Origin of the sequence: Microbacterium yannicii (genome assembly GCF_024055635.1) — a bacterium.
Taxonomy (GTDB): Bacteria; Actinomycetota; Actinomycetes; order Actinomycetales; family Microbacteriaceae; genus Microbacterium; species Microbacterium yannicii.
This window is the reverse complement of record NZ_JAMXMB010000003.1, coordinates 1-56,863: the sequence shown is the minus strand read 5'-3', so window position 1 is coordinate 56,863 and position 56,863 is coordinate 1. Positions and strand designations below refer to the sequence as shown.

Here is a 56,863-nt window from a genome sequence, read left to right as displayed (position 1 = left end):
TGTTCAGTGCCACGAGGATCGCCGTGGCGCCGTACGAGAGGAACACGAATCCGTGGATGCCGCCGCCGATCGTGACGCCGAGCGCCCAGCCGGTGGTGGCTCGGAGTATCAGGCCGGCGATGAGCAGCGTCCAGGAGATCGCCTCTGCGATCGCGAGCGCGCGGAACAGGGAGTGAGGGTTGCGGAACACACCTTCAGCCTAACTGAAAGACTTCAGTCAGGCTGAAGGTCAGCTGACTGCCGACCCGCCGTCGGCGCGAGGTGGCTCCTCGTGCAGGCCTTCGAGCGCGCGAGCGAGCGCCGGAGCGGCGTCGGCGAGGCCCGCGTCCAACGCCGCGAGCCGCTGCTGTGCGGCCTGGAGCACGTCGCTGCCTCGCACGGTGACGCGCAGGTCGGACGCGGATCCGGCGTGTTTGGTGGCGTCCTCGACGAGCCCGTCCGCCACCAGCGTCTGCACGGCGGTGTGCGCCGACTGCACCGTGATCTGCGACCGGCGCGAGAGCTCGCTGAACGAGATGCCGGGCGTCGCCTCGATGTGTGCGAGAAGCGCGTACTTGCGGGTCGTCAGACCGAGATCGCGCAGCTGCGCGCCGAGGTGCCCGTCCCAGACGCTCGCGACCGTCAGCAGGGAGATGACAGGACTGAAGGGGCGCTCCGGCATGTGCTGAATGCTAGCCCGCCGCCGGGCGACGCGGCGCATTCGCCGTGCCCTCGGGCGCGATCGCCCGCCCGCTACCGTGGGACGGTGACGTTCTCACTCGACGGACTGCGCCGGTGGCCCGACGTGGAGGCTCCCGGCCTGGTGGCGACGGATGCCGCGGACCGGCTGCTCCTCGATGAGTCGGCGGCCGCGCGCGCCGACGCCGGGGTGGGCGGGCTCACGGTGATCGGCGACGGCTACGGCGCTCTCACGCTCGCGGCGGCGGCGGACGGCGGCACCGGCATCCGTGTCCACCAGGATCCGCTCACCGGCGAGCGCGCGCTGGCTGCGAACGCGGAGCGATTCGGTCTCGGAGGCACCTTCTCGTCGCTGCCGCTCTCGCCCGAGCTCGTGGGCGGCGCACGCGTCGTGCTGCTGCGCCTGCCGCGTTCGCTGGAGGCGCTGCGCGATATCGCCGGACTCATCGCCGCTCACGCGGCACCCGAGGTCGTCGTCTTCGCCGGCGGGCGCATCAAGCACATGACCCTGGCGATGAACGAGGTGCTCCGCGAGAGCTTCGGCCGGCTCGATGTCAGCCATGCGCGGCAGAAGTCCCGGGTTCTCGTGGCGCGCATGCCTCACGCCGGCGGCGATCCCGCACCCCGCCAGGCGACACTGGACGGCATCGTGGTGTGCGCCTTCGGCGGTGCCTTCGCGGGCGCGACGATCGACATCGGCACGAGGTTCCTGCTCGACCAGCTGGCAACCGCCGGCGACTCTCTCCCTCGCATCACCGCCGAGGGCGGCGCCGTGATCGACTTCGCGTGCGGCACCGGGGTGATCGCGACGGCACTCGCGCTGCGGCATCCCGATCTCCGTGTGCTGGCGACCGACCAGTCGGCCGCAGCAGTCGCCTCGGCGGCCGCGACGGCACGCGCGAACGGCGTGGACGAACGGGTCGAGGTGGTGCGCGACGACATGCTCGGCGCGCAGCCCGACAGCAGCGGGTCGTTCATCGCGCTCAATCCGCCGTTCCACTCCGGCGCAGCCGTGCACGAGGGCATCGCCCCGCGGATGTTCGCCGAGGCCGCTCGCGTGCTGCGGCCGGGCGGCGAGCTGTGGACGGTGTGGAACTCCGGACTGCGCTACCGTCCGGCACTCGAGCGCACGGTCGGGCCGACACGGCAGATCGCACGCAACGCGAAGTTCACCGTGACCGCGTCGACGCGGCGCTGACGCGCTACGGCGAGGGCTCCGGAGTCGGCTCGGGAGTCGGACCGAAGAGCCTCCATGCGCCGTCGGTGCATTCGTAGAACTGCACCGCTGCGGTGTCGACGAACACGTCGCCGTCCGCGTCACAGTCGGCGTCGTCGGGGGCGGCGGTGCCCAGCGTCACTTGGGTACCCGGCGCTCCGGGTGCGCCGGTGGACCCCTGCTCGCCCTGCTCCCCTTGCTCACCTTGCGGCCCTGCCGGCCCCTGCGCACCTTCCGGCCCCTGCTCGCCGGTGAGGTTCTCAGCGGCGGACTGGCGGATGTTCCCGACGTAGGTCCAGTCATCCTGGAAGAGGTAGACGTCGGCGGTCAGGATGTCGATGTAGACGTCCCCCTCCTGCCCTTTGCCGGCTTCCGGTACGCCGGAGCCCGCGCGCACGGCCGAACCCGCCGGAAGGATCTCGGCGAGAGCGTCCTCGTATTCGGGTGCCGGCGTGACCGTCGCTGAGGGCGCCGCCTCGGACGTGTCGACCGATCGAGCGAGCCACGACCCCAGGAAGGCGGCGAAGAACGACAGCAGCACGAATCCCAGGCCGAACCACACCAGGGTGCTGCGCGTCACACCGGCAGGCGCCGGTGCCGTCGCCGACGCGCTGGCCGAACTTCCTGCCGGACGCGCTTCGTTGTCCACGCAAGCCCCCTTTTCACCGCATGCAGTGCCGGCGCCGGTTCCCACAACCGGACGTCGCTGTCATAACCATAGGAACGCGAGCGCTCCGTGTCACCTGTTCCGCGGGAAATGACGTCATACGCGGGCACGTCGCGCAGCGGTTCGCCGAGCTCACGCGTCGTGGACGGGGACACAGCAGTGCGGGAGAGTTGACCGGGGGGCCGACGCGAGAATGCCGGCGCCCCCGGTAGCCGCGGGCTCGGGACCCACGGCCGGGGTGCCGGACCGGGGCTCCGGCGCACCCCCCACAGAAGAGACCGCTCCGCTGCCCGTCTATTACGCGACTTCGCGGCTGGTTCTGCCGCTCGTCGACTCCGTCGGGCCGGGCTCGCGGCTCCCCCGAAGCGTCGTGGGGATCTCGTTCCGCCGCGCCAAACCTCCCAACCACGCGAGGCTCGGCTTCGGGCTGCGGGCGAATGTCTCGCGGTCCACCGCGATCAGTCCGAACGTCGGTCGGAACGACCCCCACTCGTAGTTGTCGAGGAGCGACCAGTGGAGATACCCGCGCACATCGCAGCCGTCGGCCATCGCCGCGGCCATCCCCGCCAGCGCGTCCGTCGTGTAATCGATGCGCCGCGCGTCGTCGGTGGTCGCCATGCCGTTCTCGGTGACGATCATCGGGATGCCGCCGGTGACCTCGCGGGTGTGGCGGAGTGCCTGGCCGAGCGCCTCGGGGTAGTACTCCCAACCCGTGAGCGTGCGCTCGGTGCCCTCAGGCCACGGCTGCGGGCCGAATCCCTGCTCGTCGTCGGTCGGTCCGATGATGGTGCGCAGGTACGACTGCACGCCGATGAAATCGTCGCTCCGCGACTGCTCGAGGAAGAAGTCCTCGCGCCAGTACTGCCACTCGTCGCGCTGCGCCTCCCACCCGGGGACGGCCTGGAACACCTGGTTCGCCACGGTCCAGCCCGAGCGGATGCCGCCGACCCCGCGCAGCACCTCGGTCGCGGCGTGGTGCGCGTCCGCGATCGCTCGGGCGACGAACGGCGAGGGGCCGGGGAAGTTCACCCCGTTCTCGGTGTCGATGCGCGCCTCGGTCTGGTTGACCATCATGTTCGGCTCGTTGATGGTGACGACGAGATCCACATCGTGGAGGATCGTCGTGGCGATCTCGGTGAAGCGCCGGAATCTGTCGGTGCTCTGCGCGGCGTACCACCCGCCCGAGCGGTCCCACCACCGCGGGAAGGTGAAGTGGTGGAGCGTCACGATGGGCTCGACGCCGTGGTCGCGGCAGGTGTCGATCATCCGCCGGTAGTGGGCGAGCTGAGCACGCGAGACGACGCCCTCCTCGGGCTCGATGCGCGACCACTCCAGTGAGAACCGGTACGCAGTGAGGCCGGCATCCGCCAGCAGCGCGATGTCTTCCGGATACCGGTGGTACGAGTCGCAGGCGTCACCCGAGGGCTCCGGGATCTGTGAGCCCGGCGCGTACTCGTTCTCCCAGTGTCCGGTGTTGACGTTGCCGCCCTCGATCTGGTGACCGGCGGTCGCCGCTCCCCAGATGAACCCCTCGGGCGCGGCGATGACACTGCTCATGAATGCTGTTTCCTTCCGTGTGTGGCTGATGTCGCTGTCGGAGACCCGGGTCACTTGATCCCCGTCAAGGCGATCCCCTGGATGAAGTGGCGCTGCATCGCGATGAACAGGATGAGCACCGGGATGACGATGAGGAACGAACCCGCCATCTGCAGCCCGAAGTCCGACCCGTGACCGCCCGCCTCTGCCGAGAACAGGGCCAGCGAGACCGGCAGGGTGTACATCGAGTCGTCCTGCGAGATGATCAGCGGCCACAGGAAGCTGTTCCACGACCCCATGAAGGTGAAGATGGCGAGCGTCGCCAGCGGCGCCTTGCACAGGGGGAGCACGATCTGGAAGAACGTGCGGAACTCCCCCGCGCCGTCGATGCGCGCCGCATCCAGGAGCGAATCCGGGATCTCGAGCATGAACTGGCGCATCAGGAAGACGCCGAACGCGCCCACCATGCCCGGCAGGATCAGCCCCCAGTACGTGTTCACCATCCCCAGGTTCGCGACGAGCACGAACTGCGGGATCAGTGTCACGATGCCGGGCACGAACAGCGTCGCCAGCACGATGACGATGATGACGTTCTTGCCGGGGAACTTCATCTTCGCGAGCGCCCAGCCGACCATCGACGAGAACAGCAGCGTCGTCGCGACGGTCACGACCGCGAGGAACACCGAGTTGAAGAACGGCCGGAGGATGTCGAACTCGAACAGCCACGCCCGGAAGTTGTCGAGCGTGGGATGCTGCGGCCACCAGGTGACCGGGCGTGCCATGATCTCGGCTTTGGTCTTGAACGCGCCGAGCACCATCCAGACGAACGGGAGGACGGTGGCGGCGAGGCCGACCGAGAGGATGACCAGGACGGCCAGATTCCCCCAGCGGATGGGCTTGCGGGGTGCCCGCGTCGGCGCGGATCCGACCTCGGTGTCGGTGGGTCGTTCGAGGGTCGTCGTCATGTCAGGTCCTCTGGCGGAAGAAGCGGAACTGGATCAGCGCGAGTATGCCGACCAGCGCGAACAGCACGTAGGCGCCGGCGGCCCCGACCGAGTAGTTCCCGTACTTGAACTGGTTGTAGACCTGCAGCGCGATCGACGTGGTCGACTCGAGCGGACCGCCGTTGGTCATGACGAACGGCTCGTCGAAGAACTGCATGTAGCCGGTGGTCACCAGGATCGTGTTGAGCAGGATCGTCGGCATCATCATCGGGATGGTGATGCGGAAGAACTTCTGGACCGCATTGGCACCGTCGATCGAGGCGGCTTCGGTGACGTCCGCCGGGATTCCCTGCAGACCCGCCAGGAAGATCACCATGGAGGCGCCGATGTTGCGCCAGACGGCCATGATCGTGATCGCGAGCAGAGCGGTGTTCGGATCACTGAGCCAGTTGGGGCCCGTGATGCCGACCCAGCCGAGGATCGTGTTGAACACGCCCGTGTTCTGGTACATGATGCGCCACACGACGGCCACCGCGACGATCGTCGTGATCACCGGCGTGTAGTAGCCCACGCGGAAGAACGTGGCGACCTTGCGACTCACGGAGTTGAGGAGCACCGCCAGCACGAGCGCGATGAACAGGGTGGCGGGGACGCCCACCACCACGAACATCAGCGTGTTGAACAGTGCGCGCTGGAACGACGGGTCGGTGAGCACCGCGACGAAGTTCTCGAATCCGACGAAGTTCACGTTGAACGGGCTGCGGATGTCCCGCGCCCGCAGGTCGGTGAACGCCATGGCCAGCGAGCTGACGAGCGGGATGAGTCCGAAGACCCCGAACGTCAGGACGAACGGCGCGACGAAGACCCAGGCGATGAGGGCCGAACGGCGCCGCTGTGCGGCCAGGGAAGTGACCTTCCCCGGCCGCACCGGCACGGATGTCACCATCCGAAGCCGATCGTGTCGGCCTGTGCCTGGATCTCTTTCGCCGCGTCGGCGCCCGAGATCTCACCGCGGGCGACCTGCTCCGAGTACTTGCTGATGAGGTCCGAGATCTGCGACCACGCGGGGTAGTTCGGCGTGGCGACGGTGTTCTGCAGCTGCTCGGTGAGGGTCTTGGTCACCGGGTTGTCCTGGATCGGGGCGTAGTCCCCGGCGGCGACGTTGGCAGGCAGCTCGCCCTGCAGGTCGTACCACGCCTCCTGCTGCTCCTGCTCCCCCATCCACGACAGCAGCGACCATGCCGCCGCCTTGTTGTCGGACGCCGAGAACACGCCGAGGTTGCCGCCGCCGATGTACTGATCGTTGTTGCCGCCGGGGCCGGTGGGCGAAACGGTGTAGCCGACGGATTCCATGGTGAAGCCCTCGGGTGCGGCGCCCGTGTCGATCTCCTCCTGATAGACGTCGAGCATCCAGGGCCCCGAGATGAACATCGGCGTCCCGCCGTTCTCGAAGGTCGCGTCGGCGTCGCCCATCGGCGCTTCGCCGCGCTGGAAGTAGCCGCCGTAGTAGTCGAGCGCCGCGACGAACTCGGGAGTGTCGATCGTCCACTCGTCGCCGTCGGTCATCTCGCCGCCGGCCTGCGCGTCGAATGGCACGATGACCTGCGCGGGCTGCTCGGTGGGCTTGGGAAGGCTGATCCCGTAGGTGCCGCCGGGCCGGGAGGCGAACGCCGTGGCCATGGCCTGCGTCTCTTCCCACGTCGTCGGGGCCGACAGGCCGAGTTCTGCCGCGATGTCCTTGCGATAGAAGAGGAAGCGCGTCTCGACGTACCACGGCATCGCGTACAGCCCCTCCTCGCCCGTCACCGAGTCGACGGCGGCGGGGTAGAAGTCATCGCCGTCGTACACGCCTTCGGGGACACTGTCGAACGCGCCCATCCCGATCACCGTCGCGGTCTGGTCCGAACCCGTCATGATGATGTCGGGCCCCTTGCCGGCGGCCGTCGCCGTCTGGACCTTCGTGATCACCTGATCCCAGGGCACGTCCGTGACCTTGATGCTGGCGTCCGGGTTCTCCTCGAGCCAGTCCGCGGTGAGCTTCTTCAGGTTGTCGGCGTGCCCACCGGCCGTCCAGATCTCGACAGCTCCGGTCGCCTTGCCTTCTTCGGCCGGCCCGGCCGAAGAACCCTCCGCCGCCCCGTCAGCGCTGCGACCGCAACCCGACAGCACCAGGGCGGCGCCGAGCGCCATCGCCGTGACCGCCGTTACTCGCATCCTCTGCATGCTCACTCCTTTGTGTTGTTTCGATAGCTTGCATCGAAATTTCGTGCCTCAAGGTGAGACTATAGAGCGACATGGCGGCGCGAGTCCAGCGAGTCGCGCGAAATCAGCGACCGATCGTTGTCGGTTCGCGCTAGCATTTTCGGAAAGTTGATCCGGAGGAACTATGGCAGTCCAGCTCGCCCAGATCGCGACCGAGGCCGGGGTATCCGTCCCGACGGTGTCGAAGGTGCTCAACTCCCGGCCCGACGTCTCGCGCGCCACACGGGATCGCGTGGCAGCGGTGCTGGAACGCCACGGCTACGAGATCCGCATGCGCCCGCGCCTGGCGACCGGGTTCCTCGACATGCGCGTGGTGAACCTCGATCAGGCGTGGTCCGAAGCCGTGGTCCGTGGGGCCGCAGAGGGGGCGAAGGGGCACGGCAAAGATCTCGTGCTGGCCGTTGAACCCGATCCGGAGGACTGCGACGACTGGGTGATGCACGCCCTGGAGCGGGGATCCGATGGCCTGCTGAGCGTGGTCGCCGTGCCGAGTCCCGACGCCCGGCGACTGCTCGCCGAGGCGGGGATCCCCCTCGTGGTCGTGGACCCGCTGCACCGGGAGCCGGCGGGCACGTACGCGATCGCCGCGACGAACTTCCAGGGAGCGTTCGACGCCGCGCAGCATCTCCTCCAGCTGGGGCACCGCCGCATCGCGACGATCACCGGCCCCCTCGATCAAGACAACGGCATCGCTCGTCTGGCCGGGTTCCAGGCAGCGATGCAGCAGGCGGGCGTTCCGGTCGACGACGGCCTGATCATCCGCACCCAGTACGGCGTCGACCAAGGCTACGACGCGACCCGTCTCCTGCTCTCACGCGATGTTCGTCCGACCGCCATCTTCGCCGCGAGCGACGACAGCGCGCTTGGCGCCATCCGTGCCCTCCGCGAGAGCGACCTCCGGATCCCCGACGACATGTCGGTGATCGGCTTCGACGACCTTCCGCACTCGTCGTGGATCGACCCGCCGCTGACGACCATCCGGCAGCCGCTTGCACAGATGGGCAGCGCCGCCATCGACGTGATCGTCCGTGTGCGCGCCGGCCAGCACCCGGCTGCGCGCGCCGAGCTGTCGACGACCCTCATCGTGCGGTCGTCGGCAGCCCCGCCGCGCGGCTGAGACCTCCCGCGTCACGAACGAAGAGAGGACGGATGCCGCGGGCCGCGGCATCCGTCCTCTCCGGGTTCTTTCACACCCCAGGGTTTTCAGATCCTGGGTCTCAGAAGTCCCAGTCCTCGTCCTCGGTGGCCTCGGCCTTGCCGATGACGTACGACGAGCCCGACCCTGAGAAGAAGTCGTGGTTCTCGTCGGCGTTCGGCGACAGGGCCGACAGGATCGCCGGGCTCACGTCGGTGACGGTCGAGGGGAACATCGCCTCGTAGCCCAGGTTCATGAGGGCCTTGTTGGCGTTGTAGTGCAGGAACTTCTTGACGTCCTCCGTGAGGCCGACGCCGTCGTACAGATCCTGCGTGTACTGGATCTCGTTGTCGTAGAGCTCGTACAGCAGCGAGAACGTGTAGTCCTTGATCTCGTCGCGCTTCGCCTGATCGACCTGCTCGAGCCCCTTCTGGAACTTGTAGCCGATGTAGTACCCGTGCACGGCCTCGTCGCGGATGATGAGGCGGATGAGGTCGGCGGTGTTGGTGAGCTTGGCGCGGCTCGACCAGTGCATCGGCAGGTAGAAGCCCGAGTAGAACAGGAAGCTCTCGAGCAGGGTCGAGGCGACCTTGCGCTTGAGGGGCTCGTCGCCGCGGTAGTACTCCATGACGATCTGAGCCTTCTTCTGAAGGTTCGGGTTCTCGATCGACCAGCGGAAGGCCTCGTCGATCTCCTTCGTCGAGCACAGCGTGGAGAAGATCGACGAGTACGACTTGGCGTGCACCGACTCCATGAACGCGATGTTCGTGTAGACGGCCTCCTCGTGCGGGGTGATCGCATCGGGGATGAGCGAGACGGCTCCGACGGTGCCCTGGATCGTGTCGAGGAGCGTGAGTCCCGTGAACACGCGCATCGTGAGGGTCTGCTCGTCGGGCGTCAGCGTGTTCCACGACTGGATGTCGTTCGACAGCGGCACCTTCTCGGGCAGCCAGAAGTTGTTCACGAGGCGGTTCCACACCTCGAGGTCCTTGTCGTCCTGGATGCGGTTCCAGTTGATGGCCTGGACGTGGTCCAGGAGCTGGAGCTTCTCGCTCATCGTTCGTCCTTTTCGGTCCCTGAGCTTGTCGAAGGGCAGACCATCACAGGGTGCAGCTGACGCACTCGGTCATGTCCGTGCCCTCGAGCGCCATCTGACGCAGGCGGATGTAGTAGATCGTCTTGATGCCCTTGCGCCAGGCGTAGATCTGCGCCTTGTTGATGTCGCGCGTGGTAGCGGTGTCCTTGAAGAACAGTGTGAGCGACAGGCCCTGGTCGACGTGCTGCGTGGCAGCGGCGTACGTGTCGATGACCTTCTCGTAGCCGATCTCGTACGCGTCCTGGTAGTACTCCAGGTTGTCGTTGGTCATGAAGGCCGCCGGGTAGTAGACGCGCCCGAGCTTGCCTTCCTTGCGGATCTCGACCTTCGCCGCGATCGGGTGGATCGACGACGTCGAGTTGTTGATGTACGAGATCGATCCGGTCGGCGGCACGGCCTGCAGGTTCTGGTTGTAGATGCCGTGCTGCTGGATCGAGGCCTTCAGCTCACGCCAGTCCTCCTGCGTGGGGATGTGGTGACCGGCGAACATCTCCGCGACCTTCTCGGTGGCCGGCGCCCACTCCTGGTCGATGTACTTGTCGAAGAACGAGCCGTCGGCGTACTTCGAGTCCCAGAACCCGTCGAAGACCTCACCGCGCTCGATCGCGATCTTGTTCGACGCGCGCAGCGCGTGGAACAGCACCGAGTAGAAGTAGATGTTCGTGAAGTCGACACCCTCCTCCGAGCCGTAGTAGACGTGCTCGCGCGCCAGGTAGCCGTGCAGGTTCATCTGCCCGAGGCCGATGGCGTGGGAGCGGTCGTTGCCGTCCTCGATCGAGCGGACCGAGCGGATGTGGCTCTGGTCGCTGACCGCGCTGAGGGCACGGATGCTGGTGTCCACGGTCTGCGCGAGGTCGCCGCCGTCCATCGCGAGCGCGATGTTGAGCGAACCGAGGTTGCACGAGATGTCCTTGCCGATCTGGTTGTACGACAGGTCCTCGTTGAAGGTGGTCGGCGTGTTGACCTGCAGGATCTCGGAGCACAGGTTCGACATGTTGATCCGGCCCTTGATCGGGTTGGCCTTGTTCACCGTGTCCTCGAACATGATGTACGGGTAGCCCGACTCGAACTGGATCTCGGCGAGCGTCTGGAAGAACTCGCGCGCGTTGATCTTGGTCTTCTTGATACGCGGGTCGTCGACCATCTCGCGATACTTCTCGGTGACCGAGATGTCGCCGAAGGGCACGCCGTAGACGCGCTCCACATCGTACGGCGAGAAGAGGTACATGTCCTCGCCGTTCTTCGCGAGCTCGAACGTGATGTCGGGGACGACCACGCCGAGCGAGAGCGTCTTGATGCGGATCTTCTCGTCGGCGTTCTCACGCTTGGTGTCGAGGAAGCGCAGGATGTCGGGGTGGTGGGCGTTCAGGTACACCGCACCGGCGCCCTGACGCGCGCCGAGCTGGTTCGCGTACGAGAAGGAGTCCTCGAGCAGCTTCATCACGGGGATGATGCCGCTGGACTGGTTCTCGATCTGCTTGATCGGAGCGCCCGACTCGCGGATGTTCGACAGCAGCAGGGCGACGCCGCCGCCGCGCTTGGACAGCTGCAGCGCGGAGTTGATGCCGCGGGCGATCGATTCCATGTTGTCTTCGATGCGCAGCAGGAAGCACGACACCAGCTCTCCACGCTGGGCCTTGCCCGCATTGAGGAAGGTCGGCGTCGCCGGCTGGAACCGGCCGGAGATGATCTCCTCCACGAGCGCGGTCGCCAGCTTCTCGTCACCGTCCGCGAGTGCTAGCGCCGTCATCACGACCCGGTCCTCGAAACGCTCGAGGTACCGCTTGCCGTCGAAGGTCTTCAGTGTGTAGCTCGTGTAGTACTTGAACGCGCCGAGGAACGTCTCGAAGCGGAACTTCTTCGAGTAGGCGAGGTCGTTGAGCTTCTGGATGTACTCGAAGGAGTACTTGTCGAGGACGGCGCCCTCGTAGTACTCCTTCTCGACCAGATAGTCCAAGCGCTCCTTGAGCGAGTGGAAGAACACCGTGTTCTGGTTCACGTGCTGCAGGAAGTACTCCCGCGCAGCCCGCTTGTCGGCGTCGAACTGGATCTTGCCCTCGGCGTCATAGAGATTCAGCATCGCGTTGAGAGCGTGGTAATCCATGCCCTCGAAGCGTGCCTCCGTCTTGAAGTCGGCCTGCGTCAGAGTTCCCACCATCGTTCCAATCCCGCGTTCACGCGTTCCACATCTTCAGGCGTGCCGAATACTTCGAGCCGATACAAGTGCGGCACGTTGCACTTGCGGCTGATGATGTCGCCGGCGAGGCAGAAGTGCTCGCCGAAGTTGGTGTTCCCCGCGGAGATGACCCCGCGGATGTGACGCCGATTCCGTTCGTCATTGAGGAATCGGATCACCTGCTTGGGAACGGCGCCCTTCTCGACGCCCCGCCCCTTGCCTCCGCCATAGGTGGGTGTCACGAGAACGTACGGCTCGTCGACCACGAGCTCCGGATCGGTCGCATGCAGCGGGATCCGGAGCGCTCGTGCTCCGAGCTTCTCGATGAAGCGCGCGGTGTTGCCCGACACGCTCGAGAAGTAGACCAGCAGCGGTGTCTCAGTTGCTACGACGCCCATGACGCCCCTTGCTCGGACACACCCGACGGCGGTCGTTGAGCTCCGTCGAAACGGGTGGGCTGCGTCGAACTACGCGAGCCGCGCTGCGAGTTCGTCGATCTTGTCGGGACGAAAGCCCGACCAGTGGTCTTCATCCGTGATGACGACCGGCGCCTGGAGATACCCCAGCGCCTTGACCTGCTCGAGGGCCGACGGGTCCTGAGAGAGGTCGTGGATTTCGTACTCGATCCCCTTGGAATCGAGTGCTCGATACGTCGCCGTGCACTGCACGCACGCGGGCTTCGTGTAAACCGTGATCGCCATGTCGATTCCGTCTCCTCAGTGCTTCCCCCGGTGGCATCCGGTGCTCTTCCCGGTAGTCCCCCCACCGGGACTCCAATACTACATATGGGTACCGACATCCGATAGCACCACAAGGGCTAGTAGTTACATCGGTGTGATTTTCCACCGTTCTCCCCATGTACAACACAGGTTCTCCACGGATTCATCCACAGCCCGAGGGGTTCGGAAAAGTCCAGGATCACGGGGGTTTCGGACGCCACGGCCGCATCCGTCCACAGGCACGACGCTAGATGCGGGGTCCGACATCGGATCCGCCTGTGGAGAGATGGCCCGGCGTGTCGTGGGCGTGTCGCAGCGATGTCGTGTTCCGCCCGTGCGCGACGACCCGGGAGGCGACCGCCGGTGACGTAACGTTGACGGGTGGCCGGCTACCGGGATCTTCTGCGCACCCCCGGGGTCGCTCGCATCATTGCGGCGCAGCTGACCGCGCGCTTCCCGAACGGGATGATCAGCCTCGTCATCCTGCTGCACATCGAGGGGATCACGGGGTCCTACGGCGCGGCCGGCATCGTCCTGGCAGCCGTGTCGATCGGCCAGGCTCTCGCCGGACCGGTCACCAGCCGCTGGATGGGTCGCTGGGGCATGCGTCGCGTGCTGACCCTCACGACCGCCGTCTCGGCGGCGTCTCTGCTGGCCATCGCCTTCTTCGTCGTGCCCGTGCCGGTGTTCATCGTCCTCGGGTTCATCGCCGGCGCCTCGACGCCGCCGATCGTCGCGGCGGTGCGCACGATCTACGCCAAGATGGTCAACTCCACGCAGCTCACCGCGCTGTACTCTCTCGACGCCTCCCTGCAGGAGGTCATCTGGATCCTCGCCCCGGTGCTCATCACCTTCGTCGCGACGCAGGCCGGCACCGTCGCGGGTCTCGTGCTGGTGGTGGTGTTCCTGGTGGGAGGCGGCGCGTGGTTCATCCTCTCCCCCGAGGTCGGGCGCGTGCGCATCCCGCGCAGCAAGCGCTCCTTCGGCACGGTGCTGACCCGCCCGCCCATCCTGCTTGCGACGGTGGTCGGCTTCCTCATCATCGGCTCGTTCGCCGCGGTCGAGGCGAGCGTGGTGGCGACGTTCGACCACGGCGGCCTCGAAGCCGGCCTCGTGCTCGCCGTCTTCTCGATCGGCAGCCTCGCCGGCGGGTTCGCCTTCGGCCACCTGCCGATGGGGCGGTGGGCGTTGGCGCGGCGGCTGACAGTCGTGGCGATCGGGCTGGCCCTGACCGCGCTGTGGATCAATGTGTGGTGGATCGGCGGCACGCTGTTCGTGGCCGGCATCGGCATCGCCCCGGCTCTCGCCGTGCTCTCGGCGGTGACCACTGCCAGCGTCAAGTTCAGCGACACGGCGGAAGCCTTCGGCTGGGTCGGCACCGGTCAGCTCATCGGCGCTGCCGCCGGGTCGGCTGTGGCAGGCCTCCTCATCGACGGGCCGGGCGGCGTGACCGCCGCCTATGCAGCGGCGGCGGCGTTCTGCGCCCTCGGCCTCCTCGTCGCGACCGTGTTCGCGCGCGGCCTGCCCGACCTGCGCGTGCGGGGCGCGAGCCCGATCCCCGACACCGAGCCGGTGCCGACCATCCACTGAGCGCCCCGAGCACCCGGAGCCCTCTGAACCGCGGCCGCGTCACTCCAGCCGGCGCAGCAGCTCCAGCACGGCGAGGGCATAGGCATCTGCCGGTTCGGGATGCTCGAACACCCGACGCTCGCCACCGACGACGATCTCGACCTCGTGGGTGTCGGGCAGGCGTCGCAGGCCTCGGAAGGCGCCCCGCAGCAGCTCGCGCAGCTGGTGCTCGTGCGGCAGCCACAGCGCGTCTTCGAGCGCGACGGAATCCAGCGCCCACTCCGTCGTGCCGTTGAACGCGAGGATGCGCCCGGTGGAGTACTCGCGGGGCTCGATCGTCATCTCGCTCACGGTGAAGACGTCGGCCTCGAACTCGGGCTCGTCGAGCTGGAACCGGTCGCCTGACTGCGGATGCCACACCAGCCCCGCCGCGCGCAGCGCCACTGCCAGTTCCGTCGAGATCATGCCAACCCCCGTTCCCATCCTGCCGTGCGCCGAGACGGCCGGGGCCGCGCTTCTAGGCTAGGCGTATGCCGACCCCCGTCGTCCTCCCCCGTCTGTCCTGGGGCTCGCCCTCCGCGGAGCGCCGCGCACTGCTCATCCACGGCGTCGGCTCGATCGGCGCGCTGATGTGGCGCTACGGCGTCGCCCTCGCGGACGCCGGATGGAGAGCGGATGCCGTCGATCTGCGTGGACACGGCAGCGCTCCGCGTGCTCTCGACTACACGCTCGCCGCCTACGGCGCCGACGTCCTGGCGACCCGCGCGGACGGCGGACCCTGGGACCTCGTGATCGGGCACTCCCTCGGCGGCGCGGCATCCGTCCTCGCCGCGGCGGAGGATGCGACGTGGACGCGTCGGCTCGTCCTGATCGACCCGGCGATCGCGCTCACCGACCGCGATCGCGAGATCGTCCGCGACAGCCAGGCTCGCTCGTTCGAGGATCCGACCGAGCAGGCGGTGCGCACCGAGCACCCGCACTGGCACCCGCAGGACGTCGAGCTGAAGGTGCTGTCGGTGCGGCAGGCGAGCCGGTGGGCGGTCGAGCAGACCAGCGCGCAGAACCAGCACTGGGATGTGACGGATGCCGCGCTCCGCGTGAGCGTCCCCACCCACGTCATCGCGTCCGATCCGCGCGTGTACTCGATCTTCCGCGGCAAGCCCGCGGAGTCCGTCGTCGCCGCGAACCCGCTGTTCTCGATGTCGGTGGTCGCGGACGCCGGCCACTCGCCGCACCGGGACCAGCCGGAGGCGACCATGGCGGCGCTGCACGCCGCCCTCGGCTGACGCCGCCGGCCCGAGAGCCCCACCGCCCGCGACTACTGGACCGGGATCTCGACTCCCTGGCCCACGTCGACGACGACGCCGACGAACGACGGGAGCATCGCGGCGATCGACTTCTGCAGCTCGTCGATCGGCGGCGTCTGCCCGTCGTCAGTCGTGACCTCCACCGTCGCGGTCCGGCCGGACCACTGCACGCCGTAGACGCGGGCGTCCTCCTCATCGGCCAGCCACGCCGTCGTCGCGTCCTGGATGCCGACCGACCAGCGGGCGAGTGCCACCGAGACGACCGAGTTCACGACGAGGGGGATCGTGATGATGACGGCCAGCACCGTGACGATCGTGTAGGCGCGTCGTCGATTGGCGACACGCGAGGACCCCGGATCGCGGGCGTACCCGGCGAGGGTGAAGACGATGCTGCCCGCGATCACGAGGGCGACGACGTTGGAGAGGAACAGCCACAGGGCGCCGAGCGCGTCGCCCCAGAGGCCCTGTCCGGCGCAGACGCCGACCACGCCGAGCGGCGGCACGAGCGAGATCGCGATCGCGACCCCGGGAAGGATTGCGCTCAGGTCCTTGCGGCACATCGCGAAGCCGCCGGCGAAGCCGGTGGCCAGCGCCGCCACCAGGTCCATGAAGCTCGGCGACGTGCGGCCCACCACCTGCGAGTTGGTCTCGAGGCTCTCGGGCGTGGCCACGAAGACCGAGAACGCGAGCCCCAGCACGATGACGATGGCGACGCCGAGCAGCACCCAGGCGATCGACCGGACCACGAGGCTGAGGTGGCCTCGCACGATGCCGAGTCCGATCCCCAGGATCGGAGTGCCGAGCGGCGCGATGATCATGGCGCCGATGACCGTCGCCGTCGAGTCCGTGAGCACGCCGGCGATCGCGATGATTCCCGCGAGGGTCAGCATGATGAGGAATCCGCTGCGCTTGCCCACCCGATCGCCCGAGCCGAGGTCGAGGGCCTCGGTGACCTCCGCCGACGTCTGTCGCTGCGTTGCCGGGATGAGCGTCTGCATCACCTCTGAGAGCGTCGCCATGCGCACATCATGGCGTAAGAATGGCGGAGTGACTCCTTTCGAACCCGCCGACATCCTTCCGGACGAGCTGCTGGAGCGCTTCCGGGCACGGGCGGCCGTGCACGACCGCGAGAACACGTTCCCCGACCAGGACCTCTCAGACCTGAAGGATGCCGGCTACCTGGCGATCCTCGTGCCCCGCGAGCTGGGCGGCTCGGGGCTCGGCCTGGCCGAGGCATCCGTCCTCCAGCAGCGCCTCGCGGGCGCGGCCCCGGCGACCGCGCTCGCCGTCAACATGCACCTGGTGTGGACCGGCGTCGCGAAGGCGCTCGCGGATCGCGGCATCGACGCGCTGCGGTTCGTGCAGGAGGGCGCGGTGGCGGGCGAGGTCTTCGCCTTCGGCATCAGCGAGGCGGGGAACGACCTCGTGCTGTTCGGAAGCGGGACGGATGCCGCCCCCCTGCCTGACGGCGGGTACTCGTTCACGGGCACCAAGATCTTCACCTCCCTCGCACCGGTGTGGACGCAGCTGGGCCTGCACGGCCTCGACACGTCGTCGGAGGACGCGCCGCGCATGGTCTACGCGTTCGTGCCCCGCTCCGAGGTGCAGGTCGGGCGCGTGGTCGTGCGCGACGATTGGGACACCCTCGGCATGCGCGGCACGCAGTCTCGCACCACCGAGCTGCGCGACGCCGTCGCGCCGGCCGACCGGGTGGTGCGCCGGCTCGCACCGGGGCCGAACCCCGATCCGCTCGTGTTCGGCATCTTCAGCGTCTTCGAGCTGCTGTTGGCGTCCGTGTACACGGGCGTCGCACGGCGGGCTCTCGACCTCGCCGTGGCGACCGCGGGCAAGCGCACCTCGAAGCGCACCGGGAAGGCGTACAGCCAGGACCCCGATATCCGCTGGCGCATCGCCGGCATGGCGCTCGCGTACGACGCCCTGCCGCCGCAGATCGAGGCGCTCGCACGCGACGTCGATGAGCTGGCCGACCACGGCGCGCGCTGGTTCTCGCTGCTCGCGGGCGTCAAGCATCGTGCGGTGACGGCGGCGAAGTCCATCGTCGACGACGCGATGCTCGTCGCCGGCGGCTCGTCGTACTTCTCCGGCAACGAGCTGAACCGACTCTACCGTGACGTCCTCGCGGGCCTCTTCCACCCGTCCGATCCCGAGTCCGCGCACGCGACCGTCGCGACGGCGTGGCTCGGCCCCGTCGAGGACTGACCCGATGTCGCCCACACCGACCCACCTCCTCAGTCCTGCCGACCAGGAGCGCCGCCGCGCACTGCGCGCGATGAAGGGCGTCGCGCTCGGCGCGCTCGTGTTCATGGCGGTGCTGTTCGCGTTCTCGTTCGCCTTCGAGCAGGACGTCCCGGCGCTGGCGTATGTCCGCGCCGCGGCGGAGGGCGGCATGGTCGGCGCGCTGGCGGACTGGTTCGCGGTGACGGCGCTGTTCCGGCATCCGCTCGGCATCCCGATCCCGCACACCGCGATCATCCCGAGCCGCAAGGACGAGATCGGCCGCACGCTCGGCGAGTTCGTCGAGACCGAGTTCCTCCGGGCCGACGTCGTGCGCACCAAGCTCGACCAGACCAGGATCGCCGCCCGGCTCGGCGAATGGCTGAGCGCACCCGCGCATGCCGAGCGGGTCGCGGCCGAGGCATCCGTCATGGCCGGCAGCGTCCTGCAGGCGCTGAGCGACGACGACGTGCGCGACGTCATCGAGGAGCTGGCCCGCGAGCACCTGATCACACCGGAGTGGGGTCCGCCGCTCGGCGAGTGGCTCGGACGCATCGTCGAGGCGGGCGCCCACCACGGCGCCGTCGATCTGGCGGCCGACAGCATCGAGGCGTGGCTGGCAGCGAATCAGGCGGCTTTCAGCGGGGTCATCTCGCGTCGCCTGCCCGGATGGGTGCCGTCGATCGCGCACCGGTTCGTCGACGACACCGTGTACAACGAGGCGGTCAAGTTCGTGGCCGCGGTGCGGTCGGATCCAGGGCATCCGGCGCGCGTCGCGATCGATGCCTACCTCGACCGCCTCGCCGCGAACCTGCAGCACGATCCCGCGACGATCGGGCGCTTCGAGGACGCGAAGCTCGCCGTCTTCGACAGCCCTCGCGTGCGCGAGCTCGCCGGCGAGGTGTGGACCACGGCGAAGGCGGGCCTGCTGCGCTCCCTCGCCGATCCCGAGAGCGGGCTGCGGCGGCGTGCGGTGGAGGCGCTGGCCGAGATCGGCGGGCGGCTGACGACGGATGCCTCGCTCCAGCGGCGCGTGGACTCCTGGGTCACCGATGCCGCCGTCTTCCTCGTCGACCGCTATCGGCATGACATCGCATCGATCATCACCGACACGGTCGAACGGTGGGACCCGGCCGAGACGACCGAGAAGATCGAGCTCATGGTCGGACGCGACCTGCAGTACATCCGCCTCAACGGCACGATCGTGGGGGCACTGGCGGGTCTCGCGATCTTCTCGATCGCGCATGCGCTGCTGGGGTGATCGGACATCCGCGATCCCGCGTGTTAAGTCTGCGTGACGAGCCGGGAGCGCGGCGCGGCCCCGCGTTAACCTGATGCCGTGTCGCCTGATGCCGTGTCACCCGATCAGCCCTTCGAGTACCTGTTCAGTTACGGGACGCTGCAGCACCCCGACGTCCAGCTCGACACCTTCGGGCGCCTCCTCGACAGCGACGACGATGCGCTGCCGGGCTACACCGTCGACTACGCCGAGATCCATGACACACGGGTGGTCGACCTGTCTGGACTGTCCGTGCACCCCATCGTCCGCGAGACCGGCAACCCGCTCGACAAGGTCGTCGGCAGGGCGCTCGTGGTGACGGAGGACGAGCTCGACGCCTCCGACGAGTACGAGGTCGCGCTCTATCGCCGTATCGCGGTGGTGCTGGCGAGCGGTCGCTCCGCGTGGGTCTACGTCGCGGCGTGACGGGCCGGTAGCGTCGAGACGTGACCCTCGCCCATGATCCCCTCTGGCCCCGCGCGGGCGCGTGGCCGGCCATCGACGACGACGGATGGGATGCCGCGGTCCTCGGTGTTCTCGCGTTCCGCACGTCGCTCTCCCCGACGGGAGCCCATGCCACGCCCGGCGCGATCCGCGAAGCCCTGCGCCGGTACAGCCCCACGCTGCTCGGACCGCCGCCCGTGGACCTCGCCGAGGCGCTGCGCATCGCGGATGCGGGCGACGTCGACGAGCCCGACGGTCCGGCGGGCGAGGCATCCGTCCGCACCGCCGTGGCGGAGCTGCGCGAGCGGGCGGACCTGGTCATCGCCCTCGGCGGCGACAACTCGATCACCTACGCGGTCGCCCAGGGGGCGTCGGCCGCCGGCCTCATCACCATCGACGCCCACTTCGACCTCAGGGACGGGGTCTCGAACGGATCGCCGGTGCGCCGGCTCGTCGAGGACGGCCTGGATCCGCGGCGCATCGTGCAGCTCGGCATCGCCGACTTCGCCAACTCGGTGGCGTACGCACGGCGTGCGGCCGACCTCGGGATCACGGTGGTGACGATGGACGACGTGCGCCGGCGCGGCGCGGCCGACGTGGTCGCCGAGGCGCTGGAGATCGCCGGCGCCGGTGGCGGCGCGGTGCATCTGGACATCGACGTCGACGTCTGCGACCGCTCCGTCGCGCCGGGGTGCCCCGCATCCGTTCCCGGCGGTCTCGCGGCATGGGAGCTGCGTGCGCTGGTGCGGGCGGTCGCCGCCGACGCGCGCGTGCACAGCGCCGACATCGCCGAGGTCGACGCGACGGCGGATGCGCCGGACGGCCGCACCGTGCGGCTGGCCGCCCTCTGCGTTCTCGAGCTCCTCGCCGGAAAGGCCTCGCGAAAGGTGACCACATGATCCGTCTCGTGCTGGTGCGGCATGCGAAGTCCGATTGGGGCGATCCCGGCCTCGACGATCACGACCGCCCGCTGAACGACCGAGGCATGCGCGATGCGCCGCGCATGGCAGCGCGGCTGGCCGCGAGCGGGTTCCGTCCCGACATCATCCTGTCGAGCACGGCCGTGCGGGCCCGGACGACGGCCGAGGCCTTCGCCGCCGAACTGGGCGTCGCGGTCTCGCGCGACCGTGAGCTGTACGGCGCTCCGGCGTCGAGCATCCTCGAGGCGGCAGCGGCGACCGGTGCTCAGGCCGTCATGGTCGTCGCACACGACCCGGGGATGAGCACCCTCGCCGCCCGCCTTTCAGGCGACGGCATCGCGCACATGCCGACGTGCGCCGTCGCGACCTTCACGTGGGCGCAGGACGACTGGGACGTCGCGACCGCCGTCGACCCCGACACCTGGACGTTCGACGCGCCGCACTGACGGGGCACCTCGACCGCAACTCCTCAGATTCGGGCGCACAGCCGGGCGACGAGTCTCCGGCGCCGCGCAGCGCGCGGTTCTTGAGGAGTTGACGCCGCCGTCGATCAGCTCGGGGCGCCGCCGATCCACGCGCTGTGCACGAGCGGCACGCCCGGGCGGTAGGCGAGGTGCACACGCGTCGGCGCGTCCAGCAGGACGAGGTCGGCGCGCATGCCGGGGGCGAGCGCTCCGACGTCGTCGCGCCGCAGCGCCCGCGCACCGCCGGCCGTCGCGGCCCAGACCGCCTCGGAGGGGGTCATACCCATCTCGCGCACCGCGAGGGCGATCATGAGAGGCATCGAGCTCGTGAAGCTCGAGCCGGGGTTGCAGTCGCTCGCCAGCGCGACCGTCACTCCCGCGTCGATCAGATGGCGCGCGTCCGGGTAGGGCTGTCGCGTCGAGAACTCGACACCCGGCAGCAAGGTCGCGACCGTGTTCGAGCCGGCCAGTGCGGTCACATCCTCGTCATCGAGGTAGGTGCAGTGGTCGACGGATGCCGCACCCATCGCCACCGCGAGGCGCACCCCCTCGCCCGGGCCGAGCTGGTTGCCGTGCACGCGCGGCTCGAGGCCGTGCGCGACGCCGGCGGCGAGGATCCGGCGCGCCTCCTCCGCCGTGAAGGCGCCGCGCTCGCAGAAGACGTCGATCCACCGGCTGTGCGGTGCACACGCGCGCAGCATCTCGTCGCACACGAGGTCGATGTAGACGTGGCGCCGCTCGGCGTACTCGGCCGGCACCACGTGGGCCCCGAGAAAGGTCACCTCCCGTGTGACCTCGGCCGCCAGTCGCGCCAGGCGCTCCTCGTCGGCGACGGTGAGGCCGTAGCCCGTCTTGATCTCGAAGGTCGTGGTCCCCTGGCGGTGGAGTTCCGCCACGAAACCGCCGAGCCGGGCACGCAGCTCGTCGTCCGTCGCCGCCCGCGTCGCGGCCACCGTGCGCCGTATGCCGCCGGCCGCATACGGCGTCCCCGTCATGCGCGCCTCGAACTCGTCGGCGCGGTCGCCGCCGAACACCAGGTGCGTGTGGCTGTCGACGAATCCCGGGATGACGGCACGCCCGCCCGCGTCGACCACCTCCATCTCCCGCGAGAGTGCACCTGGTGGACGAGAGGTAGGGCGGTTGCCTAACCCTCGTCCACCAGATGCACTCTCGCGGTCGTGGCTCGCGTTCGCGGCGGCGGCGTCAGCGCCGGCGCCCACCCAGGCGATCCGGTCCCCCTCGATCAGCACCGCCGCATCGTGCAGCGTGCCGCAGGGGTCGCCGTCCTGCTCGACGTTCGTGGTGAGCTCGCCGATATTCGTGAGCAGCGTCGTGGTCACGGCATCCGTCCGTCCGTCAGGTCACGCATCGATCATGGGCACCTGGAGCCCCCGCTCGCGCGCGACCTCCTTGGCCCGCTCGTAGCCGGCGTCCACGTGGCGCATGACGCCTGTTCCCGGGTCGTTCGTGAGCACGCGGGCGAGCTTCTCGGCGGCGAGCGGCGTTCCGTCGGCGACGGTGACCTGACCGGCATGGATGCTGCGACCGATGCCGACACCGCCGCCGTGGTGGATCGACACCCAGGCGGCGCCCGACGCGGTGTTGAGCAGGGCGTTGAGCAGCGGCCAGTCGGCGATCGCGTCGGAGCCGTCGGCCATCGCCTCGGTCTCGCGGTACGGACTGGCGACCGAGCCGGCGTCGAGGTGGTCGCGACCGATGACGATGGGGGCCGACAGCTCGCCCGACGCCACCATCTCGTTGAACTTCAGGCCGGCGAGGTGCCGCTCCTGGTAGCCGAGCCAGCAGATGCGTGCCGGCAGCCCTTCGAAGTGCACGGCGTCTCTCGCCTTGTCGAGCCACCGCACGAGCCCGGCGTTGTCGGGGAAGAGCGCCTTCACAGCCTCATCGGTCTTGCGGATGTCCTCCGGGTCGCCCGAGAGCGCGACCCAGCGGAAAGGGCCGCGTCCCTCGGCGAACTGCGGACGGATGTACGCCGGCACGAAGCCCGGGAAGTCGAAGGCGCGCTCGAAGCCGCCGAGCTGCGCCTCGGCACGGATCGAGTTGCCGTAGTCGAAGACCTCGGCGCCGGCATCCTGGAATCCGACCATCGCGGCGACGTGCTTCGCCATGCTGCCGCGGGCGCGGGCGGTGAAGGCCTCCGGATCGCGGGCCGCCTCGGCCTTCCAGTCCTCGAACGCGATCCCCACCGGCAGATACGCGAGCGGGTCGTGCGCGCTCGTCTGGTCGGTGACGATGTCGACGGTGACCTCCCCCGCGCGATGGCGGAGCAGGACGTCGCCGAAGACCTCGGCCGCATTGCCGACGACGCCGACGGACAGCGCCTCCCCTGCCGCCTTCGCGGCGACGACCCGCGCGAGCGCGGCGTCGAGGTCGGTCGTGTATTCGTCGAGGTAGCCGTGCTCGACCCGGCGCGCCAGGCGCGACTCGTCGACGTCGACGACGAGCACCGCTCCCCCGTTGAGCGTCACGGCCAGCGGCTGCGCGCCGCCCATCCCGCCGGCGCCGCCGGTCAGCGTCAGGGTGCCCGCGAGGCTCGCGGTCGCGGCATCCGTCCCCTTCTTCTCGGCGAGCGACCGTGCGACGGCCGCGAACGTCTCGTACGTGCCCTGCAGGATGCCCTGAGTGCCGATGTAGATCCACGAGCCGGCCGTCATCTGGCCGTACATCGTGAGACCGAGCTCTTCGAGCCGACGGAACTCCGGCCACGTCGCCCAGTCGCCGACGAGATTGGAGTTGGCGATCAGCACACGGGGCGCCCACTCGTGCGTGCGGAACACTCCGACCGGCTTGCCGGACTGCACCAGCAGCGTCTCGTCGGGCTCGAGCTCGTCGAGCGTGCGGACGATCGCGTCGAACGCCGCCCAGCTGCGCGCGGCCTTGCCCGTGCCGCCGTACACGACGAGATCCTCGGGGTGCTCGGCGACCTCGGGGTCCAGATTGTTCATGAGCATGCGCTTGGCGGCCTCGGCGCCCCAGCTCTTCGCGGTGCGCTCCGGGCCGCGCGGTGCGCGGACAGTGGGGGCCTTCACTTCGGTCGTCGAACCTGTCGAGACGGACATCTCACTCCTTCGTGGTGGGCTGAACGGCGCTGGGCTGAAAGGCGGTGGTCGGGAAGGAGGTGGTCGGGAAGGCTGCCCGGGCGACGGCTCCCGATGCGACCAGCATGGTCACGGCCTCCATCTCCGGCGACAGGAACCGGTCGGGTCCGGGCCCGCCCGCGACGGTGCGCACCAGGTCGCGCACCGCGCCGGTGGCAGCACCGGGCTGCAGCGGCGTACGCAGGTCGAGGGCGCGTGCGGCCGTCAGCACCTCGATGGCGAGCACCCGCGAAAGCCCGTCGACGGCGCGGCGCAGCTTGCGGGCCGCGGCCCACCCCATCGACACGTGGTCCTCCTGCATGGCCGATGACGGGATGGAGTCGACGGATGCCGGGACCGCGAGCCGCTTCAGCTCCGAGACGATCCCCGCAGCCGCGTACTGGGCGATCATGAAGCCCGAGTCGACGCCCACCTCGTGCGCGAGGAACGGCGGGAGGCCGTTGCTGCGGGCGGGGTCGAGCGCGCGGTCGGTGCGACGCTCCGAGATCGAGGCGACGTCGGCAACGGCGATCGCGAGGAAGTCGAGCACGTACGCCACCGGCGCCCCGTGGAAGTTGCCGTTGGACTCGACGCGGCCGTCGTCGGTGATGACCGGGTTGTCGACCGCGGCGGCGAGCTCTCGCGTCGCGATGATGCGCGCATGGTCGGCGGTGTCGCGTGCGGCGCCGTGCACCTGGGGCGAGCAGCGCAGCGAGTACGCGTCCTGCACGCGTGTGCAGACGGCGGGGTCGCGGTGCGATGCCACGATGGGCGAGCCCGCCAGCACGGCACGCAGGTTCGCGGCCGACACCGCCTGCCCGACCTGGGGGCGCAGGGCCTGCAGGTCGGCGGCGAACACGGCGTCGGTGCCCAGTTGCGATTCGACGGACATCGCCGCGGCGACGTCGGCGGTGTCGAGGAGCAGCGAGATGTCGTGCAGCGCGAGCAGCAGCATCCCGAGCATCCCGTCGGTGCCGTTGATGAGCGCGAGCCCCTCCTTCTCGCGTAGCACAAGAGGCGCGAGGGATGCCGCGGCCAGTGCGTCGGCGGCCTCGACCTCGTCGCCGTCAGCGTTGCGGACGCGCCCCTCACCCATCGCGGCGAGCGCGACGTGCGACAGCGGGGCGAGGTCGCCCGAGCAGCCGAGCGAGCCGTACTCGCGGATGATCGGCGTGATGCCCGCGTTGAGCATGCCCGCGTAGGTCTCGACGACGACAGGGCGCACGCCGGTGTGGCCGGTGGCGAGGGTCTGCAGGCGCAGCAGCATGAGGGCGCGCACGACCTCGCGCTCCACCTCGGGCCCGGTGCCGGCGGCGTGCGAGCGGATGAGGCTCGCCTGCAGCTGCACGCGCCGCTCGGGGGCGATGAACGTCGTGGCGAGCGCGCCGAAGCCGGTCGAGATGCCGTAGTGCGGGTCGGGGTCGTCGGCGAGCCCTTCGACGAGCGTGCGAGATGCCGCCACCCGGGCCAGCGTCTCGGGGGCGACGATGACGCGTGCGCCGCCGCGGGCGACGGCCACGACGTCCGCCGGGGAGAGCGGCGCGCCACCGAGAGTGACGGCACTGCTGGTGGCGGCGGGGACGTCGCTCGCGGATGGTGGCGTGACGGTGCTGTCGAGACTCGCGCTCATGCTCCGATTCCACACCGGCGGGCTGCCGTGCGACACCGGGTCGTGGCATCCTGTGTCTGTCATGCCAGACAGCCCCGACCTCTCCTCAGACCCGCCCGTCGCGGATCCCGCACGGCCGCAGGTTCCGGCCGCCGACCAGACGCTGCGGATCCTGTCGTTCCTGGCCCGCCAGCGCGGCCCCGCCCCGGCGCGGGCGATCGCGACTGCGCTCGGCATCCCGCGCTCCACGGTGTACCACCTGCTCACCACGCTGCAGGAGCACCAGTTCGTCGTGCACCTGCCCGAAGAGCGCCGGTGGGGCCTCGGCATCGCCGCCTTCGAACTGGCCGGCGGATATTCGCGTCAGGAGCCGCTGGCCCGTCTCGGGCGTCCCGTGCTCGCCGATCTCGTCGACCGGGCGGGCGAGAGCGCCCATCTGGCCGTGATGCACGGACGCGACGTGCTCTACATCGTCGAGGAGCGAGCGCCTCGACGGCCGGCGCTCGTGACGGACGTCGGCGTGCGCCTGCCCGCGCACCTGACGGCGACGGGCCGGGCGATGCTCGCGGCACTGCCCCGTGAGCAGGTGCGGGCGCTGTTCCCGGATGCCGCGGCCTTCGCCGACCGGACCGGCCGAGGACCTCGCCGGCCCGGCGAGCTGCGCGAGGTGCTGCGCGAGGTGCGCGATCGCGGCTACGCGATCGAAGACGGCGAGGTCACGCTCGGCATGCGTTCGATCGGCGCGGTCGTGCGCGACCATACCGGCTGGCCGGCGGCCGCCGTCGCACTCACGTGGTCGGCGAGCGCCGGCAGCCCCGACGCGGAGATCTCAGCAGCCCTCTCCGCCGCGGCACGCGCGGCTGCCGACGAGCTCGAGCGGCGCATCGGGCGCAGCCGACCCGTCTGACGCGGGCACGGGCCTATCGCAGCACGAGCTGAGGTTCGACCAGCACGTGCGCCGACCCAGCGATCGGAGTGCGAGGCGCGATGACGTTGCCCGACGCCCCCATCAGAAGCTCCAGTACGCCCACCGCGACGCGTTCCGGCAGCTGCTCGACGCTGCTCAGCCCCATCGCCTCTGCGGCCGGGGTGTTGTCGAATCCGATGACGGGCAGGTCGGCCATCCCCGCCGAGGCAGCTGCCAGATGCGCGCCGATCGCGAGGGCGTCGCTCGCGCACACGATGCCGTCGACCCCTGCGCCCTCCGCGAGGAATGCGTCCACCACAGCGCGGGCCCGGGCGACGCCCTCCTCGCTCACGAGCCGTGGGCCGTCGGCGTCGGCGGTCGCCATCGCCTCACGCCAGCCCCGCTCCCGCTCGTCGCCGGTGCCCGACCCGGCCGGCCAGCCCAGGAAGGCGACGCGTGAGCCTCCCCGCCCGAGCACCTCGACGGTAGCCGCACGGGTGCCGGCCGCTCCGTCGACGTCCACCCACAGGTGGGTGGGGGCCGCCACGTCGTCCTCGCCCCAGGGGCGCCCGAACGACACGAAGGGAATCCCCCGGTCGACCAGCCACCGCGTGCGCGGGTCGCCTGTGAAGGTTCCGGTGATGATCACCGCGTCGATCTCGCCGCCGTCGGTGAGCTCGCGCATGCGGTCGATCTCCTCGGTCGGGGACCGCGCCGCGTAGAGCTGGATGCGCATGCCGCGGTCACCGGCGTGCTCGGTCAGCGCGTGGACGAATCGGTCGAGGACGACTCCCGAGATCCCGCCGGCATATGGGTCGAGGTGGATGCCGATGGTCGAGCTGCGCCGCGTGCGTAGCCGCCGCGCCGCCACCTGCGGGCGGTAGCCGAGTTCTGAGATCGCCTGCAGCACGCGCTCCCGGGTCCTCTCGCGGACGATGTCGGGGCTGTTGATGACGTTGGACACCGTCTGGCGCGAGACGCCCGCGGCGAGCGCGACGTCTTCGACAGTGGGCGGTCTCGCCATGCTCGTCCCCTCCCCGATCGGCGCCGGATCGGATCGTTCAAATCGTTATCCTACGACCGCGCTACCCCCTTGACACTCGCCGCCGACAGTTTCTAGCGTGGCATCACGAACGAACTTTGATCGTTCAAATTGCGAGCGTCCGACCGCCGCTCGACAGCCCATGCGCGATCGACGCCGATCCCGAAGCACTCATCGAAGGAGAAGAGACTCATGACACGGCACACCCCACGCGGCCTCCTCGGGGCGGGCGCGCTCCTGATAGCCGGCGCGCTGACACTGACATCCTGCGGATCCGGATTCGATGACGGCGGGGGCGGCGGTGACGCCGGTTCAGGTGAGCTCACCTCGAGCGACGATGCGCTCACCGTCCTCATCGGCACGTCAGGCGACGCAGAGACGCAAGCCGTCGAGGACGCCGTCGCGGCCTGGTCGAAGGATTCCGGGGTCGAAGCCAGCGTTCAGGTCGCCAACGACCTTCCCCAGCAGCTCTCGCAGGGCTTCGCGGCGGGTGATCCGCCCGACCTGTTCTACCTCGCGACCGAGGCGCTCGCCGGGTACGCGGGGAACGGCTCGCTGGTGGCCTACGGCGACCAGCTCGAGAACAAGGACGACTTCTACCCGTCCCTCGTGGACAACTTCACGTTCGAGGACGAGTTCTACTGTGCGCCGAAGGACTTCTCCACGCTCGCGCTCGTCATCAACAAGGGGCTGTGGGATGCCGCCGGCCTGACCGACGCCGACATCCCGACCACGTGGGACCAGTTGGCGACCGTGGCTCAGACCCTGACGAAGGACGGCGTCGTCGGTCTCGGCTTCGGACCCGAGTACCAGCGCGTGGGCTCGTTCATGGCGCAGACGGGCGGGGGCCTGGTGAAGGACGGCGAGGCGATCGCCAGCAGCCAGGAGAACGTCGACGCCCTCACCTACGTGAAGGACAACATGGCGGCGGGCACGTTCGCCTATTCCTCCGACGTCGGTGCGGGATGGGGCGGCGAGGCGTTCGGCAAGCAGCTGACAGCCATGACCATCGAGGGCAACTGGATCACGGGGGCGATGACCAATGACTTCCCCGACGTGCAGTATGTGGTCGCCGAGCTCCCCGAGGGGCCCGCGGGCAAGGGTACGCTGCAGTACACCAACTGCTGGGGCATGGCGGCCGACAGCCCCAACCAGCAGGCCGCGCTCGATCTCGTGCAGTACCTGACGAGCACCGAGCAGCAGCTGGCCTTCTCCCAGGCGTTCGGGGTCATGCCCTCCATCGAGTCCGCCGCAGAGCAGTGGACGAGCGACAATCCCGACCTCGCTGCCTTCCTCGCAGGTGCGGACTACGCGCAGGGCATCCCGACGTACGACGGCACCGCCGACGTCATCACCGATTTCAATGCCCAGCTCGAGGGCCTGAAGACCGGCGATCCCCAGCAGATCCTCGACTCGGTGCAGTCGAACCTCGAGGCGATCGTCGGCTGAGCCGGCCATGACCGCGACCGCCACCGCGCCTCGCCGCGCGCGGAGCCCCCGATCGGGGATCCGCCGCGGCGAGGCCGCCGCGGGGTGGATCTTCACCCTCCCCGTCATCGTCATCCTGGGCGTCTTCCTGCTCGTGCCGGTGCTCATGGCGCTGTGGGTGAGCGTCTCCGACTGGTCCGGCCGAGGAAGCCCATTCTCGTCGGGCGTCGGCTTCGTGGGACTGGAGAACTACGCGGCCGTGACGACGGGCGACGGCCTCGCGACACGCGACTTCGGAACGGCGATGCGCAACAACGCGTGGTACGTGCTCCTCGTCGTGCCGCTGCAGACCGCGCTGTCCCTCTTCCTCGCCGTCCTGGTCAACGGTGCAGTCCTGCGCGGTCGAGGGCTCTTCCGCACGGCGTTCTACTTCCCCTCGGTCACGGCGACCGTGGCGATCATGGTGCTCTGGCTGTTCCTCTTCAACGCGGCGGGTCCCGTCAACGCGATCCTCGCCGCGATCGGCATCGATGGACCGAACTGGTGGGCGGACCCGAGCGGCATCCTCCACAACGCACTGGCGGCGGTGGGCATCACCGATGGCCCGGCGGCCCTGACCGAGAACGACTTCCTCGGCGTGTCGTGGTGGAACTGGCTCGCCGGGCCGTCCGTCGCGATGTCGGCGATCATCCTCATGGGCATCTTCACGACGAGCGGCACCTTCATGCTCCTGTTCCTCGCGGCCCTGCAGAACATCGGACCCGAGATCCAGGAGGCCGCGATGGTCGACGGAGCCAACGCCTGGCAGCGCTTCTGGCGGGTGACCCTGCCACAGCTGAAGCCGGCGCTGTTCACGGTGCTGACGCTCGGCCTGATCGGCTGCTGGCAGGTCTTCGACCAGATCTACACCGGCACCCAGGGCGCGCCGGGCAAGACGACCCTGACGCCGGCGTACCTGTCCTACGACGCGGGATTCCTGGACCAGAACTGGGGGCAGGGCGCCGCCATCGCGTTCATCCTCTTCGCGATCATCGTGCTGTTCACGATCTTCCAGCGCTGGGTGCTGCGTGAGCGCCCCGTGTCACGGCGACGGGCGCGGCAGTACCAGTTGCCCACGCGCCCCGCGACCGCCACCCCGGCGACCGTCGCCGCCGATCAGGTCCCGAGTCCACCCGATCCCGCCGACACGAGAGGCCGACCATGACGGGCACGACCATCGACACGGCCCCTCCGGTGGGAGCGCAGACGCTCGCGCCGCGGGCACCGTCCGACGCCCGTCGCAAGACGGCCCGCATCGGATGGCAGATCGCCCTCTATGTCCTGCTCGTGGCGATCGCGCTGTTCTACATCTATCCCTTCCTGGTGCAGATCGGGACGTCCTTCAAGACCGATGCCGATGCGGCGAGCAACCCCGTGGCTCTCCTTCCACAGACGTGGACGACGGCGGCGTACGAGCGCCTGTTCCTCCGCAGCGACTTCCCCGTCTGGTTCCGCAACTCCACGATCGTGACGATCGCCGTGACGCTCGGGCGCGTGTTCTTCGTGTCTCTTGCGGGCTACGCCCTGGCTCGGCTCAACTTCCGCGGCCGCGGCGTCGTGTACGCCGGAGTCATCGCCGTGATGGCGGTGCCGAGCGTGGTGCTTCTCATCCCGCGGTTCCTGGTCATCAACCAGCTGGGCATCTATGACTCCTACGCGGGAATGATCCTGCCGCTCCTGGTGGACGCCGCCGGCGTGTTCATCATGAAGAACTTCTTCGAGTCCATCCCGGTGTCCGTGGAGGAGCAGGCGCGCATCGACGGGGCAGGGACGTTCCGGATCTTCTGGTCGGTCGTGCTCCCGATGGCGCGCCCGGCGCTCATCACGATCATCATCCTGTCGTTCCAAGGCTCGTGGAACGAGCTCTCCCACTTCATCGTGTCCACCCAGTCGCCCGAGCTGACCACCCTCACCAAGGGCGTCGCGTCGCTGGCATCGGGTCAGCTCAGTCAGGGCAGCCAGTATCCGATCAAGCTCGCAGCGGCGCTCGTCATGACCGTCCCGGTCGCCGTGATGTTCTTCATCTTCCAGCGACGGATCATGAACACCAGCGAAGGAGCCGTCAAGGAATGAGTCCCGCCTCGCTCCCCTCGTCCACCACTCCACCGCAGCCCTTGCAGCCGCTGCTCAACGAGGCGACGATCGTCTTCCGAGCACCGTCGCAGGCATGGTCGGCCTCGAACGGCGAGTTCGGTGACGCCGCCATCGACGGGGTCTATCACGGGGATGTGCGACACATCCGCGCCATCGGGCTGAACTGTGACGATTCGGCGATCGAATGGATCTCCGCGGCGCCCGACGGTGCGGACCGGGTCGTGTTCGGTGGACTGCTGCGCGGCCTCGACGACGCCACGCCCGATCCCAAGGTCCGGCTGACGCGCGATCGACGGGTGGCAGCAGGGCGGCTCAGCGAGAGGCTGGCCATCGCGTCACGGCTGGCGGCGCCGATCACGACGACGCTCTCGGTGCGACTTCGTCCCGAGTTCGCGCCGCTCCACGATGTGAAGGCCGGCATCTCCCGTCCACGCCCGGTCCAGATCGAGATCGAGCAGGATCCGGATGCCGCGGTCACCGTCTCGGCGGGACCGCAGCGCTTCATCCTGCGGGCGACGGATGCGCGAGTCCAGCGAGCCGGCGACGACATCATCGCGACCTGGCGGGTGCAGGTGGCCCCGGGCGGTCGGACCGAGGTGGCGTGGTCGGTGGAGCTCCACGACGACGCACTGGTGGTGCGCGAGGCGTCGGGGCCCGCGCCGTGGGCCCCGCCAGCCGTCGCCGCGGAGGTCCGCGCCGACCAGCCCGGCCTCGCGCGCTGGCTCGAGACGGCGCTCGGCGACCTGGACGCCCTGCGCCTGGCGCTTCCCGCTCACCCAGGGGACGAGTTCTTCGCCGCCGGGACGCCGTGGTTCTTCACGCTGTTCGGGCGTGATGCCCTCTGGGCCGCCCGGCTGGCGCTGCCGGTCGACGTGGGGATCGCGGCATCCACTCTCCGGGTGCTCGCCCGGCTGCAGGGAACGGAAGACGACCCCGATACCGCCCAGGAACCCGGCAAGATCCTGCACGAACTGCGTGCGACCACGCTCGAGATGCCGGGCGAGGGCATCGTCCTGCCGCCGCTGTACTACGGCAGCGTCGACTCGACGCCGCTGTGGGTCTGCGTCCTCGCGGACGCGTGGCGGGCCGGGATGCCGGAACCCGAAGTGCGCGACCTGCTGCCCGCGCTCGTCGGCGCCCTGCGATGGATCGTGGAGCACGGCGACAGCGACGGCGACGGCTTCCTGGATTACGTCGACCGCACCGGCCGCGGACTGGCGAACCAGGGCTGGAAGGATTCGGGCGACTCGATCCAGTGGCGCGACGGCACACTCGCCCAGGGGCCGATTGCGCTCTGCGAGGTGCAGGCGTACGCGTACGAAGCGGCGATGTCGGGGGCCGACCTGCTCGAGGCGCTCGGCGACGACCTCGACCGAGACCTCGCGGCACCCGCGCCCGATGATCTGCGCACCTGGGCGGCGCGACTGCGGGCCCGGTTCGCCGAGAGGTACTGGGTCCGGACTCCGGAGGGCCGTTACCCGGCTGTCGCCCTCGATCGCGACAAGCGCCCGGTCGACACCCTCACGAGCAACGTCGGCCACCTGCTCGGCACGGGACTGCTCGACCCCGATGACGAAGCCCACGTCGCGTCGCTGCTGGTCGGGCCAACGATGTCGAGCGGCTACGGCATCCGCACGATGTCCACGGCGGCCGCCGGCTACTGGCCGCTGTCATACCACGGCGGCAGCGTGTGGACCCACGACACCGCGATCTGCGCGCACGGAATGGCGCGTGCGGGACTCTGGGATCGCGCGCGTCAGGTGGTCGACGGCCTGCTGGCGGCGGCCGAGGGGTTCGGCTATCGGGTGCCGGAACTGCACTCCGGCGACCCGGCGTCCGCGACGTCCCTGCCCACCCCCTACCCGGCGGCGTGCCGCCCGCAGGCCTGGTCGGCAGCCGCGGCGATCGTCTGTCGCGAGATCCTGCGGGAGTGACCGCTGGTCCGCGCTCAGTCGACCTTGGCGACCGTCCCACCCGTGAGGCGCACGAGCTCGTCGAACGTCATCGGGAAGACGGTGTGCGGAGTGCCTCCGGCGGCCCAGATCTCGGGGTACCGGGCGAGGTCTTCGTCGACAATGGTGCGGAGCGCCGACGGATGCCCCGTGGGCGCGACCCCGCCGATCGCCTGCCCGGTGGCCTCGCGCACCTGCTCGGGTGTCGCACGCTGGATCTTGCCGAGATCGAGTCGCTCGGCGAGCGCCGCGGTGTCGACGCGGTGGGCGCCGCTCGTCATGACGAGGAGCGGCGCGCCGTCGCAGAAGAAGACCAGGCTGTTGGCGATGGCTCCCACCTCGACACCGAGGGCCGCCGCCGCCAGTGGGGCGGTGGAGGCGGCATCCGGAAGCACCACGATGTCGCCGCGGATTCCGGCGGCGCGGATGGCGTCGTGGACGAGACGGCTGCGTGCGGGCAGCGAGGCGGGCGTGGTCACCGGGCGGCCTCCTGACTCGTTCCGTGCGCGAGGATCTCGCCGTGCGGCATCAGCAGCCAGCCGTCCTCGGCCGCGGCCCACTCCCGCCACGCCTCCGAGATGCGCTGCAGCTGCGCGTCATCGGCGCCCGTCGCGCGCGCCGAGTCGGCGAAGGCCGACTGCAGGACGCGGTCGGCCCACATCCCGCCCCACCAGGCCCGGTCGCCCTCGTCTTCGAACAGCCACAGCGACGCGGTGGCCCGGATGTCGCCGAGTCCGGCTTCCCGCGCCCAGGCCTTCAGCCGGCGTCCGGCAGCGGGCTCGCCCGCGACGCTGCGGTGGGTGGTGAGGTAGAGCGTGAGCCATTCGTCGAGCGCGGGAATCAGGGGGTACCAGATCACGCCCTCGTAGTCGACATCGCGCGCGGCCACGACCCCCTCCTGCCCGGCGACCCTGCCGAGCTCGCGCAGCATGTCGACCGGCCGGTCCACGTGCTGCAGCACTTGGTGGGCGTGCACGATGTCGAACTCGCCGTCGTCGTACGGCAGGGCGTACGCATCGCCGACCTCGAACGAGAGGCCGCGCGCTGCGTGGTCGGCGGAGGCCTGCGCGATCACGTCGGCCGAGGCATCCGTCCCCACCACACGACCGGGCGCCACCAGCGCGGCGAGATCCGCCGTGATCGAGCCGGGTCCGCTCCCCACGTCGAGCACAGAGAGCCCGGGGCGCAGGTGCGGCAGAAGGTAGGCGGCGGAGTTCTCGGCGGTGCGCCAGCGGTGCGACCGCAGGACGCTCTCATGATGACCGTGGGTGTAGGCGTCCGGCATCCATCGATGCTATCGATCGCGCGCACTCTGGTGACGCATGCGCAGACTTCTCGCTCCACGCCTCGCAATCTGCGCACTCGCCGACGCCAGGCTTGAACAATCCGGCGAACCGGTGTGCAATGGGAGACGGATGCCGCAACGCCGCGCCATCCGCAGCGCACCGCCCACGAGGCCCGCCGAAGGAAGTATCGCGATGACGCACACTGTGCCCACTCTGCCCCTGCCCGATTTCGCACACGAGCGGGTGGAGGTGATCACCGGACGGCGCAGCGGCCTGTTCCTCACCGTCGCGCTGCACTCGTCCGCGCTGGGCTCGGCTCTCGGCGGCGCGCGGCTGTGGACGTATGCCCACTGGAGCGACGCCCTCGGCGACGCCCTGCGACTGTCGGCTGCGATGACCCTCAAGAACGCCGCCGCGGGCCTCGACGCGGGCGGCGGCAAGTCCGTGATCGCCCTCCCCCCGGGCACGACGCTCGACGCCGATCGCCGGCGCGCGGCCTTCCTGGACCTCGGCGACGCGGTCGAATCCCTGCACGGCCTGTACCGCACCGCGGAGGACGTCGGTTCGACGACCGACGACATGCTCGTCGTCAGCGAGCGCACGGAGCACGTGGTCGGGCTGCCCGACGCCGTCGGAGGCTCGGGCGAGCCCGCGGGCCCCACGAGCCTCGGCGTCTACGAGGCCCTGCGCGCGACCCTCGAGCGTGTCGCCGGCACCGCCGACGTCGCCGGCCGTCGCATCACGATCTCGGGTCTCGGCCAGGTGGGCAGCCGCCTCGCGGTCCGCCTCTCGGCGGAGGGCGCGCGTCTGACCGTGACCGACGTGAACCCGGCCAAGCGCGATCTGGCCACCGAACTCGGCGCCGACTGGGTCACCCCCGGCCAGGAGCACCTGGCGCCCGCCGACGTGTTCGTGCCGGCCGGCATCGGCGGCCTCCTCACCGACGAGGTCATCGACGCGCTCGACGCGAAGGCCGTGTGCGGACCCGCGAACAACCCGCTGGCCGACCACAGCGGCGCCGAGCGTCTCGCCGGTCGCGGCATCCTGTACGCGCCCGACTTCGTCGTGAACGCGGGCGGTGTGATCTACCTCGATCTCGAGGCGAAGCAGCTCGGCACCCGCGCCGAGATCATGGACCGGGTCGCGCAGATCGGCGACACCGTGCGCCGGATCTTCGACACCGCCGACTCCCGCGGAGTGACCCCGCTGGAGGCCGCCGAGGGTCTCGCGGCCGAGCGGCTCGCTGCCGGCGGTCGTCAGCCCGCGCTCGCCCACTGACGGCGGTGACGTCCGGCCGCCGCCGAGGCAGTGGCCCGGCGCAGCGGTGACACTGCGTTCCACCGTCGACGGAATCGCGTGCCAGGATCCGCGATCGGGGTGGCATGATGGTCGCACGGCGTCGCGAGGGTGCGACGACCGGTTGTCCGCGCCACCCCGATCAGAGATCCGCGCCACCCCGATCAAAGGAGATCCGGTGTTCACCAGCCCTCGTCCCGATGTCGAGATTCCCGAACTGAGCATCTACGACTACCTCTTCGCGAGCTTGACCGACGAGGACCTGGGGCGGGTCGCGCTCATCGATCCCGCCACCGGTGCCGAGACGACCTACGGCGCTCTCCGCGGGCAGATCGACCTGTTCGCGGGGGCGCTCGCGGCACGCGGCGTGGGCGTCGACACCGTGCTCGGGCTGCTGTGCCCCAACGTGCCGGCGTTCGCGACGGTCTTCCACGGCATTCTGCGGGCAGGTGCGGCGGTCACGACCGTGAATTCGCTCTACACCGCCGGCGAGATCGAGAAGCAGCTGCGGGATGCCGGGGCGACGTGGCTCATCACGGTCAGTCCGCTGCTCCCCCAGGCGTCGACCGCTGCCGAGGCCGTCGGCATCCCGCACGACCGCGTCATCGTGCTCGACGGGGCTGCCGGACATCCGAATCTCCGGGAGCTGCTCTCCGAGGGTGCCGTGGCGCCGGAGGTGTCGTTCGACCCCGCGACCCACGTCGCGGTGCTGCCCTACTCGTCGGGCACGACCGGCGTGCCGAAGGGCGTGATGCTCTCGCACCGCAACCTCGTCGCGAACGTGGCGCAGTGCGTGCCCAACATGAACCTCGAGCCGACGGATCGTGTGCTCGCGGTGCTGCCGTTCTTCCACATCTACGGCATGACGGTGCTGCTGAACCTCGCCCTGCGCAAGCGCGCGAGCCTCGTCACGATGCCGAAGTTCGACCTCGTGGAGTTCCTGACGAACATCCAGAAGTACCAGTGCACCTACCTGTACATCGCTCCCCCGATCGCGGTGGCTCTCGCCAAGCACCCGATCGTCGACCAGTTCGACATCTCGAGCGTGCACACGGTGTTCTCGGGGGCGGCACCGCTGGACGGCGAGACTGCCGAGATCGCCGGCCGCCGGATCCACGCCCGCATGCTGCAGGGCTACGGCATGAGCGAGTTGAGCCCCGTCTCGCACGCGATGTACTACGGCCGCGACGACGAGCCGGTCAGCTCCGTCGGCGGGATGCTGCCGAACACTCTCAACAAGCTCGTCGACACCGAGACGGGCGAAGAGATCACCGAGGTCGGCCCCGACGGCGTCACGAAGCCGGGCGAGCTGTGGATCAACGGGCCGAACGTCATGCTGGGGTACCTGAACCAGCCTGAGGCGACAGCTGAGACGCTCGATGCCGACGGGTTCCTCCACACCGGCGACATCGCCGTGTACCACGAGGGCGGTTACTTCTCGATCGTCGACCGGGTCAAGGAGCTCATCAAGTACAAGGGCTATCAGATCGCGCCGGCAGAGCTCGAGGCGCTGCTGCTGAGTCATCCGAAGGTGATGGATGCCGCGGTCATCGGCGTGCTCGACGACGACAAGCAGGAGATTCCCAAGGCCTTCATCGTGCCCGCGCCGGATTCCGGGCTCACCGAGGACGAGGTCATGACGTTCGTCGCGGAGCAGGTCGCCCCGCACAAGAAGGTGCGTCGTGTCGAGTTCATCGAGGCGATCCCCAAGTCGACCGCCGGGAAGATCCTCCGCAAGGATCTGCGGGCGCGCGAGGCGGCCGCCACCGTCTGAGCGCACAGGCGATCACGGCCCCGGCGGGCGCGTTCCGCCAGGGCTCTCCGCATCCGCGGTTCGCCCTCGCCGCTTCCGCTTCCGGTCGTTGAGCGAGCGAGCGCCGGCGAGCGAGACGAAACGCCTCCAGCGCCCGGCCGCCCCGGCGTACCTCTCGTCGCGCCTCCTGCGCTGGACGACCCCGGCCACTAGGTTGGCGCCATGAACGACGTGTGGCTCGCCGCGCTGAGCGGCCTCATCGGCGGGGGCACACTCCTGCTCGGCGCGGCCGTCGCGTGGTTCATCGCGATCCCGCAGCGGGTCGTCGCAGGCATCATGGCGCTCGGCGCCGGTGTGCTGATCTCGACGCTGGCCTTCGAACTCGTCGAGCAGGCCGCCGAGGACGGTGGGCTGGTGCCGACGACGATCGGCTTCCTGGGCGGCGCGGTCCTCTACATCGTCGCGGATCAGCTGATCTCCCGCCCGCGCAAGGCCCGGGTCTCCTCGGCGAGCGCGACCGGACAGGATGCCGCCCCCGGCGAGCTGCCGTCGAACATCGTGGCTCGGCGCGCGGCGGGGGCGGCCGGCAGTGCGGGCGTCGTGATCGCCGTCGGTGCGCTGATCGACGGCATCCCGGAGTCCATCGTGATGGGTCTGTCGGTGCTCGAGGGTGGGATCAGCATCCCCATCGTGGCCGCCATCGCGATCAGCAACATCCCCGAAGGGCTCGGATCGACGGCCGCCCTCAAGCGCGGCGGCAGGAGCGGTCGCTATGTGGCGGTGCTGTGGGTCGGAATCGCCCTTGTCACCGTCGTGGCGGCGGTCGTCGGCTACGTCGCCTTCCAGTCGGCTCCGCCGAACCTCATCGCGCTCATCACGACCATCGCCGCCGGCGGCCTGCTCGCCATGGTGTGCAACACGATGATCCCCGAGGCGTTCGACGAGCAGCACGCCCTCACCGGGCTGTGGGCGACGATCGGCTTTCTCGGCGCGTTCCTGCTGCACGAACTGACCTGACCCGTCGATGCGAGGGGCGACGGGTCAGGTCAGCCTCGATCGGCGGACTCTCAGGCCCTCTCGACGGGGACGATGAGATCCGTGACCCACTCCGACTGATCGAGCCCGGGGCCGGCCTCCACGTAGACCTCGCGTGTGGGGCCCACGATGCGGTAGCCGTCCTCGACGACCTGGCTCATCAGCGTCATCCACGACCTGCCGATACTCGGCATGTCTCCGTGGTGCGTGAGAACGCCGGCCGTCGGGATGTGAGGCAGTTCGACCACGTGGTATCCCTCGCCCGGGACCGGCTCGGGGTCGGCCGTGAAGCTCACGTGCACCGAGAGCTCCTCGGAGTCCGGCACGGTCTCGTACCAGAAAACGCCGGGCTCACGCGGAGCACGGCCTGCGGCACCGAGCGCCCCATCGAGGCGTTCCAGCAGCGGCCCGATCACGGGTGAGACGTTCTCGGGTCCCATCCCCGGTGCGCGTCCGCCGACGGCGTAGACGGTGACGGGGGCGATCGGACGGTATTCGACAGCGGACATGGCGTTTCCTTCCAGGGCGCGGAGACGTTCGTCGATGTGTGAGAGCCGGTCCTGATCGGCAGCGATCGAGGCCTCGAGCTGAGCACGACGCTGTTGCAGCGCCTCGCGCATGGCGGCGGATCGATCTGGAGCTGACAGGACATCGCCGATCACATCGAGACCGCAGCCGAGCTCGCGCAGTTCGACGAGTCGCAGCAGGTCGGCCAGCTGCGCGTCGGCGTAGTGGCGGTAGCCGGTGCGATCGTCGACGTGCGCGGGAGGCAGGATGCCGATCGCGTCGTAGTGACGCAGCATCCGTACGCTCACCCGCCCGATCGCGGCGAAGTCTCCGATGGTGTACATGGTGGAGTCCACGTTCGGCCCTGACACAGTGTGAGAGTCAACCAGAAGACCGAGAAATGCGACAGGCTGCGGCATTCCCGGTCTCCTCAGAACGGCGCGTTGCTCGCGTCGCCTGCGCGGGCGCTGCGGAAGACCGGAACCTTGCGTTCGGGCTGCACCACGTAGCGCCGCCCGGTGGGTGAGATCCACTCGAGAGCGCCGCCCGATCCTGGAACCTGCGTGACGACCCAATCGGTGTTGTCCTTGACGAGATGGTGGCCTTTGCACAACGGGGCGTGGTTCTCGAGCGCCGTCTCGCCCTGGTCTGCCCACCTGATCTGATGGTCGACCTCGCACCGGGATGCCGGCACCCCGCAGCCAGGACCCATGCATCGATCCGCTCGCCATTTCACGAGCTTCTGTAGCGCGGCCGGCGGAGCGTACCGGTCCCGGCCGACGGACAGGACGACGGCTGTCTCCGGATGCGTGAGCACTCGCATCCACTTCGCCTCGCCGCCGCAGAGTTCCCTGGCGCGCGACAGCGGAACCGGCCCGACCCCTTCGACCACCGGCGGGTCACCGGCCGCGGCAGCCTCGTCGTCGAGCAGCGACAGCACCGGCACGGTCACGACGACCGCGGCCCTGATGCCCGATGCCGCGGCCGGAAGGTGCGCGGTCGTGCCGTCGATGAGAAGGTCGGCGACGACGTCGGCGCGGATCTGATCGAGTGTCCGCGTCTCGCCCGGCGACCCCTTGATCGCCTTCGCCATCGCCGTCGCGCGACCGAAGATGGCGTGCAGCTCGACCTGCGGACCATGCAACATCAGGAGACCCATGCCGTCGGCGCCGGATTCGACGACCACCCGACGACCACCGAGTGCCGCGGCGTGACGCTCTTCGAGAGTCCTGCTCTCGAGCCGAGCGATGAGGTCGCGGAGGCCGCGCCGGAATGTTCCGACCGGCTCCGTCTCGGCGAGCGCGACAGCACGCTCGACGACGTCGGCTCGCAGCTCGGGCGTGACCTGATCCACGAGGTCTACGAAGATCTCGGCGTGCTTCTCGGTGATGCGCGCGCCCGACAGTGCATCGAGGGCACTCGGATAGCGGTTGACCAGAGCATCGGCCTGCATGAGCAGGCGCCCTGCCGCGTACTCGGTGATGCGCATTCCCGCCGAGAGCTCGAGCCGGATGGACCGCTCCGCCATCTCGACCGCGCCCGCCCCTCTCCCGAGGATCGGCGCGAGTGCCTCATGCCGCATCGCCTCGATTCTGCGGAGCCGTTCAGCGGCGAACACCGCGAGCATCGTGGCGGACTCGAGCACCAAGTCGACGGCATCCGGCACAGGCGGCAGGAACTCTTCATCGCCTCCGTCGGCGCATCCGGACCCCTGGGGATCGCGATGCGGCGCAGGATGGCTCATGCCTCCAGCATAGAACATACCTTCGAATGTCACAAGCAGTTTCCGTCAGATGTACCCCCTGGCCAGCTCCGCAGTCGGCGGAGGACCACCGCGCCTTCGGCTGGACGATGCATGCCCCGGCTGCCACGCCCTTCGACCCGACCGCGCCGCCACACGTCCACGCGGGTGTTCGCAACGTGCTCACCCAACGTGTGCCCGCGGGACGCATGCAGACGGACGGATGCCGCGCCCCACAGCGGGACGCGGCATCCGTTTCATTCATCAGACAAGCCGCTACGGCTGCCCCCACGGCGACGGCGCCGGTGGCGCCACTACCGGCGGACGGTCATCGCAGGTGATGGTGTTGGGCAGCTCCCACGCCGCCATCCAGGGGCCTGTCGTTCCGCCGCCGTCGTTGCCGCCCAGGTCGGCGACCGAGAACTCCGACCCGGTCGGCGGGAAGCCGAACGAGCCGCAGTTGTTGATGCCGACGGCTCCGACCCCGCGCGCATCGACGTTCTCGAACGACGCACCGCCTTCCACTCGGGCGCTCAGCACCGACGTGCCGGTGCCGTCGATCCGCAGATCGGCGAAACTGACGTCGGTCATCGAATACAGGTCCTTCACGCCCCACTCCGACACCAGCATGATCGCGTTGTAGGTGCTGTCGAGATAGTGGTCGCCAGTGACGCGGATGCCGCTGATCGAGCCCTCGAGGGCGTAGATCCACAGCGATCCCATGCCGATGTTCCAGTTCAGCTCACGCGTACCCGCACGGACGGTGGTGTTGTCGCGGAAGGTCAGCGTTCCCGCGAACGGGTGCGCCCCGAACCGCGATCCGGCGTGCAGGGCGCTGCCCTCGCGGATCGTGTCGGCCACCAGGTTGCCCGACACGGTGTTGTCGGTGCCGCCGTAGATCGCGATGCCGTTGGCGAGCGTCGGCGTCTGCACGGTGTTGCGCTCGAACGTGTTGCGCGCGTTGGTGAGCGCCGTGCCGCCCTTCGCCTCTGCCCACATCGCCAGGGCGTCGTCGCCGGAGTTGCGCACGAAGTTGTTCCGCGCGACGGAGTCGGTGACGCCGATGTGGAAGTTCAGCGCGTCGGCGATCTGGTCGACGATGATGTTGTCTTCGACGACGACATTCGACATCGGGCCGTCGAACCACAGTCCCACCTTGGTGTGCTGGATGTGCAGCTCAGAGAACGACGAGTCGTGGAACGCCCCGCCGATCGCGTTCACCTGATCGGTGTCGATGCGCGCGCGCACGTCGCCTTCGATGGCGAACCCGCGCAGGTGCACGTCGGTGCTGCCGCCGGCCGCGGCATCCTTGCCGTAGAAGCCGACGCCGGTGTGCGTCGAGCCGTCCGGAGCCGGCGTGGCGAGCGCGACCTCCGACCCGAAGACCGTCGTGTACCAATGGCCCGCGCCCTCGATCGTGACGTCGTCGACGACGATGTGCCGCTCGACGCGGTACCTCCCCGGCGGCACGTACACGGTGAGCCCGACCTTCTGGGCGAAGGCGATCGCCCGCTCGAATGCGGCCGCCGAGTCCTTCCGCGCGGTCGGGTCGGCGCCGAACACCAGGACGTTCGACGCCTTGAGCTTCACGTACGGCTTGCCCACGAGCTCCGTGTCGATGAGGTCGATGACGGTCCACGCGACGCCCGCCGGGGCGGTGAGCCGCACGGTCTCACCGGCTTTGTACGTCTTGTGGAGCAGCAGTCGCTCCTCGTCGTAGAACTTCATCGGGCGGAACGGCTTCGCCGGTTCGAAGTCCGGCTGGTCGAATTGCGGGACGCACGCGCACTCGGCGAGCCACCAATCGGGATGCAGCAGCCCGGCGTTCGGATCGTTCGTGAAGGGGTACTGGTTGTAGAGGTAGGCGTACTCCGACGTCATCTTGAGCGACGCCGTATGCGGGCCGACCTTCACCGCGAGCGGTGCGGTGAGACCGCCTCCGTTCGGGGCGTCGGGGATGCTGTACCGAACGGTGAGGGCGTTGGCCGAGGCGGGCAGCGTGAACTCGACGTACTGTCCGGCGGTCAGCCGCACGGCCGACCGCCCCGAGGCTTCGGCCTCGATCGTGTAGGCCTCCCGGCCGCGGCCGATGATCGTGCCGTTCGTGACGGCGTTCTCCGCCTCCTGCTCGAGGAAGGCGACGTCCGCGCCACGTCCCTCGACGAGCGCTGGGTCGAGCCCCGCACGCGTCACGACTGGCGTTCCGCGGCCGGGCGGTGCGGCGACGGCAGCCGGTGCCGCCATCAGCGCTCCGACGGTGAGGGATGCCGCGGCCACGGCCGCGACGAGGGATCTGGGTCGTGTCATCGTCGACTCGCTTCATCCGGGGTGTGACGGGCGCCGGTGCCCGCTCAGCACTCAATGTAGGCGGGAACGACGCATCCTCTCAACTTTTGCAAGCTGAATTGCGTAATTCTGTCCTCTTCTTGCGTCGCGGTGAATTTCGCGCCGAGAACTTGCGGCCGCTTGCGCAAACCGCACTCACGTCGCCCGTCCCTCGTCTCGCGTCCCCGCCCCCTTGGGTTGACTTGCCACAGATGTACGCGACACGCCCGGCGTGTCGTACATATACGGCAAGTCAGCGAGAACCCGGGGCGGGGCACAGCGAGGAGAGCAGCGCGCGATGCGCCATGCGGCGGAGAACGCCGCGCGCGACCGCGCGGAACGCGGCGCAGTGTGCGTCACACGCCCGCGGGCGTCGGGGATCCGCTACGCGGTTTCCCAGAGGTCGTCGTCGTCCGCGCTGTCGACCGCGCCGGGCGCGTCGATCGACAGTCCGTGGAGCAGCTCGAGCGCCGCGCGCACCTCATCGATGCGGCCCTCGACCACGAGTTCGCGGATGCGCACGGACGGCTGATGCAGCAGCACGCCGGCGAGGTGCCGCAGCGCCGCCTCGACCTCGTCACCGGCGCCGCGCGAACGCGCCCGAGTGATCTCATCGTCGAGCGTCTTCAGCACCTCGGTGCGCAACGCCGTGATGGCCGGCCCGGCGAGACGGTCGGCGTGGAACTCGGTCGCCGCGTCTCCGACGATCGCGCGGGCGTCGGCGTGCGCGCTGAACTCCTGGAGGGGTGCGTGCAGCCGGATGGTCTCGAGGTCGAGCAGCTCGACACCGGCGACCAGACCGACGGCCGGGTCGACGTTGCGCGGCAGCCCGAGGTCGATCACGAGCACCCGGCGCCCGGGAACGAACGCGTCGGCGTGCACGACCGCGTCGGCGGTGCAGGTGATGACGACGTCCGCCTGGGCCGCCGCAGCGGCGAAGTCCGAGACCGGGATGAGTCCGTGCTGCGTCGCGAACGTCTGCGCGCGACCCGACGGAGAGAAGACGTGGATGTCGCCGGCACCGCGAGCGCGCAGCGCATCGACGGTGCGCTGCGCATAGCGACCCGTGCCCACCAGCACGACGCGGGCCGCGGCCCAGTCGGCGACGCGGCTCGAGGCGAGTTCGAGGGCGAGGCGCACGAGTGAACGGTGCGCGCCGCGCAGCTGCGTGCGGTTGCGCACCCCACGGCTGGTGTGGGTGGCCTTCTGGAAGAGGCGCTCCAGCTCGCTGCTGGTCATGCCGTCGGCGCGCGCGGCATCGAGAGCGCGGCGCACCTGGCCCGAGATCTCGTCTTCGCCGACGACCATCGACTCGAGTCCGCTGGTGACGGCGAACAGGTGGGCTGCGGCATCCGCTCCCTGATGCACCGCGACGGACGCGCGCAGCAGATCGACCGGGACATCGGATGCCGCGGCCATCGCCTCGACGACGGACTCCACGGCGACGGCCTCGCCGCCGGTGAGCGGCTCGTCGATGTCGAGATAGGCCTCGAACCGGTTGCACGTCGCGAGCACGACCGCGCCGGACACGAACAGCTCGTCATCCACGAGAGCGCGCGTCGCCGTGGGCGCTCCCACAGAGAGACGCTCCAAGATGTCGAGGCTCGCGTTCCGATGGTTCGCGGTCAGACAGAGGAGCACAGACCTAATCTTAACGTGTGTCGTTGCATGACTCTCACCCTTCCGTCCTTCAGAGAAACCATCCCCCCGCGCTGATACGCGCGTATCGGGGTGATCGTCCGACCCGGACGCCGGTGTGGTTCATGCGCCAGGCAGGGCGCTCCCTCCCCGAATACCGCGAGCTGCGCGTGGGCACCGACATGCTCGACGCCTGCCTGAACCCCGAACTCGCCAGCGAGATCACGCTGCAGCCCGTGCGCCGCCACGGGGTGGACGCGGGCATCTTCTTCAGCGACATCGTGATCCCGGTGCGACTGTCGGGCGTCGACGTGCACATCGTCGCCGGCCGCGGTCCGGTGCTCGAGAACCCGGTGAGAACGGCGGCGGATGTCGCGGCCCTGCCGCCGCTCGACCCCGAAGCCCTCGCCCCCATTCGTGAAGCGGTCGCACTCACGGTCGCCCAGCTGGGCACGACGCCGCTCATCGGCTTCGCGGGCGCCCCGTACACGCTGGCGTCGTACCTGGTCGAGGGCGGACCGTCGAAGGAGCAGCTGCGCACGCGGGCGCTGATGCACTCCGACCCCGAGACCTGGGCGGCCCTGCTGACGTGGTGTGCCGAGATCACCGGCGCCTTCCTCGCCGCGCAGATCGAGGCGGGTGCGTCCGCGGGACAGCTCTTCGACTCGTGGGCGGGCTCGCTGAGTCTCGCCGACTACACCACGCATGTCGCGCCGTTCTCGGCGCGCGCGCTCGAGCCGGTGCGCGAGCTCGGCGTGCCGCTCGTGCACTTCGGCGTCGGCACCGGCGAGCTGCTCGCGGCGATGCGCGACGTCGGCGTCGACACGGTCGGCGTCGATTGGCGCCTGCCGCTCGACGAGGCCGTCCGACGCGTCGGGCCCGACGTCTCGGTGCAGGGCAACATCGATCCCGCGCTGCTGCGCGCCCCGTGGCCCGTCCTCGAAGCCCACATCGTCGACGTGCTGGAACGGGGGCGTGCCGCCCGCGCCCACGTGCTCAACCTCGGCCACGGCGTTCCGCCCGACACCGACCCGGCCGTGCTGACGCGCATCGTGGAGTTCGTCCACGCGCATGGCTGAATCCTCGGCGGCCGGGCGCTTCTCCGTCGTCGGAGGCGGCGTCGCGGGCCTGGTCGTCGCCAGACGGCTCGCCCGGTCGGGCGCGGCGGTGACCCTGTTCGAGGCATCCGATCGCCTCGGTGGAACCGTCGCACGGCACGACGTCGGCGGCATCGCACTGGACGCCGGCGCCGAGAGCTTCGCCGTCCGCGGCGGAGTCGTCGCGGGGCTGCTGGCGGAGCTCGGCCTCGCCGACGACATCGTCGCCCCCGCGCCCGGCCCGGCGTGGCTCCAGCCCGTGGTCGGCGACGCGGTGCCGTTGCCGGCGACCGCGCTCCTCGGCATCCCGTCCGACCCGCTCGCCGACGACGTGGTGCGCGTGATCGGCCGCCGGGCGGCGGAGCGGGCGGTCGAGCTGGACGCTCGCCCGCTGGGAGCAGTGCCGCCGACACTCGGCGCCCTCGTCCGCGAGCGCTACGGCGACGACCTGCTCGACCTCCTGGTGGCCCCCGTGGTGCACGGCGTGCACTCGCAGCACCCGGACGAGGTGCCCGTCACCCGCGCGCACCCGGGGCTCCCCGATGCTCTTGCGAGCGCCGGGTCTCTCGGTGGCGCCGTCGCGCAGCTGCGTGCCGCCGCTCCCCCGGGCGCCGCTGTCGCGGGCATCCGCGGGGGCATCAACCGCCTCGTGCCCGCGCTGGCGGAGGATCTGGCGCGCCTGGGCGCCGACATCCGCCTCGGCACCCGCGTCGACGACCTCGCAGCGCTCGACGGCACGGTCGTCGTCGCCGCCCCCAGCCTCGCCGCACCCGCCGCTCCGGGGCGCCGCATCGACCTCGTGACCCTCGTCGTGGAGCAGGACGAATTGGATGCCGCGCCTCGCGGCACCGGACTGCTCGTCGCCGCCGGGGCACCGGTCGGCGCCCGGGCCCTCACCCACGCCACCGCGAAGTGGGCGTGGCTGCGGGATGCCGCCGCCGGCCGCCACGTGCTGCGCCTGTCGTACGATCTCACTCCCGCCGATCCCGTCGCCGCCGCCCGCGCCGACGCCGAGATGCTCCTCGGCGTGCCGCTGCCGGTGGTGGTCGACGCCGCACACGTCTCGTGGGTGCGGCCCGCCGCGGTGAGCCCGCCCGCCGGGCTCACGGTCGTCGGGGAAACCGTGGCAGGGTCAGGCCTCGCCGGCCTCATCGCCCACGCCGAGCGCACGGCATCCCAGCTCCTCGCCCGCTGACCCGCGCCACCGTCTCCCCGCGCCCCCCGGCGCATTCTTGGCGACTCGCCGAAAGTAACCGACTCCAACGCAACCCCGGGGAGTCCAGTCGCCACGAATCACCACGATGCAGTGGATGTCTTGGCGACTCGCCAAAATCGCCTTCCCGGCAACGAGACGGCGCAGACCGCACGCCGATCCTGGCGAGTCGCCACGAACCCACCGCGAACCCTGCACGTCATGGCGACTCGCCAAAATCGCGTTCTCGGCCACCGAGGGCGCAGGCCGCACGCCGCACGCCCGATCCTGGCGAGTCGCCACGAACCCACCGCGAACCCTGCACATCTTGGCGACTCGCCAAAATGGCGCTCCCGGCAAGCGGAGGGGGCAGACCCCACACCAGATCCTGGCGAGTCGCCACGAACCCACCCCGAATCCTGCACATGTTGTCGACTCGCCAAAATGTGTTCCTCGGCAACGGGACGGCGCAGACCGCACGCCGATCCTGGCGAGTCGCCACGAACCCACCCCGAATCCTGCACATCTTGGCGACTCGCCAAAATCGCCACACCCGCGCCGACGCCACGCCGACCAACCGCGGGCCACCCTGCGACGCACCGCTACGACCCAAAGCTCCGACCCAAAGTTCCGACCCAAAGCTCGGGCCCAAGGCTCCGGGAGCAGATCGGCGGGCGGGCAGCACGCTGGGCGCGGAGTGAAATGATGGAGGTATGACCGATGTCTCGGCGAGCCCCTCCTCTGAAACCCTCGGCTACACCCTGTGGGCCGTGTTCCGACGTGACGTCCAGCGCCCCGCGCCGGCCGGCGATCTGACGGCAGCGGTCGCCGAGGTCGAGGCATCCGGAGTCACCGTGCGCGGCTTCTACGACGTGTCGGGCCTGCGAGCCGACGCCGACCTCATGATCTGGCTCACCGGCACCGGCGTGGCGCCCGAGGCGCTGCAGTCGGCCCTGCGGACCCTGCGGCGCGCCGAGCCCCTCGCCTCGCTGCTGCCGGTGTGGAACGCGATGGGCGTGCACCGCGACGCCGAGTTCACGGCCAGCCACCTGCCCGCATTCATGCGCGACAAGGACCCCGAGGCGTGGCTCACCGTGTACCCGTTCGTGCGGTCGTACGACTGGTACATCCTGCCCGACGAAGAGCGACGCCAGATGCTCGCCGATCACGGCCGCAAGGGTGCGGCGCACCGCAGTGTCCTGAGTAACACCGTCGCATCGTTCGCCCTCGGCGACTACGAGTGGATCCTGGCGCTCGAGGCGCCGGAGCTCGTCGAGCTGGTCGACCTCATGCGCGACCTCCGCCAGACGGAGGCCCGCCGCCACGTGCGCGAAGAGGTGCCGTTCTACACCGGCCGCCGCATCGCAGTCGACGAGATCGCCGAGGTGCTCTCATGACCGCCCTGCGCATCGGGACGCGCGGCAGCAAGCTCGCGCTCGCGCAGACGGGCATGGTCGCCGACGACCTCTCCGACGCGACCGGCGTGACCACCGAGCTCGTCACCATCACCACCGACGGCGACCGTTCGAACGAGCCGCTCTCCCGCGCCGGCGGCACCGGCCTCTTCACGGGAGCCCTGCGCGACGCCCTGCTGGCGGGCCAGTGCGACGTCATCGTCCACTCCCTCAAGGACCTGCCCACGGCGCCGCACGATCAGCTCGTCGTCGCCGCGATCCCGGCGCGCGAAGACCCGCGCGACGCGCTCTGCGCGCGGGACGGACTCACCCTCGCCACCCTCCCCGCCGGTGCACGTGTCGGCACGGGCTCGCCTCGGCGCATGGCGCAGCTGCGCTCGCGCCGCCCCGACCTCGAGGTCGTCGACATCCGCGGCAACGTGGACACCCGGCTCGGCAAGGTCACGAGCGGGGAGCTGGATGCCGTCATCCTCGCCGCCGCCGGACTCCGCCGCATCGGCCGTACCGAGGTGGTGACCGACTACCTCGACGCCGACTCCTGGCCGACGGCGCCGGGGCAGGGCGCCCTCGCGATCGAGGTGCGCCGCGGCGAGGAGGACCTCGTCAACGCCCTCGACCACGCCGAGACCCGCGCCGCCGTCGAGGCCGAGCGCGAGGTGCTCGCCCTGCTCGAGGCCGGATGCTCCGCGCCCGTGGGGGCACGGGCCGTCGTCGACGCAGGATTGCTCCTGCTGTCGGCACGCGTCTACAGCCTGGACGGCGCCACCGCCCTGACGTCCTCCCACGCCACCACGTGGCCCGAGGACGAGGGCGACCCACCGCGGGAGGTCGCGGCATCCGTCGCCCGTGAACTGCTCGATGCCGGCGCCGCCGGCCTGACGGGAGAACGCCCGTGACGTACGCCCCCTCCGACCGCCCCCGCCGCCTACGCGCCACTCCGGCGATGCGGCGCCTCGTCGCCGAGACACGACTGCACCCCGCCGAGCTGATCCTCCCGATGTTCGTGCGCGAGGGCGCCACCGAGCCGGTGCCGATCTCGTCGATGCCGGGTGTCGTGCAGCACACGACCGAGAGCCTGAAGCGGGCGGTGACGGATGCCGCGGCCGCCGGCATCGGCGGCATCATGCTGTTCGGCGTGCCCGAGCACAAGGACGCGACCGGCTCCGGCGCGACCGATGCCGACGGCATCCTGAACGTCGCGACCCGCATCGCGGCCGCGGAGGCCGGCGACGCGCTCGTCGTGCAGACCGACCTCTGCCTCGACGAGTTCACCGACCACGGCCACTGCGGCGTGCTCGATGCGAACGGCTACGTCGACAACGACGCGACCCTCGAGCGCTACCGCGACATGGGTGTGGCGCAGGCGGAGGCGGGCTCGCAGCTGCTGGGCCTGTCGGGCATGATGGACGGCCAGGTCGCCGCCGTGCGCGACGCGCTCGACGACGCCGGCTTCGCGAACACCCCCATCCTGGGCTACGCCGCCAAGTACGCCTCGGCCTTCTACGGACCCTTCCGCGAGGCCGTCCAGTCGTCGCTGGAGGGCGACCGCCGCACCTACCAGCAGGACCCCGCGAACCGCCGCGAGGGCGCACGCGAACTCGACCTCGACCTCGCCGAGGGCGCCGACATCGTCATGGTCAAGCCCGCGATGAGCTACCTCGACGTGCTGTCGGATGCCGCGGCCACCAGCCCCGTCCCGGTCTGGGCCTACCAGGTCTCGGGCGAGTACGCGATGATCGAGGCCGCCGCGGCGAACGGCTGGATCGACCGGCGCCGTGCCATCGAGGAGTCGGTGATCAGCATCCGCCGCGCCGGCGCCGACGCCGTGCTGACCTACTGGGCCCTGGAGCTTGCGGAGTGGATCCGATGACGACCAACGCACAGGAGTTCGCCCGCGCGCGCGGCGCGATGCCCGGCGGAGTCAACTCGCCGGTGCGCGCCTTCGGCTCGGTGCACGAGACGCCCCGGTTCTTCGCGTCGGCGACGGGTCCGTACGTGACCGACGTCGAGGGCCGCGAGTACGTCGACCTGGTGGGCTCGTGGGGTCCCGCGATCCTCGGGCACGCACATCCCGCCGTCGTGAAGGCGGTGCAGGATGCCGCGGCCCACGGCCTCGGCTTCGGTGCGAGCACGCCCGGCGAGACGGAGCTGGCCGAACTCATCGCCGCCCGCGTGCTTCGACAGGCTCAGCAAACGGGGTCCCCGGTCGCTGAGCCTGTCGAAGCGCACCCGATCGAGCGGGTGCGCCTGGTCTCGACCGGCACCGAGGCGACCATGACGGCGATCCGTCTCGCGCGCGGCGCGACCGGGCGCGATCTCATCGTGAAGTTCGCCGGGCACTACCACGGCCACTCCGACGGCCTGCTGGCCGAGGCTGGATCGGGCGTCGCGACGCTGGCCATGCCGGGCTCGGCGGGCGTTCCCGCGCCCATCGCCGCGCAGACGCTGGTGATCCCCTACAACGACATCGACGCGGTGCGCGAGGTGTTCGCCGCGCGCGGCGCCGACATCGCCGCCGTGATCGTGGAGGCGGCCCCTGCCAACATGGGCATCGTTCCACCGGCGCACGGCTTCAACGCCGCTCTCGCCGACATCGCCCACGCGCACGGGGCGCTGCTGATCCTCGACGAGGTGCTGACGGGCTTCCGCGTCGGACCCGCGGGCTGGTACGGCATCGACCCGGTGCCCTTCTCCCCCGACCTCGTCACCTTCGGCAAGGTCGTCGGCGGCGGGCTCCCACTCGCCGCGCTCGGCGGCTCGGCGGCGCTCATGGAGCTGCTCGCGCCGCTCGGGCCGGTCTACCAGGCCGGCACGCTGAGCGGCAATCCGCTCGCCGTCGCGGCCGGGCGGGCGACGCTGGATCACCTCGACGCCGACGCCTACGCCCGCATCGACGCCGCCGCGACGACGATCGCGGATGCCGCGGCATCCGCTCTCTCGCAGGCCGGCGTCACGCACGTCGTGCAGCGCTCCGGCAACCTGTTCTCGATCCAGTTCGCCGCGGAGGCGCCGGTGGACTACGACACGGTGAAGGCGCAGGAGGCGTTCCGCTACGCGCCCTTCTTCCGTACCATGCTCGCGCAGGGCGTCTCGCTGCCGCCGTCGGTGTTCGAGGCGTGGTTCGTGTCGGCCGCCCACGACGACGCCGCTGTGGCGCGCATCGTCGAGGCGCTGCCGGCCGCAGCCCGGGCGGCCGCCGAGGCGACCACGGGCTGAGAACGGGCACGTGACCACGCTGATCGCCGTCCGCGGCGACATCACCGCCCAGACGGCCGATGCGATCGTCAACGCCGCGAACAACGCCATGCGCGGCGGTGGCGGCGTCGACGGGGCGATACACCGCGCCGGCGGACCCGAGATCCTGCGAGACTGCATCGCGCGCTTTCCGAACGGCCTCGCCACCGGTGACGCCGGCTGGACGACCGCGGGCAGGCTTCCCGCGAAGTGGGTCGTGCACACGGTGGGGCCGAACCATGCGGCCGGCCAACGCGACCGCGGGCCGCTTGAATCCTGCTACCGGCGCTCGCTCGAGGTCGCCCAGGATCTGGGTGCCCGCAGCATCGCGTTTCCCCTCATCAGCGCGGGCGTGTACGGGTGGCCGCGGCGTGAGGCCATCACCGCCGCGATCGACACGATCGCGGCCACTCCTGCGACGTCGATCGACAGCGTCGCCCTCGTCGCGCACGACGAACGTGCCTACGACGAGATCTCCTCGGCACTCGCGATGACGACATCCGTCCGCATCCTGCAGGGCGTCCGCGAGCTGCACCGGCGGGGATTCCACCGACTGCGGGTGCAGCCCGGCATGGCACCCTCCGGCATGCATCACCGCATCGTGTTGACGGATGCCGCCGACCCGGGCGCGACGATCCACTACACGTCGGGCGCCGCGACCGACTTCGCGGGCGGCATCGCCGACGCCATGACCACACCGCCCGCCGTCGCCGCGCTCATCCTGGGGGCGCTCCCCCGCCTCGCCGCGACGAACGACGCGCCCGAGTACGCGGCCTGGTTCGCCGGCCTCCTGGCGGCGGTCGAACCCGAGCATGCGCTGCCCGTGTCGTTCGCCGACTACTTCGACGACAGCGCCGGGTGGGAGATCGGCTGGGGCAGCGGACTGCGGTATCCGGCACCGCCTCGCTGACGCCGCCGCGCGTCGAGCTCACCGTACCGAAAAGCCTGGCCGATCAGCCAAAGCAGAAGGCCCCCGCCATGGCGGGAGCCTTCTTCCGGTGGACCTGAGGGGAATCGAACCCCTGACCTCCTCGATGCGAACGAGGCGCGCTACCAACTGCGCTACAGGCCCGTGAACCTCAGAAACACTATCACGGTTCGAACCCCGTCCCGAATCGACGGGGCCCCTCCGAGGGCCCTATTCGCCTGCCGCGCGACGGCTCAGCAGCTGCCGAACATGAGCCTCGATCTCGGCGTCGTCGACGTATCCCATACGGGTGTATTCCGACTCCGCCGACGTCGCGCGGGCGGTACGCGCGGTCTCGATCGACGGGGGCTGCTGCGCCTCGGCGCGGGCCAGCATCGCCTGTTCGAGGGCGGCCTGTCGCAGCGCCGCGCGGGCGGCCTCGGCATCCAGCACCGCTGCTGCTCGAGAGCCGGCCGACGCGGTGAGTGGGCGCGGAAGGTCCCGCGGGGCCCATTCGCGCGGCTCGCGCTCCAGCGCGACGTCCTGCAGCTCGGCGGCGCTCCGCAGCTCCGCAGCACGCCGGAGCCGGCCTTGGCGCCCGGAGGCGGCATCCACTCCTCCGCGAGCAGCGGCACGCGCCGTCACTCGCGAGAGGCGGTGCAGTGTCAGACCCGACACGGTGACGAGCGCGACGCCCAGCCACAGCAGCGTCTGGGCACCGGCCGTCACCGTCTCGAAGACTCCCCATGCGGTCACTCCGAGACCGCCGACGCCCACGGCGGTCGCCACGAGGCGGAAGACGCGGCGCACTCGCGCGCGACGTGCGGCGGGGATCGCACGTGCGGCGGCGAGCTCGGCGCGCGCAGCCTCCTCGGCTGCGGCGCGCGCGGCGCGTGCACGTTCAAGGTCCACCCGAGCGGCGGCGTCGGCCGCGATGCGCTCGGTGCGGACGCGTTCGCGCTCAAGGCGCGCGGTGGCCTCGGCGACCTCACGCTCGGTGCGGGCGCGCTCGAGGTCGACGCGGGCCTCGTGGAGCGCCGCATGCTCGCGCTCCGCGAGTGCGCGGTGGGCGAGTCGCTGCTGCGCGGCGGCGGTGCGCGCGTTCAATTCGAGGCGCACCTCCTCCGGCGTCTCGCTGGTCTCGGCCAGCACCCGCAACGCCTGGTTCAGTCGCACCGCGTTGCGCTCGGTCGCGTCGTACTGCCGGCGGCTGTGCCATGACGGAAGCAGATAGACCAGCCACAGGCCCACGGCGACGAGAACGATCACTCCCCCGCCCCACACCTGCCCACCCATGCAGACCACGGTATGCGACGGATGCCGATGCCCCCGGCACGCGCGGGCGTGTCCGCCAACACCGCAGGCAAATCCCATCCCTGCACCGGGGCTCATTCAGCGACCGGACAGCCACGCCCGATCCCGCGCATGACCGGCCAGAATCACCGGACACGCAGGCCCACCGTGGACCGTGCTCGAATCGGCACGGCCGATGGGGTCAGGCGTGCAGGCGGTCGGCAGGCGGGACCGTGGCCGCATCCTGCGGGGCGCGTCCCGAGATCCAGCGCTGCAGCACGCCCTCGGGCACATCCTCGCGGACGAGGGCGAAGGCGTAGTGGTCACGCCAGTCGCCGTCGATGTGGATGAAGCGACGGCGCAGGCCCTCGTAGCGGAACCCCAGCTTCTCGACCACGCGAAGGCTGGCGCGGTTCTCGGGGCGGATGCAGATCTCCATGCGGTGCAGCCGCAGCTCCGAGAAGCAGACGTCGGTGGCGAGCGCCACGGCGGTCGGCGTGATGCCCCGGCCCGCGAACCGCTCGCTCACCCAGTAGCCGATCGTCGCCGACGCGAGGGACCCGCGCGCGATGCCCCACACGTTCAGCTGGCCGGCGATGTCACCGTCGGACTCCATGACGAACGGCACGCCGGCGCCGTCCCGGTACTGCTGGAGCAGCCGACGGACGCCCATGCGCATGTCGAAGGAGACCGGCCCGTCCGGGCTGGTCGCCTCCCACGGACGCAGCCAGCCGCGATTGGACAGCAGCTCGTTCTGCAGCACGCGCGCGTCGCGCTGCTTCACGAGCCGGATGGCCACCGACCCGTGCCTGCGAGGAGCCGACAGATCCACGAGACTCCCTCGAACGGGCGGCGTCGGATCCGAAGATCAGAGGGTCGCCGCGAAATCCTTGAACCAGGGGCGCAGTGCGGGGCCGAGATCATCGCGATCCGCCGCCAGCTGCACGATGGCCTTGATGTAGTCCACCCTATCGCCGGTGTCGTAGCGGCGGCCACGGAAAACCACACCGTATACGCCCGGGCCGTCGGGGTCCGCCGCCAGCTCCTGCAGTGCGTCGGTGAGCTGGATCTCGCCGCCCTTGCCGGGCTCCGTGCGCTCGAGGATCCCGAACACGTTCGGCGACAGCACGTAGCGGCCGATCACGGCGAGATTGGAGGGGGCGTCCTCGGCGTTGGGCTTCTCGACGAGGCCGTTGACCTTGACGACGCCGTTGCCGTCGGTCGACTCGACCGAGGCGACGCCGTAGAGGTTGATGTGCGCGGGGTCGACCTCCATGAGCGCGATGATGGCGGCACCGGTGCGCTCGTGCTCCGCGATCATCGTGGTGAGCAGCTCGTCGCGCTCGTCGATCAGGTCGTCACCGAGCAGGACGGCGAAGGACGAGTTGCCGACGTGCGCCTTGGCACGCAGCACGGCGTGCCCGAGGCCCTTGGGCTCACCCTGGCGCACGAAGTGGATGTCGGCCAGATCGCTCGACTCCAGCACGCGGTGCAGGCGGTCGGTGTCGCCCTTGTCCTTCAGCTTCTCCTCGAGCTCGGGCACCGAGTCGAAGTGGTTCGAGATCGCGTTCTTGTTGCGGCCGATGATCACGAGGATGTCGTCGATGCCGGCTTTCGCGGCTTCTTCGACCACGTACTGGATCGCCGGCTTGTCGACGACGGGGAGCATCTCTTTGGGCATCGCCTTCGTTGCCGGAAGGAAGCGCGTGCCGAGACCGGCGGCCGGAATGACGGCCTTGATCGGAGAATGAGGCATGCCCCCGAGTCTAGAGGGCACCTCCGTGGGCGGATTTCGCACACGACCGGGAGTGGAGCGGCGCGCCGTAGAATCGACACCATGTCCGACGCCATCGCCGATGCCAAGCGCGCCCTGCGCGCAGAGCTCCGCGAGCGCCGCCAGCTGATCACCCCCCAGGCGCGCGAACTCGCCGAGGCCGGTGTCCGCACTCAGCTCGACGCCCTCGTCGCCGAACACGCGGCGCAGTCGATCTCCTGCTTCCTGTCGACCACCAGCGAGCCGGGCACACGTTCCTTCGTGACGGATGCCGTGGCCCGCGGCATCCGCGTGCTCCTTCCGGTGACGCGCACCGACGGCCTGCTCGACTGGGCGGTCGCCACGCCCGAGGGCGATATCGCCGAGGGCATGTTCGGGCTCCCCGAGCCCGTCGGCGAACTGCTCGGGCCCATCGCCGTGAACGACGTCGACCTCCTGATCATCCCGGCGGCGTCGGTCGACAGCACCGGCATGCGGCTCGGATGGGGGCGCGGCTTCTACGACAAGACCCTCGGGTCGATGGAGCGCTGCCCGCCCGTGTACGCCGTCGTCTTCGACTCCGAGTTCGTCGATGAGGTCCCGAGCGACGAACTCGATCAGCGCGTCACCGGCGTCGTCACGCCCACGCGCACCATCACCCTCGCGCCCACCCGGCGCTGACACCCACCGAGAGAGCCATGCCCACCTACGCCTACGCCTGCAAGGAATGCGGTCACCGCTTCGACGCGGTGCAGTCCTTCGCCGATCCGACCCTCACCGAATGCCCCGAGTGCGGCGGCGTCCTGCGCAAGGAGTACGGCTCCATCGGCGTGACGTTCAACGGCTCGGGCTTCTACCGCACCGACTCGCGCGCCGGCACGAAGTCCGCCGACGCCGGCACGAGCGGGGGGAAGGATGCCGCGACTGGCGCCTCCTCGTCGACTTCGACATCATCGAAGTCCGAGGCGAAGGCCTCACCCGCGCCGTCCGGATCCTGATCGTCCGGAGCCCCCGGTGCGGGTCGACACCTAGGGGGTATCCGTGATCAAGGGCTTCAAAGAATTCATTCTGCGCGGCAACGTCATCGACCTCGCGGTTGCGGTGGTCATCGGCGCCGCGTTCACCGCGGTGGTGAATGCGATCGTCTCGAGCATCATCAATCCGATCATCGCCCTCGTCTGGAAGCCGGACGAGAACGGCACCATCGGCATCACGGTGAACGGTCTGTGGGGACCCGTGACGTTCCCGATCAACGAACTGATCAACGCGATCATCGCCTTCCTGGCGGTCGCGATCGTCGTCTACTTCGTCTTCGTGCACCCGATGAACGTGCTCAAGGAGCGGGCAGCGGCCAAGGCCGGGATCACGCCCGCCGACCAGGAGCCGAAGCTGCCCACCGAGCAGGAGCTCCTCGTCCAGATCCGCGACCTCCTGGAGAAGACGCCCGGTCGCTGACCTGGCGCAGTCCGTCGACGAGAGGCGTTTCGTCTCGGTCGCTGGCGCTCCCTCGCTCAACGACCGAAACCTCTCTCCCGGTCGTTGAGCGAGCGAGGAACGAGCGAGACGAAACGCGCC

At 70.0% G+C, this 56,863-nt stretch carries 52 protein-coding genes, 1 tRNA gene and 1 pseudogene (1 of these 54 cut by a window edge); 27 read left to right on the top strand and 27 right to left on the bottom strand.

Going from position 1 to position 56,863, the window contains the following annotated elements:
* Together NCG93_RS00565 and NCG93_RS00560 are read right to left on the bottom strand one after the other, a co-directional pair.
* Positions 1–190: the 5' end (the start) of a DUF3817 domain-containing protein gene (locus tag NCG93_RS00565; RefSeq protein ID WP_194413502.1), read on the bottom strand. 269 nt of this gene lie to the left of the window's left edge; 190 of the gene's 459 nt are visible here — the first part of the coding sequence; its start codon is at positions 188–190; its stop codon lies off the left edge, out of view.
* 39 nt (positions 191–229) lie between these two features.
* Positions 230–661 carry a MarR family winged helix-turn-helix transcriptional regulator gene (locus tag NCG93_RS00560; RefSeq protein ID WP_194413501.1) on the bottom strand — a complete coding sequence of 144 codons (432 nt, stop codon included), beginning with the start codon at positions 659–661 and terminating at the stop codon, positions 230–232.
* An 84-nt stretch (positions 662–745) separates the two neighbouring features.
* On the opposite strand from NCG93_RS00560, the gene NCG93_RS00555 reads away from it, so the two are divergent.
* Positions 746–1,876 (top strand): class I SAM-dependent methyltransferase, encoded by a 1,131-nt coding sequence (locus NCG93_RS00555; protein WP_194413500.1) that lies wholly within the window; start codon positions 746–748, stop codon positions 1,874–1,876.
* Positions 1,877–1,880: 4 nt separating this feature from the next.
* On the opposite strand, the gene NCG93_RS00550 is transcribed toward NCG93_RS00555, so the two are convergent.
* From NCG93_RS00550 to NCG93_RS00530, 5 genes are all read right to left on the bottom strand, one after another.
* Complete coding sequence (locus NCG93_RS00550) at positions 1,881–2,474, bottom strand: hypothetical protein (RefSeq protein WP_206687328.1); 594 nt, start codon at positions 2,472–2,474, stop codon at positions 1,881–1,883.
* 384 nt (positions 2,475–2,858) lie between these two features.
* Entirely contained in the window at positions 2,859–4,118 is a 1,260-nt protein-coding gene (locus NCG93_RS00545) for a glycoside hydrolase family 1 protein (RefSeq protein ID WP_241741613.1), read from the bottom strand.
* A 50-nt stretch (positions 4,119–4,168) separates the two neighbouring features.
* Positions 4,169–5,062, bottom strand: coding sequence for a carbohydrate ABC transporter permease (locus NCG93_RS00540; RefSeq protein ID WP_194413498.1), 894 nt, complete (start codon positions 5,060–5,062; stop codon positions 4,169–4,171).
* Between the two features lies 1 nt (position 5,063).
* Positions 5,064–5,987: a carbohydrate ABC transporter permease gene (locus NCG93_RS00535; protein WP_194413497.1), complete on the bottom strand. Its 924-nt coding sequence runs from the start codon at positions 5,985–5,987 to the stop codon at positions 5,064–5,066.
* Positions 5,981–7,264, bottom strand: coding sequence for a sugar ABC transporter substrate-binding protein (locus NCG93_RS00530; protein ID WP_194413496.1), 1,284 nt, complete (start codon positions 7,262–7,264; stop codon positions 5,981–5,983). Before NCG93_RS00530 ends, NCG93_RS00535 begins: the two co-directional genes overlap by 7 nt.
* Before the next feature lie 163 nt (positions 7,265–7,427).
* Here NCG93_RS00530 and NCG93_RS00525 point away from each other — a divergent pair, with 163 nt between their 5' ends.
* Complete coding sequence (locus NCG93_RS00525) at positions 7,428–8,420, top strand: LacI family DNA-binding transcriptional regulator (RefSeq protein WP_194413495.1); 993 nt, start codon at positions 7,428–7,430, stop codon at positions 8,418–8,420.
* Positions 8,421–8,520: 100 nt separating this feature from the next.
* On the opposite strand, the gene nrdF is transcribed toward NCG93_RS00525, so the two are convergent.
* From nrdF to nrdH, 4 genes are all read right to left on the bottom strand, one after another.
* A complete protein-coding gene (nrdF, locus tag NCG93_RS00520) occupies positions 8,521–9,495 on the bottom strand; it encodes a class 1b ribonucleoside-diphosphate reductase subunit beta (RefSeq protein WP_194413494.1) in 975 nt (324 codons plus the stop codon).
* A gap of 43 nt (positions 9,496–9,538) precedes the next feature.
* Complete coding sequence (nrdE, locus tag NCG93_RS00515) at positions 9,539–11,692, bottom strand: class 1b ribonucleoside-diphosphate reductase subunit alpha (protein ID WP_194413493.1); 2,154 nt, start codon at positions 11,690–11,692, stop codon at positions 9,539–9,541.
* Positions 11,677–12,108 (bottom strand): class Ib ribonucleoside-diphosphate reductase assembly flavoprotein NrdI, encoded by a 432-nt coding sequence (gene nrdI, locus NCG93_RS00510; RefSeq protein WP_194413492.1) that lies wholly within the window; start codon positions 12,106–12,108, stop codon positions 11,677–11,679. Before nrdI ends, nrdE begins: the two co-directional genes overlap by 16 nt.
* A 69-nt stretch (positions 12,109–12,177) precedes the next feature.
* Positions 12,178–12,411: a glutaredoxin-like protein NrdH gene (gene nrdH / locus NCG93_RS00505; protein ID WP_194413491.1), complete on the bottom strand. Its 234-nt coding sequence runs from the start codon at positions 12,409–12,411 to the stop codon at positions 12,178–12,180.
* Between the two features lie 399 nt (positions 12,412–12,810).
* Here nrdH and NCG93_RS00500 point away from each other — a divergent pair, with 399 nt between their 5' ends.
* On the top strand, positions 12,811–14,019 hold the full coding sequence (locus tag NCG93_RS00500) for an MFS transporter (protein WP_194413490.1): 1,209 nt from the start codon (positions 12,811–12,813) through the stop codon (positions 14,017–14,019).
* 39 nt (positions 14,020–14,058) lie between these two features.
* On the opposite strand, the gene NCG93_RS00495 is transcribed toward NCG93_RS00500, so the two are convergent.
* Entirely contained in the window at positions 14,059–14,463 is a 405-nt protein-coding gene (locus NCG93_RS00495; RefSeq protein WP_194413489.1) for a pilus assembly protein CpaE, read from the bottom strand.
* A gap of 65 nt (positions 14,464–14,528) precedes the next feature.
* On the opposite strand from NCG93_RS00495, the gene NCG93_RS00490 reads away from it, so the two are divergent.
* Positions 14,529–15,284, top strand: a complete 756-nt coding sequence (locus tag NCG93_RS00490; protein WP_194413488.1) for an alpha/beta fold hydrolase — start codon at positions 14,529–14,531, stop codon at positions 15,282–15,284.
* A 32-nt stretch (positions 15,285–15,316) separates the two neighbouring features.
* On the opposite strand, the gene NCG93_RS00485 is transcribed toward NCG93_RS00490, so the two are convergent.
* The gene (locus NCG93_RS00485; RefSeq protein ID WP_194413487.1) at positions 15,317–16,324 is read right to left on the bottom strand and encodes a TIGR00341 family protein; all 1,008 of its coding nucleotides are present in this window, start codon (positions 16,322–16,324) and stop codon (positions 15,317–15,319) included.
* Positions 16,325–16,352: 28 nt separating this feature from the next.
* On the opposite strand from NCG93_RS00485, the gene NCG93_RS00480 reads away from it, so the two are divergent.
* From NCG93_RS00480 to NCG93_RS00460, 5 genes are all read left to right on the top strand, one after another.
* A complete protein-coding gene (locus NCG93_RS00480) occupies positions 16,353–17,525 on the top strand; it encodes an acyl-CoA dehydrogenase family protein (RefSeq protein WP_252787393.1) in 1,173 nt (390 codons plus the stop codon).
* 4 nt (positions 17,526–17,529) lie between these two features.
* The gene (locus tag NCG93_RS00475) at positions 17,530–18,801 is read left to right on the top strand and encodes a DUF445 domain-containing protein (RefSeq protein WP_194413485.1); all 1,272 of its coding nucleotides are present in this window, start codon (positions 17,530–17,532) and stop codon (positions 18,799–18,801) included.
* Between the two features lie 78 nt (positions 18,802–18,879).
* Positions 18,880–19,245, top strand: coding sequence for a gamma-glutamylcyclotransferase family protein (locus NCG93_RS00470; protein WP_252787392.1), 366 nt, complete (start codon positions 18,880–18,882; stop codon positions 19,243–19,245).
* Between the two features lie 20 nt (positions 19,246–19,265).
* Positions 19,266–20,162, top strand: a complete 897-nt coding sequence (locus NCG93_RS00465) for an agmatinase family protein (protein ID WP_194413484.1) — start codon at positions 19,266–19,268, stop codon at positions 20,160–20,162.
* The gene (locus tag NCG93_RS00460; protein ID WP_194413483.1) at positions 20,159–20,629 is read left to right on the top strand and encodes a SixA phosphatase family protein; all 471 of its coding nucleotides are present in this window, start codon (positions 20,159–20,161) and stop codon (positions 20,627–20,629) included. Before NCG93_RS00465 ends, NCG93_RS00460 begins: the two co-directional genes overlap by 4 nt.
* A gap of 104 nt (positions 20,630–20,733) precedes the next feature.
* Here NCG93_RS00460 and hutI read toward each other — a convergent pair whose 3' ends face one another.
* The 3 genes from hutI to hutH are packed head-to-tail and all read right to left on the bottom strand — an operon-like array spanning position 20,734 to position 25,375.
* Positions 20,734–21,987: an imidazolonepropionase gene (gene hutI, locus NCG93_RS00455; protein WP_194413482.1), complete on the bottom strand. Its 1,254-nt coding sequence runs from the start codon at positions 21,985–21,987 to the stop codon at positions 20,734–20,736.
* Between the two features lie 21 nt (positions 21,988–22,008).
* Positions 22,009–23,727: a urocanate hydratase gene (hutU, locus tag NCG93_RS00450; RefSeq protein WP_194413481.1), complete on the bottom strand. Its 1,719-nt coding sequence runs from the start codon at positions 23,725–23,727 to the stop codon at positions 22,009–22,011.
* Between the two features lies 1 nt (position 23,728).
* Entirely contained in the window at positions 23,729–25,375 is a 1,647-nt protein-coding gene (gene hutH / locus NCG93_RS00445) for a histidine ammonia-lyase (RefSeq protein WP_194413480.1), read from the bottom strand.
* Between the two features lie 61 nt (positions 25,376–25,436).
* Between hutH and NCG93_RS00440 the strand changes: the two genes are divergently transcribed.
* Positions 25,437–26,261, top strand: coding sequence for an IclR family transcriptional regulator (locus NCG93_RS00440; protein ID WP_241741612.1), 825 nt, complete (start codon positions 25,437–25,439; stop codon positions 26,259–26,261).
* 13 nt (positions 26,262–26,274) lie between these two features.
* Here the strand turns inward: NCG93_RS00440 and NCG93_RS00435 are convergent, their stop codons facing one another.
* Entirely contained in the window at positions 26,275–27,285 is a 1,011-nt protein-coding gene (locus NCG93_RS00435) for a LacI family DNA-binding transcriptional regulator (RefSeq protein WP_194413478.1), read from the bottom strand.
* Positions 27,286–27,495: 210 nt separating this feature from the next.
* Between NCG93_RS00435 and NCG93_RS00430 the strand changes: the two genes are divergently transcribed.
* Genes NCG93_RS00430 through NCG93_RS00415 form a run of 4 tightly spaced genes read left to right on the top strand, consistent with a single transcriptional unit; the run spans position 27,496 to position 32,798 of the window.
* Positions 27,496–28,752, top strand: coding sequence for a sugar ABC transporter substrate-binding protein (locus NCG93_RS00430; protein WP_194413477.1), 1,257 nt, complete (start codon positions 27,496–27,498; stop codon positions 28,750–28,752).
* Between the two features lie 7 nt (positions 28,753–28,759).
* Positions 28,760–29,935, top strand: coding sequence for a carbohydrate ABC transporter permease (locus tag NCG93_RS00425; RefSeq protein WP_194413476.1), 1,176 nt, complete (start codon positions 28,760–28,762; stop codon positions 29,933–29,935).
* Positions 29,932–30,843 carry a carbohydrate ABC transporter permease gene (locus tag NCG93_RS00420; protein WP_194413475.1) on the top strand — a complete coding sequence of 304 codons (912 nt, stop codon included), beginning with the start codon at positions 29,932–29,934 and terminating at the stop codon, positions 30,841–30,843. The genes NCG93_RS00425 and NCG93_RS00420 overlap by 4 nt, the downstream gene beginning before the upstream one ends.
* Complete coding sequence (locus tag NCG93_RS00415) at positions 30,840–32,798, top strand: glycogen debranching N-terminal domain-containing protein (RefSeq protein WP_194413474.1); 1,959 nt, start codon at positions 30,840–30,842, stop codon at positions 32,796–32,798. The genes NCG93_RS00420 and NCG93_RS00415 overlap by 4 nt, the downstream gene beginning before the upstream one ends.
* A 14-nt stretch (positions 32,799–32,812) precedes the next feature.
* Here NCG93_RS00415 and NCG93_RS00410 read toward each other — a convergent pair whose 3' ends face one another.
* On the bottom strand, positions 32,813–33,295 hold the full coding sequence (locus NCG93_RS00410) for a YbaK/EbsC family protein (protein ID WP_194413473.1): 483 nt from the start codon (positions 33,293–33,295) through the stop codon (positions 32,813–32,815).
* On the bottom strand, positions 33,292–34,101 hold the full coding sequence (locus NCG93_RS00405) for a methyltransferase domain-containing protein (protein ID WP_194413472.1): 810 nt from the start codon (positions 34,099–34,101) through the stop codon (positions 33,292–33,294). Before NCG93_RS00405 ends, NCG93_RS00410 begins: the two co-directional genes overlap by 4 nt.
* A gap of 193 nt (positions 34,102–34,294) precedes the next feature.
* Between NCG93_RS00405 and NCG93_RS00400 the strand changes: the two genes are divergently transcribed.
* The 3 genes from NCG93_RS00400 to NCG93_RS00390 all read left to right on the top strand — a co-directional run bounded on the left by NCG93_RS00400 (position 34,295) and on the right by NCG93_RS00390 (position 38,168).
* Positions 34,295–35,380, top strand: a complete 1,086-nt coding sequence (locus tag NCG93_RS00400) for a Glu/Leu/Phe/Val dehydrogenase family protein (protein ID WP_194413471.1) — start codon at positions 34,295–34,297, stop codon at positions 35,378–35,380.
* A 196-nt stretch (positions 35,381–35,576) separates the two neighbouring features.
* A complete protein-coding gene (locus NCG93_RS00395) occupies positions 35,577–37,172 on the top strand; it encodes an AMP-binding protein (RefSeq protein ID WP_194413470.1) in 1,596 nt (531 codons plus the stop codon).
* 201 nt (positions 37,173–37,373) lie between these two features.
* Positions 37,374–38,168, top strand: a complete 795-nt coding sequence (locus tag NCG93_RS00390; protein WP_194413469.1) for a ZIP family metal transporter — start codon at positions 37,374–37,376, stop codon at positions 38,166–38,168.
* A gap of 50 nt (positions 38,169–38,218) precedes the next feature.
* Here the strand turns inward: NCG93_RS00390 and NCG93_RS00385 are convergent, their stop codons facing one another.
* From NCG93_RS00385 to NCG93_RS00370, 4 genes are all read right to left on the bottom strand, one after another.
* The gene (locus tag NCG93_RS00385; RefSeq protein ID WP_252787391.1) at positions 38,219–39,049 is read right to left on the bottom strand and encodes a MerR family transcriptional regulator; all 831 of its coding nucleotides are present in this window, start codon (positions 39,047–39,049) and stop codon (positions 38,219–38,221) included.
* 74 nt (positions 39,050–39,123) lie between these two features.
* Positions 39,124–40,437 (bottom strand): HNH endonuclease signature motif containing protein, encoded by a 1,314-nt coding sequence (locus NCG93_RS00380; RefSeq protein ID WP_194413468.1) that lies wholly within the window; start codon positions 40,435–40,437, stop codon positions 39,124–39,126.
* Positions 40,438–40,710: 273 nt separating this feature from the next.
* Positions 40,711–42,741, bottom strand: a complete 2,031-nt coding sequence (locus tag NCG93_RS00375; RefSeq protein WP_194413467.1) for a glycosyl hydrolase family 28-related protein — start codon at positions 42,739–42,741, stop codon at positions 40,711–40,713.
* A 402-nt stretch (positions 42,742–43,143) separates the two neighbouring features.
* Positions 43,144–44,400, bottom strand: coding sequence for a glutamyl-tRNA reductase (locus tag NCG93_RS00370; RefSeq protein WP_194413466.1), 1,257 nt, complete (start codon positions 44,398–44,400; stop codon positions 43,144–43,146).
* A 17-nt stretch (positions 44,401–44,417) separates the two neighbouring features.
* On the opposite strand from NCG93_RS00370, the gene hemE reads away from it, so the two are divergent.
* From hemE to NCG93_RS20430, 7 genes and pseudogenes are all read left to right on the top strand, one after another.
* Complete coding sequence (hemE, locus tag NCG93_RS00365) at positions 44,418–45,476, top strand: uroporphyrinogen decarboxylase (RefSeq protein WP_194413465.1); 1,059 nt, start codon at positions 44,418–44,420, stop codon at positions 45,474–45,476.
* A complete protein-coding gene (locus NCG93_RS00360; RefSeq protein ID WP_194413464.1) occupies positions 45,469–46,689 on the top strand; it encodes a protoporphyrinogen/coproporphyrinogen oxidase in 1,221 nt (406 codons plus the stop codon). Before hemE ends, NCG93_RS00360 begins: the two co-directional genes overlap by 8 nt.
* A gap of 710 nt (positions 46,690–47,399) precedes the next feature.
* Positions 47,400–48,083, top strand: a complete 684-nt coding sequence (gene hemQ, locus NCG93_RS00355; RefSeq protein ID WP_194413463.1) for a hydrogen peroxide-dependent heme synthase — start codon at positions 47,400–47,402, stop codon at positions 48,081–48,083.
* Positions 48,080–48,997 carry a hydroxymethylbilane synthase gene (hemC, locus tag NCG93_RS00350; protein WP_194413462.1) on the top strand — a complete coding sequence of 306 codons (918 nt, stop codon included), beginning with the start codon at positions 48,080–48,082 and terminating at the stop codon, positions 48,995–48,997. The genes hemQ and hemC overlap by 4 nt, the downstream gene beginning before the upstream one ends.
* Entirely contained in the window at positions 48,994–49,971 is a 978-nt protein-coding gene (hemB, locus tag NCG93_RS00345; RefSeq protein ID WP_194413461.1) for a porphobilinogen synthase, read from the top strand. The genes hemC and hemB overlap by 4 nt, the downstream gene beginning before the upstream one ends.
* Positions 49,968–51,317 (top strand): glutamate-1-semialdehyde 2,1-aminomutase, encoded by a 1,350-nt coding sequence (hemL, locus tag NCG93_RS00340; RefSeq protein ID WP_194413460.1) that lies wholly within the window; start codon positions 49,968–49,970, stop codon positions 51,315–51,317. The genes hemB and hemL overlap by 4 nt, the downstream gene beginning before the upstream one ends.
* 10 nt (positions 51,318–51,327) lie before the next feature.
* Positions 51,328–51,819: pseudogene (locus NCG93_RS20430) on the top strand (O-acetyl-ADP-ribose deacetylase); the annotation flags it as partial.
* Positions 51,820–52,334: 515 nt separating this feature from the next.
* Here NCG93_RS20430 and NCG93_RS00330 read toward each other — a convergent pair.
* The 4 genes from NCG93_RS00330 to galU all read right to left on the bottom strand — a co-directional run bounded on the left by NCG93_RS00330 (position 52,335) and on the right by galU (position 55,291).
* A tRNA-Ala gene (locus NCG93_RS00330) sits at positions 52,335–52,407 on the bottom strand.
* A gap of 66 nt (positions 52,408–52,473) precedes the next feature.
* Positions 52,474–53,538, bottom strand: a complete 1,065-nt coding sequence (locus tag NCG93_RS00325; protein WP_194413458.1) for a coiled-coil domain-containing protein — start codon at positions 53,536–53,538, stop codon at positions 52,474–52,476.
* A 199-nt stretch (positions 53,539–53,737) separates the two neighbouring features.
* Positions 53,738–54,367, bottom strand: a complete 630-nt coding sequence (locus tag NCG93_RS00320; RefSeq protein ID WP_194413457.1) for a GNAT family N-acetyltransferase — start codon at positions 54,365–54,367, stop codon at positions 53,738–53,740.
* A gap of 36 nt (positions 54,368–54,403) precedes the next feature.
* Positions 54,404–55,291 carry a UTP--glucose-1-phosphate uridylyltransferase GalU gene (galU, locus tag NCG93_RS00315; protein WP_194413456.1) on the bottom strand — a complete coding sequence of 296 codons (888 nt, stop codon included), beginning with the start codon at positions 55,289–55,291 and terminating at the stop codon, positions 54,404–54,406.
* 81 nt (positions 55,292–55,372) lie between these two features.
* Between galU and NCG93_RS00310 the strand changes: the two genes are divergently transcribed.
* The 3 genes from NCG93_RS00310 to mscL are packed head-to-tail and all read left to right on the top strand — an operon-like array spanning position 55,373 to position 56,743.
* Entirely contained in the window at positions 55,373–55,969 is a 597-nt protein-coding gene (locus NCG93_RS00310; protein WP_194413455.1) for a 5-formyltetrahydrofolate cyclo-ligase, read from the top strand.
* A 17-nt stretch (positions 55,970–55,986) separates the two neighbouring features.
* Positions 55,987–56,286 carry an FmdB family zinc ribbon protein gene (locus NCG93_RS00305; protein ID WP_194413454.1) on the top strand — a complete coding sequence of 100 codons (300 nt, stop codon included), beginning with the start codon at positions 55,987–55,989 and terminating at the stop codon, positions 56,284–56,286.
* A gap of 43 nt (positions 56,287–56,329) precedes the next feature.
* Positions 56,330–56,743: a large conductance mechanosensitive channel protein MscL gene (gene mscL, locus NCG93_RS00300; RefSeq protein ID WP_194413453.1), complete on the top strand. Its 414-nt coding sequence runs from the start codon at positions 56,330–56,332 to the stop codon at positions 56,741–56,743.
* Positions 56,744–56,863 lie beyond the last annotated feature (120 nt).

Bases quoted from the DNA above. Each gene is read 5' to 3' on its own strand.
- NCG93_RS00420 (WP_194413475.1), top strand. From the start codon at position 29,932: ATGACGGGCACGACCATCGACACGGCCCCTCCGGTGGGAGCGCAGACG.
- NCG93_RS00375 (WP_194413467.1), bottom strand. From the start codon at position 42,741: ATGACACGACCCAGATCCCTCGTCGCGGCCGTGGCCGCGGCATCCCTC.
- NCG93_RS00485 (WP_194413487.1), bottom strand. From the start codon at position 16,324: ATGGCGACGCTCTCAGAGGTGATGCAGACGCTCATCCCGGCAACGCAG.
- NCG93_RS00415 (WP_194413474.1), top strand. From the start codon at position 30,840: ATGAGTCCCGCCTCGCTCCCCTCGTCCACCACTCCACCGCAGCCCTTG.
- NCG93_RS00490 (WP_194413488.1), top strand. From the start codon at position 14,529: ATGCCGACCCCCGTCGTCCTCCCCCGTCTGTCCTGGGGCTCGCCCTCC.
- NCG93_RS00530 (WP_194413496.1), bottom strand. From the start codon at position 7,264: ATGCAGAGGATGCGAGTAACGGCGGTCACGGCGATGGCGCTCGGCGCC.
- NCG93_RS00310 (WP_194413455.1), top strand. From the start codon at position 55,373: ATGTCCGACGCCATCGCCGATGCCAAGCGCGCCCTGCGCGCAGAGCTC.
- NCG93_RS00380 (WP_194413468.1), bottom strand. From the start codon at position 40,437: ATGAGCCATCCTGCGCCGCATCGCGATCCCCAGGGGTCCGGATGCGCC.
- NCG93_RS00360 (WP_194413464.1), top strand. From the start codon at position 45,469: ATGGCTGAATCCTCGGCGGCCGGGCGCTTCTCCGTCGTCGGAGGCGGC.
- NCG93_RS00495 (WP_194413489.1), bottom strand. From the start codon at position 14,463: ATGATCTCGACGGAACTGGCAGTGGCGCTGCGCGCGGCGGGGCTGGTG.
- NCG93_RS00560 (WP_194413501.1), bottom strand. From the start codon at position 661: ATGCCGGAGCGCCCCTTCAGTCCTGTCATCTCCCTGCTGACGGTCGCG.
- NCG93_RS00440 (WP_241741612.1), top strand. From the start codon at position 25,437: ATGCCAGACAGCCCCGACCTCTCCTCAGACCCGCCCGTCGCGGATCCC.
- hemC (WP_194413462.1), top strand. From the start codon at position 48,080: ATGACCGCCCTGCGCATCGGGACGCGCGGCAGCAAGCTCGCGCTCGCG.
- hemL (WP_194413460.1), top strand. From the start codon at position 49,968: ATGACGACCAACGCACAGGAGTTCGCCCGCGCGCGCGGCGCGATGCCC.
- NCG93_RS00540 (WP_194413498.1), bottom strand. From the start codon at position 5,062: ATGACGACGACCCTCGAACGACCCACCGACACCGAGGTCGGATCCGCG.
- NCG93_RS00430 (WP_194413477.1), top strand. From the start codon at position 27,496: ATGACACGGCACACCCCACGCGGCCTCCTCGGGGCGGGCGCGCTCCTG.
- hemQ (WP_194413463.1), top strand. From the start codon at position 47,400: ATGACCGATGTCTCGGCGAGCCCCTCCTCTGAAACCCTCGGCTACACC.
- NCG93_RS00525 (WP_194413495.1), top strand. From the start codon at position 7,428: ATGGCAGTCCAGCTCGCCCAGATCGCGACCGAGGCCGGGGTATCCGTC.
- nrdF (WP_194413494.1), bottom strand. From the start codon at position 9,495: ATGAGCGAGAAGCTCCAGCTCCTGGACCACGTCCAGGCCATCAACTGG.
- NCG93_RS00435 (WP_194413478.1), bottom strand. From the start codon at position 27,285: ATGGCGAGACCGCCCACTGTCGAAGACGTCGCGCTCGCCGCGGGCGTC.
- galU (WP_194413456.1), bottom strand. From the start codon at position 55,291: ATGCCTCATTCTCCGATCAAGGCCGTCATTCCGGCCGCCGGTCTCGGC.
- NCG93_RS00475 (WP_194413485.1), top strand. From the start codon at position 17,530: ATGTCGCCCACACCGACCCACCTCCTCAGTCCTGCCGACCAGGAGCGC.
- NCG93_RS00545 (WP_241741613.1), bottom strand. From the start codon at position 4,118: ATGAGCAGTGTCATCGCCGCGCCCGAGGGGTTCATCTGGGGAGCGGCG.
- NCG93_RS00305 (WP_194413454.1), top strand. From the start codon at position 55,987: ATGCCCACCTACGCCTACGCCTGCAAGGAATGCGGTCACCGCTTCGAC.
- NCG93_RS00325 (WP_194413458.1), bottom strand. From the start codon at position 53,538: ATGGGTGGGCAGGTGTGGGGCGGGGGAGTGATCGTTCTCGTCGCCGTG.
- NCG93_RS00390 (WP_194413469.1), top strand. From the start codon at position 37,374: ATGAACGACGTGTGGCTCGCCGCGCTGAGCGGCCTCATCGGCGGGGGC.
- nrdH (WP_194413491.1), bottom strand. From the start codon at position 12,411: ATGGCGATCACGGTTTACACGAAGCCCGCGTGCGTGCAGTGCACGGCG.
- NCG93_RS00405 (WP_194413472.1), bottom strand. From the start codon at position 34,101: ATGCCGGACGCCTACACCCACGGTCATCATGAGAGCGTCCTGCGGTCG.
- nrdI (WP_194413492.1), bottom strand. From the start codon at position 12,108: ATGGGCGTCGTAGCAACTGAGACACCGCTGCTGGTCTACTTCTCGAGC.
- hutH (WP_194413480.1), bottom strand. From the start codon at position 25,375: ATGAGCGCGAGTCTCGACAGCACCGTCACGCCACCATCCGCGAGCGAC.
- hutU (WP_194413481.1), bottom strand. From the start codon at position 23,727: ATGTCCGTCTCGACAGGTTCGACGACCGAAGTGAAGGCCCCCACTGTC.
- NCG93_RS00425 (WP_194413476.1), top strand. From the start codon at position 28,760: ATGACCGCGACCGCCACCGCGCCTCGCCGCGCGCGGAGCCCCCGATCG.
- NCG93_RS00535 (WP_194413497.1), bottom strand. From the start codon at position 5,987: ATGGTGACATCCGTGCCGGTGCGGCCGGGGAAGGTCACTTCCCTGGCC.
- NCG93_RS00400 (WP_194413471.1), top strand. From the start codon at position 34,295: ATGACGCACACTGTGCCCACTCTGCCCCTGCCCGATTTCGCACACGAG.
- nrdE (WP_194413493.1), bottom strand. From the start codon at position 11,692: ATGGTGGGAACTCTGACGCAGGCCGACTTCAAGACGGAGGCACGCTTC.
- NCG93_RS00460 (WP_194413483.1), top strand. From the start codon at position 20,159: ATGATCCGTCTCGTGCTGGTGCGGCATGCGAAGTCCGATTGGGGCGAT.